The organism is Streptomyces sp. NPDC006463 (assembly GCF_042870715.1).
Classification (GTDB): domain Bacteria; phylum Actinomycetota; class Actinomycetes; order Streptomycetales; family Streptomycetaceae; genus Streptomyces.
In genome coordinates, this window is the sequence record NZ_JBIAHP010000001.1 from 496187 (window position 1) to 552308 (window position 56122).

Consider the following 56122-nt stretch of genomic DNA (forward strand, 5'->3'; position numbering starts at 1 on the left):
GAGAGCAGCTCCACGTCCGCGGCCCGCGCACAGCCGGGGCAGCACAGGTCGGGGGGCATGCCGGTCGGCCACTCGCGTGCGCACGCGCCGCAGCGTGCGCGGGCCGCAACCGTCTCGGTGACGAGTCCGGCGCCTTCGAGCACCGTTCCGGCACAGGCCAGTTCGAAACAGAAGGCCAGCGCGTCGGGGACCACTCCCGCCAGCTCCCCGACCTGGAGCCGGACCGTGGTGACGGCGCTGGCGCCGCCGGCCCGGGCCGCCTCTTCCACCTGGCCGACGACGGCCGTGGCGATCGACATCTCGTGCATAGGACTCCGTCCTGCCGGGGCTCATTACACCGGCAGGACGGGGACGGTGCGGTCGGGCACGCCGACGCGCGCCACGCCCCGTACGCCATTCGGGCGCCGGGGCGGGCGCCGACTCACATCCGGACCATGCGCAGGTAGCGCTTGATGTCGGGGAGCAGCTGCGTCAGTACGACGACCGTGACGGCGGCGGTCAGGCCGCCGATGATGGCCTTGCTCACGGGGTACTCCTCAGTTCTCGGGAAGGCATGGCGGTTTCGGATCCCGTCGGGGATCCGGTCGAAGCGACGGTCTCGGTCGCGGTCTCGGTCTCGGTCTCGGTCTCGGCCCGGAGCAATTCCAGGACCATCCGGACGGCGCGCGGCACCGCCGCGGCCACCGGTGCGCTCAGGCCGATGCCCTCCTCGGTCGAGGCGGGTTCGCAGCCGACGACCAGAGTCCGCCGGGGCGGGGTGCTTCCGGTGCCGGCGCACAGGGTGTCCAGGAGCGCGAGGACCGCGTCGGGGGACATGTGGTGGCCGTCGAGGACGGCGCCGCCCGGCGGGGCCGGGCCTTCGGCGTCGGCCTCGATGAGGTAGAGCGTGCCCGGGTCGCCGCCGCGTGCGGTGGCGTCGACCAGGACCAGCGTGTCGTAGCCGTCGAGGAGCTGGTAGGCGAGGTGGACTCCGCGCACGCCGAAGTCCACCACCTCGACGTCGTCCGGGAGCGGGTGCGCGGACAGGCCGCGCACGGCCTCGACGCCGAAGCCGTCGTCGCCGAGGAAGACGTTGCCGATGCCGGCGACCAGCGTTCTGCCGCTCACGCGTCCTCCAGCGGGGTGAGCTCGTCGGGCTGGAAGTAGAGGAACCTGCCCTGCTCGCGGCGGATGTCCGCGCCCGGGTCGTCCTCGACGGTCACGGCGAGGTGCACTCCCCCGTCGACGTCGTGCAGGACCGCCTCGACCCGTGCGGCCATGCCCTGGAGGAACAGGTCCTGGGCGTCGGTGCGGCGCAGGCCCGGGTGGAGGAGGACGCGGCTGCCCACGCCCACCGGTACGCCGTCGATCGTGATCCGGTCGCGGGCCGGGTCGGCGGTGTCGTCCCCGGCCGGGTCCCACCAGGGCGTGTCCGGCCTGAACACCGCCTCCTCGTCGGGGAGTTCCGTGATCAGCCCGGGTGCGTCCGGCGGCGCCGCGCCCGGGTCGGTGATCTCGCGCAGGGCGCGGACCGCTCCGTGCAGGCGCTCCAGCACTTCGGGCGGCATGGAGTCGGCCAGGTCGATCACGGCGGCGGCGCGGTCGTCCGTACCGCGCGCCTCGCGCTTCTCCTGTTCGGTCAGGGCGGCCGTGCGCAGGGCCAGGATCTCGTCGATCTCGGTGGCGTCGTACATGGCGCCGGCGCTCTCGGGGGCGATGGCCGGGTGGTCCTCCAGGATGATCGGAGAGGACAGGACCACGTCGGCGCGCCCGGGTTCGCAGGCCAGTACGGGCCAGGTGTGCCGGTTGACGCAGGAGGCGACCGCGCCCTTGGCCCACTCGGGCGGGTCGGTCATGGACAGGAAGGCACCGGAGTCCAGGCCGAGCAGCAGGTGGGCGGCGACCAGCGAACGGGGCAGCGCGGCGTCGCGGTCGTCCGAACCGGGCTGCGGCGTCCAGGGGCTGGCGTTCTCCACGATCGCCGTGAGCTTGAACACCCGGTAGGGGACCGGAACTTCGGTGGTCCGCAGGCGCACGACACCGACGATCTCCTCGCTGCGCCGCACCAGGCGGCCCACGGTGCGGCCCTGGGCGTCGAGCACGTTCTCGGTGTCCTCGCGGGCGGGCCGGCGGAACGGGAGGGTGATGCCCTCGCCCACCAACTCGGCCGTCGTCGCGGAGAGCTCGACGCGCTCCTCGGTGCCCTCGTCCCAGGGGACGAGGACCCGGTCGTCCAGGTGGAGTTCGCCGACCTCCGTGAAGGTTCCGTCGTCCCGGGCCTGCTGGACGGTGCGGCGCCGGGCGTGCAGGAAGCGCAGCTCCACGGAGAGGCTCGCCTCGCCCCGGGGCTCCATCAGGATCTCGGTCTGCTGGTGCGCGGGCTCGTCGTGGGCCTGTCCCCATTCGGGCGGTACCAGGACGCCGAACTGCCAGCGCAGCCGGTTCTTGGCGGCCGAGGCCCGGTACGGGTAGAGCACGTAGCCCTCGAAGAGGACGGCGTCGGCCACCTGCCGGGCGGTGGCGAAGCGGGAGTCCGCCGCGGCCGTCGTGGCCGTCGTGGTCATGTCGCGGTCCTCTCGGTTACACGGGGCGGTACGGAGCCGAAGCGGACGGGCGGCGGCGGGGGCTCGGCGGGGGTGGCCGCGTCGAGCAGGGCCCGTACGGTCGACTCCCAGGAGGCCAGGGCGTGCCGCGAGCGGAAGGCGAGCAGGTCGGCCATGGTGTCGCGGGGCAGCCGCAGCCAGCCGCAGCCCGGGAAGTGCTGCTCGATCATGTCGCGCCAGACGGTCACGGGCATCCGGTACGAGGCTTCGCGGTCCCAGGGCACGGGCTCGACACGGAAGCCGCCGGCGCCGGTGAAGGCGGTCCCGGAGAACAGCATCAGCAGCGGCGCCTCCCCGTCCTGAAGGGCGTCGAAGTACCGGGTCGCCGCGATGTCCATGTCGTAGGTGCAGGGCACGACCAGGTCGGTCTCGGTCTCCCCGGTGAAGCTGGGAACCATGACGGCGACCTGGGCGAACTGAACGGGCTGCAGGGTGGTGCCCCACCGGGCGCGCTCGCCGAACAGGTCGGCGAGGCCGTCGGCCTCCTTGGGGCCGTAGCTCCGGCGGGCCGGTTCGATGCGGATCTGGCAGCGCAGGGCGAGGGCGTGGACCCGGGCGTCCCCGGCTGCGGTGATCCGCAGCCGGAAGACGAGGGTGGGACCGGCCGCGTAGGGGTCGGCGCGCACGCCGGTGCAGGTGAAGGCGAGGTCCGTCATCGGGCTCCTTCCTCCGCCACGACCCGGGCCCGCCGCTCCACCCGCTCGAAGAAGGCGTCCAGCTCGGCCCGGGCCTCGGCGCCGCCGTCGAAGCCCTGCCACAGCAGCCGCATCCGCCCCACCAGCTCGTAGCAGGCGTCGATCGGCACCAGATGGCAGGTGGTGCGTCCCGCCGAGCGGCGCAGCAGCAGCGCCTCCACGTCGGGCTCGAGCAGCCCGGACAGCCGGCTCGCGCCGAGTACGGATTCCCAGGTCGCGGGGTCGAGTTCGCTCTCGGTGGCTCCGGCCGGGCTCGGGTAGAGGGCGACCAGCCGGTCGAGGGCGGCGTTGCGGAAGAAGAACGCCACGGAGACCGGGATCTGGAGCCGTTCCCAGGCGCCCTCGTCGAGCCGGTGGCCGGGGTCGGCGAGGTAGCGGTCCGGAACGGCCCGGTACAGGCCGGTGGCCGCGCCCGGCCGGTCGAACAGCAGGGCGCAGGCGGTGCAGGCGCAGACCAGCTTCCGCTTCTCGGTCTCCACCAGGTGGCGGTGCCCGTCCTCGGGCACCGCCACCGCGCACAGTTCGCAGCGCTCCGGCCGGGGCGGGCGCGGGCCCGTGAACCGGCGCAGGCCGCGCCGCAGGTCCGTCGCGGCTCCGGGCCCCGTCACGGCACCCGGACCGGGGTGTGCGGCCGGACGCCGATCTGGAGCAGGGGCGGCCCGGGGGCGGCGGCGGGCTCCATCTCCACCCCGGTCACCTCCGGGGCGAAGCAGACCAGGGCGTCCTCCAGCGTCCGCCGGACGGTGTCCGGGCCGCTGCCGCCGCAGCCGCATCCGGTGGCGGCGGCCCGGGGACGCAGCCGCAGCACGCCGGTGGTCTCCTCGAAACCGAGCAGCTCCACGGGGTCGTCGGCGGCGTCCAGGGCGCGCGCGATCCGCGTGTGGACGTCCTCGGGGTGCAGACCGTGCAGCGAGAGCAGGCTCGCGACCAGCTCGTCGTCCAACACCTCTTCGAGCGGGCCGCCGCCGAGCCGCTCGACGATCCTGGCGAGTCCGGCGCCGTAGAAGTCCATGAGCACGCGCACGAGTTCCTCGGCGGCCTCGCAGGCCGCCCGGTCGCCGGTGGCGGCCAGCCGGTCGAGCACCTCCTCGACCCGCTGCCCGGCCAGCCGGGCGTCGACGGCCGCGCTCATCCGCCCAGTCCGCTCAGGCCGGTGGGCACGTGCATCGACTTCACCGTCTTGCCGCCGCCCACGTACATGTGGACTCCGCACGGCAGACAGGGGTCGAAGCTGCGCACGGCGCGCATGATGTCGATCCCCTTGAAGTTCTCCGGGGTGTTCTCCTCGAAGATCGGAGTGTTCTGGACGGCGTCCTCGTACGGTCCGGGCGTGCCGAAGGTGTCGCGGGTGCTGGCGTTCCACGGGGTCGGCGGGTAGGGGTGGTAGTTGGCGATCTTGCCGTCGCGGATCACCATGTGGTGCGAGAGCACGCCCCGTACGGCCTCGGTGAAGCCGACGCCGATGGACTCGTCCGGCACCTCGAACTTCTCCCAGGTCTGGGTGCGTCCGGCGCGGACCTCGGCGAGGCCCTTCTCGGCACAGTGCAGGGCGATGGCGGCGGCGTACGCCTGGAAGTAGGTGCGGGCGCGGTTGCGCTCCAGGGCGTTGCTCCACTGCGGGATCTTCCACTCGAAGCGCGTCTCGGGCTTGGTCATCGTCTTCGGCAGGTTGATGACCACGCTGTTCCCGGTGGCCTTGACGTAGCCGACGTCGACGAGCCCGGACAGGGCCGTGGACCACAGGCGCGCGATGGGGCCGCCGCCGGTGTCGAGCGCGAGGTGGTCCTTGCCGTCGAACCAGCGGGGTGACATCACCCAGCTGTACTTGTCGTCGAAGTTCCGCTTCTGCGGGGCGGGGATGGTGTGCTGGTTCCACGGGTGGCGGGGGTCCACCGGGTTGCCGAGCGGGTCGTGCGTGACGAACTGCTCCTGGCCCGCCCAGTCGTCGTAGTACGAGCTTCCGAGCAGGATGCGGATGCCGAGGTTGATCTCGGTGAGGTCGTTGGTGACCAGCTTGCCGTCGACGACCACGCCCGGGGTGACGAACATCTTCCGGCCCCAGTCGGACATGTTGGCGTACGTGAAGTCGCAGTACTCGGGGTCGTTGAGAGCGCCCCAGCAGCCGAGCAGCACGCGGCGCCGCCCCACCTCCTCGTACCCCGGCAGGGCCTCGTAGAAGAAGTCGAAGAGGTCGTCGTGGAGCGGCACCACCTTCTTCATGAACTCCACGTAGCGCATCAGGCGGCTCATGTAGTCCGTGAACAGCTGGACGGAGGCGATGGTGCCGACGCCGCCCGGGTAGAGCGTGGAGGGGTGCACGTGGCGGCCCTCCATCAGGCAGAACATCTCCCGGGTGTAGCGGCTGACCTGGAGGGCCTCGCGGTAGAACTCGCCCTCGATGGGGTTGAGGGAGCGCATGATGTCGGCGATGGTCCGGTAGCCGTGGTCGCCGGCGTGCGGGGCCTCGGTGCGCTCGGCGAGCTCCAGGACTCCGGGGTTGGTCTCGCGGACCATCTTCTCGCAGTAGTCGACCCCGACCAGGTTCTCCTGGAAGATGTTGTGGTCGAACATGTACTCCGCCGACTCGCCCAGGTTGATGATCCACTCGGCGAGGTGGGGCGGCTTCACCCCGTAGGCCATGTTCTGCGTGTACACGGAGCAGGTGGCGTGGTTGTCGCCGCAGATCCCGCAGATGCGGCTGGTGATGAAGTGCGCGTCGCGGGGGTCCTTGCCGCGCATGAAGACGCTGTAGCCGCGGAAGACCGACGAGGTGCTGTAGCACTCGGCGACCCGCTTCTGCTTGAAGTCGATCTTCGTGTGGATCCCGAGGCTGCCCACGATCCGGGTGATCGGATCCCAGGCCATCTCCACCAGGCCGCTGCCGTCACCGGCCGCCTTCGTCTTCGGTGCCATCGTGTCTGCCGTGACCCTTCTTCTGTACGGAGTTCGTGAGCGAGGTGAGGACCTGCGGATCCGTCACCAGGGCGGGCGGTAGCCCGTGGTCAGCCTCTGTCCGGTGCGGCGCCACTTGGGCTCCTGGTCCACCGTGTGCGCGGTGATCGAGCGGAGTCTGCGGATGACGGCCCCGTACGCTCCGCTGGCCTTGCTCGACACCTTGGCGCCGGGGGGCTCGTCCATGAAGGGCATGAACTTGTCGGGGAAGCCCGGCATCGTGCAGGCGATGCAGATGCCGCCGACGTTGGGGCAGCCGCCGATGCCGTTCATCCAGCCGCGCTTGGGCACGTTGCACTTGACGACGGGACCCCAGCAGCCGAGTTTGACCAGGCACTCGGGCGAGTCGTAGGTCTTGGCGAACTGGCCCTGCTCGTAGTAGCCGGCACGGTCGCAGCCCTCGTGGACGGTGGCGCCGAACAGCCAGGTCGGGCGCAGCTTGTCGTCGAGCGGGATCATCGGGGCCGAACCCGCCGCCTGGTAGAGCAGGTAGGTCAGGGTCTCGGAGAAGTTGTCCGGCTGGATCGGGCAGCCCGGCACGCACACGATCGGGATGCCGGCCTTGGAGGTCCAGTTCCAGCCCAGGTAGTCGGGCACGCCCATGGCGCCGGTGGGGTTGCCCTCCATGGCGTGGATGCCGCCGTACGTGGCGCAGGTGCCGATGGCGACGACGGCGAGGGCCTTGGGGGCGAGCCGGTCGATCCACTCGCTGGTGGTGATGGGCTGGCCGGTCTCCGGGTCGTCGCCGAAACCGCACCAGTAGCCCTCGGGCTTGATCGTCTCGTTGGGGATCGAGCCCTCGACGACCAGCACGAACGGGTCGATCTCGCCCCGCTCGCCCTTGAAGAACCACTCGATGAACGTGTCCGCGCCGCCGACCGGGCCGCACTCAAAGTCGATCAGGGGCCAGTGCACCGCGATCTTGGGCAGTCCGGGCAGTGCGCCCGTCACGATCTCTTCGATGCTTGGCTGCATCGCCGCCGTCAGGGCGACGGAGTCGCCGTCGCAGCTCAGTCCCGCGTTGATCCAGAGGATGTGGATCGGAGGGTCTTCCACGGGGGCCGACGTCGCTGGATCCATATGGATGCCTCCTTGGGGAGGGGCTCGGGGCGGTCTACGGGGCGAGGCGGCGTTTGCGGCCTCGTCTTTCTTGCTAACAGCCGACGGCTCCAGGTGCCGCGTCTTGTGCGGCCAGTCCAGTGAAAGGGCGCTGCCGGGAGGGCAGCGGGGTGGTGTGCCGCCCCGCCGCGGGGCGGCACAGATGGGGCGGTGTCGCGGTCGCCTGCTCCTTGCGTACGAAGGCGCGGCGCAGGGCGTGGTAGGGGGCGTCCGGGTCGAAGAAGGTCTCCCGCATCAGGGCCAGCTCGGCCTCCCGGTAGGCGGCCAGGGGCTTCTCGGCCTCGTCACGGTCGCGGTGCGCCTTCTTCCCGGCGATCCGGGAGGCGGTCGCGGGCAGGGCGGCCAGACGGGCCGCGAGCCGCGCCGTCTCCGCGGCGAAAGCCTGGGGCGTGCACCGGACCGTACGGTCGACCAGCCCGAGCCGGTGCGCGGCCTCGGCGCTCAGCGGCAGGGCCTCGGAGGTGAGGCGGTCCGCGACGCCGGTGCCGACGCGGCGCGGCAGGGTGTAGGTCCAGTACTCGGAGCCGGGCAGCCCCATCAGGCGGTAGTGCGGGTTGAGCACCACGCCGGAGCGGCACCAGACCTCGTCGGCGGCGAGGGCGAGGACGGCGCCTCCGGCGGCCGCGTTGCCGCCGAGGGCGCAGACGACGAGCCGGTCGGTGGTGGTGAGCACGGCCTCGACCAGGTCGTCCATGGCGTTGATGTTGGCCCAGGACTCCTCGGCCGGGTCGGCGGCCGCCTCGATGACGCCGAGGTGGATGCCGTTGGAGAAGAAGTCCCGTCCGCCGCTGAGGACGAGGACGGTGGTGGGGCGGGTGCAGGCGATCCGGTAGGCGTTCAGCAGGCGCCGGCAGTGGGCGGTGCTCATGGCGCCGCCGGGGAAGGAGAAGGTCAGGAAGCCGGTCTGGCCCTCTTCCCGGTAGCCGATGTCGGACCAGGTGCGCCGGCGCGGGTCGGTGTGGAGCGGGGCGGGGTGTTCCCGCAGCGCCGGCAGCCGGTCGGCGAGCGCCACGGTGGCGGGCAGTTTGGGGGCGGCGGGTCCGCCCGGGGCGCGCGGGGCCCGGAGTTCGGGGATCCAGACGGCGCCGTCGGCGGTGGCCCGGCAGATCGCGCCCGCCCGGGTGGCCAGCAGTTCCCCGGGGCGGCCGCGCAGGCGGTCCTCGGCGTGGCCGCCGTGCAGGAACCACTCGGCGCCGAGCAGTTCGTCCCGTACGCCGGGCTGTGAGTCGGCGGCGCGCAGGGCGCGCAGGACGCGCTCGGTGGAGTCCGCCTCCCAGTCGATCCGGCGGTGCTCCTGGCGCAGGGCGGGGCGCGGATGTCCGGCGGCCTGCGGTGTGGGGGTGTAGGTGCCGGAGGCGAAGCGGTCGACGGCGAGGTGTACGGCCTCCAGCGCCGCGTCGGCGATCTCACCGCGGTAGAGGTCGCTCTTGCCCACCGGCGGTACGGGGCATTCGACGTGGGCCCAGACGGCGCCGGCGTCCAGCTCCGCCTCGGCCTGCAGGACGGTGACGCCCCATCGGGTCACCTGTTCGTGGATGGCCCAGTCGAGCGAGGAGGGGCCGCGGTCGCCGACCGGTCCGGGGTGGACGATCAGGCAGGTGTGCGCGGCCCACACCTCCTCGGGGATGGCGGTGCGCAGCATCGGCGCGAGGACGAGGTCGGGCCGGTGGCGGCGGACGGCGTCGGCGAGCGGGACGTCGGGCAGGGCGAGTTCGACGGCCACGCTGTGGCCGCGGTCCCGCAGCTCGGCGTGGACCCGCTGGGTGAGGCTGTTGAACGCGCTCGCGACGAGCAGGACGTGCACGTGATCTCCCAGCGGCGGACCGGAGCCGCGACGCCTGGGCGCCCCGGCTGATCGTGACCGGACGGGATCTCGAAATCGTCATGACCGGCCGCCTGAGATGGTCGGATACGCCGACGGGGCCGCGCCCGACGCCGAGCGGCGGTGTCACACGAAAGCGGCCCTGGCGGGGGCCACTCGGCCGCAGTGCGGCGTCCCGGAGGCCAACGCCCGGACGCCGCAGTTCCTGACTCTCCGCCGACGGCGAGTAGACACTGTCTACCAACCTTGGTAGACAGTGTCTATGACACAGAGCCAGGAGGGCCCGCTCCGCGAGCGGTTGATCGACGTCGGCGTGGACCTCGTACTGACCGAAGGGGGTTCCGCGCTGGGGCTCCGCGAGATCGCCCGCCGGGCCGGGGTCTCCCACGGGGCGCCGCGCCGGTATTTCCCCACCCACCAGGCGCTGCTGTCGGCCATCGCCCGGCGCGGGTTCGCCGACCTCGGCGCCCGGTTCGCGGCCGCGAGCGCCGGGGCCGCGTCGCCGCGCGAGCGGGTGCGTGCTCTGGGGGGCGCGTACGTGGGCTACGCGCTGGAGCACCGCGGCATGTTCGAGCTGATGTTCCGGCACGAGCTGCTGGACAGCACCGGCCAGGAGCCCGCGGGCGGACCACGACTGCGGGAAACGACGCTGCCGCTGTTCGAGCTGCTCACCACCCTGGTCTCCCGGTGCGGGGCGGACGACCCCGAGGTCACCGCCGCCGCACTGTGGGCCAACCTGCACGGTGTGGCGCAGCTGTGGGCGTGGGGCAGCCTGCCGCTCGTCCTGCCCGCCGCGACGGTGGACCGGATCGTCGACGCCGCCCTCGACGCGCACCTCCGTCCGGCTCCGGAGTCCTCGTGAGGCGGCGCCTGGCGCTGGCCGTCAGCGTCTCGGGGGCCGTGATCGTCGCCCTGGACGGCACGGTGCTGACGGTGGCGCAGCCGAGCCTGCGGCGTGGTCTCGGGGCGGGCGTGGCCGAGGTCCAGTGGACCAGCACGGCCTATCTGCTGGCCGTGGCCGCCTTCCTGGTCGTCGCCGGGCGGCTCGGCGACCGGTACGGGCACCAGCGGCTGCTGCTCACCGGAGTCCTCGGATTCGCCGCGGCCTCGGCGGGCATCGCCTTCGCGCCCGGCGTGGGCTGGGTGATCGCACTGCGCGCCGTGCAGGGCGTGTTCGGGGCGCTGCTCCAGCCCGCGACGCTGGCGCTGCTGCGGCTCGCGTACCCGCCCGACCGGCTGGCCACGCCGATCGCGGTGCGGACCGGCGCGATCGGGCTCGCCGCGGCGGCCGGTCCGCTGCTCGGGGGTGCACTGGTCGCGCAGTGGGGGTGGCGGGCCGTGTTCGCGGTCAACGTGCCGCTCGCGCTGGCCATCGCCGTGCTGACGCTCGCCGTACGGGCGCCGGCGCCGCCGCGCGCGGAGCCCGGGCGGCTCGAACTCACCGGCGCGGCCCTGCTGGCGGCGGCTCTCGCCGTCTTCGTGCACGCGCTGGTCGGTGTGCCCGCGCACGGCTGGGCCGGTACGCCGACGCTGCTCGGGTTCGGCGGCTCCGCAGTGCTCGGGGTCCTGTTCCTGCGCCGCGAGCGGCGCGCCGCGCTGCCCCTCGTACCGCCCGCCGTGGCCCGGTCGCGGCCGGTGGCAGCCTCGATGGCGCTGCTGCTCGCCGTCTCCGCCGGGCTGTTCGGCGCACTGTTCACGGCGACGTTCCGGCTCCAGGACGTTGAGGGGCTGGACCCCCTCGCCACCGGGCTGCGGGTGCTGCCGCTGACCGCGCTGATGGTCGCGGGGGCGCCGGTGGCGGGCCTGGCGTCGCGCCGGTACGGGCCGCGGCCCACCGCGCTGACCGGCACTGCGCTGGTCGTGCTCGGCATCGCGGTGCTCGGCGCCGCGCCCGCCTCGGCGCTCGGCTTCGCGCTGCTCGGCGCCGGGTTCACCACCGTAATGGTCACCGCCACCGGGACCGTGGTCGGGGAGGCCCCGGCCGGGTACGCGGGTGTGGTCGGCGGGCTCAAGCAGACGGCCGTGAACATCGGCCCGGCCCTCGGGATCGCCGTCGCCGCGGGCGCGGGGGTGACGGACTCCTCGCCGACGGCCCTGGCCCTGCTGGCCGCCGCAGGGCTGCTGCCGGCCTCACTGCTGCCCGGCCGCGGCGCGGGCCGTACAGCTGCGGGCGACCTCGTCCGCGAAGCCGCGGGCCAGCGGGGCGAGGGCGGCCCAGCGGCGGACCGCCCAGCCGACCTTGAGGGGCGCCAGGCCGGGGACGGGGACCAGGCGCAGCGGTCCGTCGGTGCCGGGAACCCGCCAGCCGGGCAGCGCGGGTACGACGGCGTGGCCCAGGCCTAGTTCGGCGAGCAGCAGGGCGGTGTCCCAGTCGGCGACGCTGGTGTCCGAGCGCACCCGGATGCCGGATTCCGCGAAGGCGGCGTCCAGGTGCGCGCGGGAGGCGGAGTTCTCCGGCAGCCGGATGTGGCGGATTCCGGCGAGGTCGGCGGGGTCGATCCGGGCGCGGGCGGCGAGGGGGTCGTCGGCGCCGACCGCGAGCACCCAGGGCAGTGCCATGACGGGACGCTGCTCGATGCCGCGGACCGGGGCGCCGATGGTGATCCAGGCGAGGTCGAGGTCGTCGGCGGCGAGGGCGTCGAAGCAGCTGCGGCTGGAGTTCTCCGTCTGGAACTCCAGGCTCACTTCGGGGTGGCGGCGGCGGAAGGTGACGACCGCCTCGGACATGAAGTGCCGCACGGTGGTCGCGCCGGTGGTGACGCGCACCGAGCCGCCTCCTCCCCGTACGAGGTCGTCCAGGCGGCGCAGGGCGCCGTCGAGGCCGGAGATGCCGTCGGCGGCGGCCGCCTGGAGGATGCGGCCGGCCTCGGTGGGCACGACCCCGCGGGCGTGGCGCTCCAGGAGGCTCGCGCCGGTCTGCTTCTCCAGGCGGCGGACGTGCTGGCTGACGGCCGACTGGGTGCGGCCGAGGTCGCGGGCGACGGCGCTGAGGCTGCCGGCGCGGCACACGGCCACGAACACGCGGAGATCGTCGAGGGTCATGAGATCCAAGGTATCGCTTGGATGTGGGGAGCAAATCGGTGGATTGACTTGGGTCTTGAGTTGGATCACGATCGGTGCAGGGCCCGGGCGGCAACCCGTCCCCGCCGTCGCCACGGTCCGGACCCCAGGCGACGGCGGGGACGGGTGCCGACCCACCACCACCCCCCGAAGGGACGTGCCCCGTGCCGGACGAAGCCGTCGCATGGCTGCGGGAGCTCGGCGCCGAGCGCGTCGCGCATCCCGGCGGAACCCTCCTGGCCCACCTGGGACGGGTACGGGAGCTGCTCGCCGCCTGGGGAGCGCGGCCCGCGCTCCAACAGGCCGGCCTGTGCCACGCGTTCTACGGAACGGACGGCTTCGCCACCGCCCTGCTGCCGGTCACCCGGCGGGCCGAACTGGCCGCGGTCATCGGCGCCGAGGCGGAGGCCATCGTGTACTTCTACGCCTCTTTCGACCGGGCGGTGTCCTATCCGGTGCTCGGCGAGGAGAAGGCCGCCGTACGGGACCGGTTCACCGGCCTCGCCCACTCCCCCGCCCCACGGTTGCGCCGGGACTTCGCCGAGCTGTCCGCCGCCAACGAGCTCGATCTCGCGCGGACCGACCCCGCCTTCCGGGAGGCACGGGGCGGCGAACTGCTCTCCCTCTTCGGCCGGTTCCGGGGTCTGCTGAGCGAGCCGGCCTGGCGGGAGTGCCAGGCCGTGCTCGGCGGGTGAGCGGTCAGGGAGTGAAGGTCCAGCGCTGGGCCGGGGTGTTGTCGCAGGCGGCGCGGGTGAGGACGGTGCCGTTGGCGGTGGCGGAACCGGCCGGGGTGAGGCATTGGCCGGCGTTGCGCAGGCTGCTCTGGGGACCCGCCTGCCAGGACTGGCCGGCGCTGCCGTCGCAGGTCCGGATGCTCACGCGTGAGGCGTTCGCGGCGTCCAGGCAGACGCCTCCGAGGCCGGTGAGGCGGCCGTCGGGCTGGAGGGTCCAGCGTTGGTTGGGGCCGCCGTGGCAGGTGTAGAGGGTGGGTTCGGTGCCCGGAGTGGTGGCGCTGTGCGGCAGGTCCACGCAGCTCGCGGAGGCGGCGTTGACGAGGGTGGCGTCGGCCGGGAACGGGGCCGGGCGGCCGGTGAGGGTGATCTCGGCGGCGCTGGTCCACGGGCCGCGGGCGCCGGCCTCGGTGAGTGCCTTCAGGCGCAGGTAGCGGCCGCTCTTCACGGACAGGGCGGCGGTCTTGGCCGCGGCGGTGTCGGCGAAGGTGCCGCTCGCCACGGGTGAGCCCCAGTCGGCGGTGGTGTCGGAGACGTAGACCTCGTACGCGCCGATGCGGCCGTTGACCCCGCCGTCCTGGCGGGGAAGGTAGCCGAGGCCGTCCACCGCGTAGCGGGCCCCGAGGTCGATCTGGATCTCGTGCGGGAGCGGGGCGGGCTTCGCGGACGACCACGCGGTGTGCCACAGGGTGGCCGGGTTCCCGTCGAAGGCGTTGGTGGCGGCCCCGTTCTCGGCGCTGATCTCCTGGCTGTCCGCCGAGACCAGGGACCAGCCCGACTGGGCGATGGGGGCGGAGGCGGGCAGGGCGCCGGCCGGCGGGATGCTGGTGCCGGTGGCCGAGACGCTGAACGCGCCAGCCTTCGTACCCGTCTTGACCCACAGGACACCGGAGCGGTCGGAGGGGTCGAAGAACCAGCCGGACGCGGCCGCGTCATAGGCGGACTTGGAGGTCAGACGCGCCAGTGCGGCTCCGTCGGCGGTGAGACCGGTGGGCTCGGAGGCCACGTGGAGGGTGAACTCGTAGCCGCGGGAGGCCGGTTTGCCGGTGTAGCTGCCGGTGGGGGCCCCGACGGAGACGGTGACGGTGCCGGATCCCGCCGCCGGGGCGGTGACGTCCACCTGCTGGCGGGCGTAGGCCCCGGACTGGTAGGCGCGGGTGCGGCCGTCGTCCTCGTAGAGGCTGAAGGAGGAGTTGCCGCGCGGGTGGATGTCGTAGGTGAGGGTGGAGACCGGCTTCTCACCGGTGTAGTTCATCTGCGGCCACATCGGCACGATCGCGCCGCCCTTGACGAAGAGGGGCAGCGTGTCGAGCGGGGCCCGGTAGCCGTTCAGCCAGCCCGGACCCGCGTACGTACGGCCCGTCCAGTAGTCCGTCCAGGTGCCGGCGGGGAGGTAGATCCCGTCCCGGACGTCGGTGTCGGAGACGACGGGTGCGACCAGGAGGGAGTCCCCGGCCATGAACTGGCCGCTGGTGAGGTTCCCGCGGGTCACCGGGTCGTCGGGGTATTCGAGGACCATCGCACGGGTGCTGGGTACGCCGGTCTCGTTGGCGGTCTTGCTCATCGTGTAGAGGTACGGCATCAGCCGCATCTTGAGCTGGAGGTACTTGCGGTTGATGGAGAGGTACGGCTCGGCGAAGCGCCAGGGCTGCTTGTCCTGGTAGCCGGCGGCCGGGTTGACCGCCCCCCAGCCGGACATGGTCATGAAGGCGGGGGTGAAGGCCTTCCACTGGAGGTCCCGGGTGTACGTCTTGGGGCTGCCGCCGAAGATGCCGTCGACGTCGCCGGAGGCGTAGTTGATGCCGGACAGGCCCGCGCCGGCGATGGCGGGGACGTGCCAGCGCATGTCGTCCCAGGTGCCGTAGGTGTCGCCGGTCCACACGACGGCGTTGCGCTGGGTACCGGCCCAGCCGTCGACGGTCCAGACGTAGCGCCGGGCGTCGGAGTTCTTCTCGATGCCGTCGACGGCCTGCTGCACTCCGCTGAAGGCGTACTTGTAGCCGCTGCCGATCCAGGCCACGTCCGTCTTCACACCGCGGCTCCCGGCCGTGCCCACCTCGTCGGCGATGGAGCCGAGGCCGGTGGAGGTCCACAGACCGGTCTGGAAGCCCTTGGCCTTCAGCGCGTCCACCGTCGACTTGAGGGGCGCGGTGTAGCCGCAGCCGTAGCCGTCGTTGGGCAGGAACCAGCCCGAGGGCATGTCGGCGGCGCGCGCGTCGGCCGCGTACCCGGCGACGTCGGGGGTGGTCTGGTGGCGCGCGCGGTTGTGGTCACCCTGGTAGTCGGGGTTGGAGGCGTTGAAACAGTCGGCATTGCCCAGCTCGAAGCCCCACATCGGGGCCATGAACGGCTTGCCGCTGACGTCGGTGTACGCGTCGAGCACCGATTTGAGGGAGTCACCGGTGAAGTACCAGGCGTCGAAGCGCTTCTCGTCGTGCGTCAGGGCGGTGGGGGAGCCGAAGGCGTAGGAACCCGGGGCCCACGTGTTGCGCATGACGCCGTACCCGTTGGTCGACATGTAGAAGGGGGCGGGACTGGCGTTGGTGTTCTCGCGCCACTTGTTGTCGACCGCGACGGGGACGGTCTTGCCGCGCAGCGCCCATTCGCCCAGGCGCAGGCCGGTGCCGTAGAACTGCTCGTCCGCGCCCCGGGCCAGGTACTGGGTGGTCTGGCTGCCGGTCCAGCTGGTGGGCTGGGTCTCCTGCCAGACAGGGGTGGTGTCGTCGGCCCGGTAGACGGAGAACCGGAGGGGCGACTTGTTGACCCGGATGGACAGGGCTGCGGTGGTGATCCGGTAGTAGGTGCCCGCGTCGGCCCAGTTCGCCGTGACGGAGCCGAAGTCGGTGGTGGGGGCGAGGTCGCTGCTGGCGGGGTCGTTGGTGAAGGCGCCGTCGGGCGAGAGCCAGAGCCGGAAGATGTCGGCGCGGGCGACGACCACCCGGGCTTTGGCTCCGCTGGAGGCGGTGACCGTGAAGGTGTTCCCGGCCTGGCTGAAGCCGGTGACGCTGCCCGCCGTGGCCGCGGGCGCGGCGGGGGACGCGGCGGCGGGTGGGGCGGCCGGTCCGGCGGCGGCCAGGCCACCGGCGGCGAGGGCGGCGGCGAGCAGGGCGGCGGGGGTGCGCCGCCGCCGGGGAGTGCGGGCCGGGCGGCCCTCGCGCCCTGGGGTCCTGCGGTTGCCTGGCAGTCTCATGGGGCAGCTCCTCGTGCGGTCCGGATTCGCGGACACACCTCTTTGGCATGCACCTGGCAAGATAGCGCTCCGCCGGGAATTCCTGAAGGAACATGCTCGAAGTCGTACCCCATCAAGCATCTTTGCGCACATCGCATCATCGCACCATCGCGTCCTCGCACTACCGCGTCTTCGCACCAGCCGTCGCAGCGGCCGTTGTCAGACCCCCGCGCGAAGATCAGGACATGACGACGACCACCGCTCCCGCCCTGGCCGACCGCGACGAGTACGCCGACGCGATCGGCGCCGCCCTGAGGGCCTCGGCCGCGTACTACGGCTCCGGGGAATCCGCCCTGGACGACGCCTCGTTCGACCTCCTCCTCGGCCTGATAAAGGCCTACGAGGAGCGCTATCCGGAACACGCCGACCCCGCCTCGCCGACGGGGAAGGTGGCGGGCGGGGCCGTACCTGCCGGGGACGTGGCGCACACCGCCGCGATGCTCTCGCTGGGCAACGTGTTCAGCCCGCAGGACCTGCTCGACTGGGAGGCCTCGGTGCTCCGGCGGCTCGGGGCCCCGGTCATGGGCGGGTACGCGGTCGAACCGAAGCTGGACGGGGCCTCGTTGGCCGCGCGGTACCGCGGGGGCCGGCTGGTCCAGCTCGTCACCCGGGGCAACGGCACCGGCGGCGAGGACGTCTCGCACGCGATCGGCACGATCGCCGGGCTGCCCCGGGAGCTGGCCACGGACGCCTCCTTCGAGGTGCGCGGCGAAGTCCTGCTGACGACCGAGCAGTTCGAGCGGGCGAACGCGATACGTGCCGAGCACGGGGCCGGCCCGTTCTCCAATCCCCGCAACGGCGCGGCAGGCACGCTGCGCGCCAAGGGGCGCCCGTACACCGTGGAGATGACCTTCTGGGCCTTCGGCGCTGTCGAACTCGACGGCGGCAGCGCCCTTCCGGGCGCCAGCCACTCCGAGGTCATGGCGCATGTCGCCCGGGAGGGCGTCCAGACCGCGGCGGCCACTCCCGCCGGTCTGACGGTGGTGGCCACGCTCGCCGAGGTGCAGGAGCAGGTCGACCGTATCGCCGCGCTCCGCGCCGGGCTGCCCTTCGGGATAGACGGGGTGGTGGTCAAGTTGGACGCCCTGGCCGAACAGGCCGCGGCGGGCACCGGATCACGCCACCCGCACTGGGCGACCGCGTACAAACTGCCGGCCGTGGAGCGGCGCACCCGGCTGCTCGATGTGACCTGGTCGGTGGGGCGCACGGGGGTGCTCGCGCCCACCGCGGTCCTCGAACCGGTGGAGATAGACGGCTCGGTGGTCAGGCACGCCACGCTCCACAACCCCGCCGACATCGAGCGCCGCGGGCTGCGCCTCGGCGACACCGTGACCGTGTACAAGGCGGGGGACGTCATCCCGCGCGTCGAGGCTCCGGTGGTCGAGCTGCGCACCGGGGCGGAGCGGCCGATCGAGCCGCCGGCCGTGTGCCCGGGCTGCGGCGGGGAGATCGATCGGTCCCAGGAGCGGTGGCGCTGCGCGCAGCCCGCCGACTGCGGGCGGATCGCCGCGATCCTGTACGCCGCCGGGCGGGACCAGCTCGACATCGACGGCCTGGGCGAGAGGTACGTACGCGCGCTCGTCGAGGCCGGTCACGTCCGGGACGTGGCGGACCTGTTCACCCTCGACGAGCCGCGCCTCACCCAGGCCGCCGGGAGCGAGAAGCGGGCGGCGAAGCTGGTCGAGCAGATCGAGGCGGCGAAGGGCAGGCCGCTGTCCCGGGTGTTCTGCGCGCTCGGCATCGTCGGCACGGGGCGGGGCATGTCCCGGCGGATCGCCCGGCACTTCGGGACGATGGAGGCCGTCCGGGCCGCGGACGCGGCTGCGATGACGGAGGTGGAGCTGGTCGGCGACACGAAGGCGGCCGCCATCGTCGCGCAGGTCGCGGAGCTCGGGCCGGTCATCGACAAGCTCGCGGCCGCCGGGGTCAACCTCACGGAGCCGCAGGCCGTACCCGCCGCCGTCGGGGACGGCGACGGGGCCGGGACCGGGCCGGGGCCACTGGCCGGTCAGACCGTGGTGGTCACCGGCCGGATGGCGGGCGCGCTGGCGGCGTACGACACCCGCGACAAGGTGCGGGAGCTGATCGAGCGGGCGGGCGGGAAGTCGGCGAGCGGCATATCCGGCCGGACGACCCTGCTGGTGGCGGGCGAGAAGGCGGGTGGCAAGGTGGCCAAGGCCGAGGAGGCCGGCATCGAGATCGTCGGTGAGGAGGCCTTCGCCGAGCGCATCGCCGCCTTCCTCACGGTGTGACGGCCAGCACCGGCGGGGCCGGTGAGGTCCACCGGTGACCGCAGGGGTCGAAGGCCAATACCACCGGCTGACCCGGCCGCTGTCGCCAGGAGATGCGTTCGGGCATCCCCGCGCACACCGGACAGCAGGGCAGCGGGGCAGGCTCCGCGCGACACCCTCGTGCGGCCGCGAGCGGCGTGGAGTGCTGCTGATCGCGCATGGACGCTCCCTGGTCGTGCGGTTGGCCTGTCCGCACTGTGCCATGGAGCAGCCCTCGGCCGCACGGGCGGATCGTCCAGAGTTCCGGCTGGTCAGAGGTACGGTCGGCAGGGGGATTCCGGTCCACTTGCGGGCACTTGGTGATCAACCGCACCCGCCGCAGGCCGCCACCACGCCCGATGCCGCCCGGCCGGGTGCACCGGCGGGCGCGGAACCTCGTAGGGTCCCGCGCCCGACGGCTCCCCGCCCGCGCCGGTGGGCCGCGGGGTCAGGGCAGCTTGTCGACCTCGGGGTGCTCGGCCAGCCAGGCGCGGACCGCCTGCTGCTCCTTGCCCTTCCCGGTGTCCTGGATCTTCGCCTCCAGGCCGGTCAGTTGCTCCTCGGTGAGCTTGAAGGACCGCAGCCAGCGCGCCACGTCGGGCTCGTCGGCGGCGAAGCCCTCGCGGGCCAGGGTGTGGATGCCGTCGCCCTTGCCCCAGACGCCCTTCGGGTCCTCCAGCTTGGTCAGCTCGTACGAGGAGTACGCCCAGTGCGGGGACCACAGCACGGTCACGACGGGCTCCTTCTTGTCGTAGGCCCGCTTGAGCTCGGCGAGCATGCCGGGGGTGGAGCCGTCGACGACCTGGTACTCGCCCTCCAGCCCGTACTCCCCCAGGACCTTGTCCTTCAGGATCGACATGGCGCCGGCGCTCGGCTCGATCCCGATGATCCGGCCCTTGAACTGCCCGGACTTGCCCTTGAGGTCGGCGAGCGAGCGCACGTCCTTCACGTACGAGGGCACGGACAGCTCCAGCGAGGTGGAGCCGTACCAGGAACCGAGGTCCTCCAGCTTGCTCCCGTACTTCTCCCAGTACTGGGCGTGCGTGACGGGCAGCCAGGCGTCCGTCTGGAAGTCGAGCCGGCCGCCGGCCAGGCCGGTGTAGAGGGCGCCGGCCTCCAGCTGGCTGGCTTCGACCTTGAAGCCGCGCCGTTCCAGGAGTTCCTTCCACAGGAAGGTGGAGGCGATGCCCTCGTCCCAGGGGATGTAGCCGAGGGAGACCGTGCGGCCCTTGCCGATGTTCGCGGCGTCGGCCGGTCCGTCCTCGGCGGGGGAGCCGCCGAAGGTGCTGAGCCCGCCCGCGACGAGCGCGAGTACGACGGCTCCGGTGATGGCGTAGGCGGGCTGGGGGCGGTGGTTCCACACCTTGGCCGCGCCGGTGGCGGCGGCCCGCGCCTTGGCGAGGGCGCGCCTGCCGAGCGGGGAGACCTGGCGGCCGAGGGCCCCGGTCATCCGGTCGAGGTACATGGCGAGGATGACGATGGAGACGCCCGCCTCGAAGCCGAGGCCGATGTCGACGTTGCCGATGGCCCGGTAGACGGCACCGCCGAGTCCGCCGCCGCCCACCATGCCGGCGATGACGACCATGGACAGGCCGAGCATGATGACCTGGTTGACACCCGCCATGATCGTCGGCAGGGCCAGCGGCAGCTGGACGCGGACCAGGGTGTCGCGCGGGGTGGTGCCGAAGGCTTCGGCCGCCTCGACCAGCTCCCCGTCGACCTGGCGGATGCCGAGCTCGGTCATCCGTACGCCCGGCGGCAGCGAGAAGATGATGGTCGCGATGATGCCGGGCACCACGCCCACCCCGAAGAAGATGATGCCAGGGATGAGGTAGACCATGGCCGGCATGGTCTGCATGAAGTCCAGGACGGGCCGCGCGGCCGCGCTGACCCGGTCGGAACGCGAAGCCCAGATGCCGAGCGGGATCGCGAAGAACAGCGTGACGAGGGTGGCGACCAGGACCAGCGACAGCGTCGACATGGCCTCGGACCACAGCCCGACCGAGTCGACGAGCGCGAGGCCGACGAAGGCCAGCAGCCCGGCGAGGAGCCCGCGCAGCCACCAGGCGGCGAGCGCGAGGATGCCCGCGAACAGCAGCGGCGCGGGAGCGGAGAGGACGGCGTCGATGCCGTCGTAGAGGCCGGTGACGAGCGCGCTGATGGCGTCGAACAGCCAGGACAGGTGGCGCTGGAGGAAGTCGACACCGCTGTCGACCCAGGCGCCGAGGTGCAGACGGGGCATCAGGCGGCCACCTCCACGCAGGCCATCGGGGGCCGTTGTTCGTCACCGAGGAAGGCGACGAGGCGGTCCTTCGGTACGGAGCCGATGACGGCGCCGTCCTCGTCGGTGACGGCGACCGGGTGCGGGACCCGGGCGCTGACCGCGCACAGGTCGGCGAGCGCGGTGTCGGCGCTGACGGTGGGGCAGCCGCAGGCGTCCGCCCCGGCGGGCGCCTCGTCCATGACGGCGTCGGCCGTGAGCACGCGCGAGCGGTCCACGTCCTGGATGAAGGAGGCGACGTACTCGTCGGCGGGACGGATGAGGATGTCCTCGGCGGTGCCCTGCTGGACGATGCGGCCGTCGCGCATGACGGCGATGCCGTCGCCCAGGCGCATGGCCTCGTTGAGGTCGTGGGTGATGAAGACGATCGTCTTCTTCAGCCGCCGCTGGAGTTCGAGGAGCTGGTCCTGCATGTCGCGGCGGATCAGCGGGTCGAGGGCGCTGAACGACTCGTCCATCAGCAGAAGGTCGGCGTCGGTGGCCAGGGCGCGGGCCAGACCCACGCGCTGCTGCATGCCGCCGGAGAGCTCGTCGGGCCAGGACTTCTCCCAGCCGCCGAGCCCGCACAGCGCCAGGGCCTCGGCGGCCCGGCGCTCGCGCTCGGCCCGGGGGACGCCCTGGACCTCCAGTCCGTAGCCGGCGTTCTCCAGGACGTCGCGGTGCGGGAACAGCGCGAAGTGCTGGAACACCATGCTGATTTTGGTGGAGCGTACGCGGCGCAGCTCGCGCGGACCGAGCGCGGTGAGGTCCTCGCCGTCGAAGAGGATGCGTCCCGAGGTGGGCTCCAGCAGTCCGTTGAGCATGCGCAGCAGCGTGGACTTGCCGGATCCCGACAGACCCATGACGACGAATATCTGTCCCGGCTCGACGCGGAACGAGGCGTCGATCACCGCGGCCGTCGTTCCGTCGGCGCGCAGCTCGTCGCGGCCGGTGCCGGCTTCGAGCGCGCGGACCGCGGCCGCCTGGTCGTCGGGGTGTCTTGCGAACACCTTGTAGACGTGCTCGGCCTGGAGCGTGGACACATGTACCTCGCGGGTCGTACGGGTACGGCGCGCGCCGGACGGGCCGGCGCGGGCCGTGGAGCGGGACGGGATCCGCCCGCGTGCGCCGTGCTCTCCGCCACATGTGCCGGAGAGCACGGTTCCGCTCCAGCCGCGCTCGTGCCCTGCATTCACCTGAGCAAACGCAAAGGTGATCTACCTCACGTGCGTCCCGCGCCCGCGCCCTCCGGCTCGTCCTTCAGCATCGAGGCACGCAGGTGCTCGAGGAGCCGGGTCAGCAGGCGCGAGACCTGCATCTGCGAGATGCCGAGAGCGGCGCCTATCTGGGCCTGGGTCAGCTCCTCGCCGAAGCGCATCCGCAGCATCCGGCGCTCGCGGTCGGTGAGCTGTTCCAGCAGCGGTGCCAGGGTCTGGATGTCCTCGACCAGTTCCATGGCCGGCTCCTCCTCACCCATGACGTCGGCGAGGCTGTGCCCCTCGGTATGGCCGCCTCCGTACTCGCAGTGCGCGGCCTGCGGGGCGTCCAGGGAACCGCTGGTGTGGCCGTTGGCGGCGAAGAGACCCTCTATGACCTCCTCCTCCGAGAGGCCGAGGTGGCCGGCGAGATCCGCGACGGTGGGCGAGCGGTCGAGCTCGATGGTCAGCGTTTCCTTCGCCTTCGCGATGTCGATGCGCAGCTCCTGGAGCCGGCGCGGGACGCGGACGGCCCAGGAGGTGTCACGGAAGTGCCGCTTGATCTCGCCTGTGATGTACGGCATGGCCAGCGTGGAGAACTCGTTCTCGCGGGCCGGGTCGAAGCGGTCGATGGCCTTGATCAGGCCGATGGTGCCGACCTGGACGATGTCGTCAATGTCACCACCGTCGCCGCGGTTGCGGAAGCGGCGTACGGCGTACTGGACGAGTGAGGCGTTCATCTCGATGAGGGTGTTGCGGACGTACTGGTACTCCGCGGTGCCCTCGGTCAGTTCGCGCAGGCGCCGGAAGAAGGCCTTCGACAGTTCCCTCGCGTCCGCCGGGGCCACCTCGCGCGGCTCGTCGATCCGGGGCAGGCCCGCGAGGCGGGCCGCTTCGGCGCTCCGACGGGGGGAGGGGAGGGCCGCGGAGGCGGTGGCGGTATGGGAGGACGGGGCAGGGACCGGCATGGGGGTTCGCTCCTTGGGCTGGTCGGCTTGCGGCGCGGGACCTTGACTGCCGTAGATGGTGGACCCCTTCTGGTCGTACGTCAAGAATTACCTGAAATGCATTTCACGTCTTGCATCACGTGAATCGTGTATCGCATCATGACCGCATGGGGAGCATGTCTCAGCGACAAAACTGGACATTCCTGACCAATCACGCCCGCGTTCTGGTGACCATCGCCCGGGACCCGGCCGTGCGGCTCAGGGACGTCGCCGCCGTGTGCGGACTGACCGAACGGACCGTGCAGACGATCGTCACCGACCTGGAGACGGACGGGTACCTGCGGCGCGTCCGCGACGGCCGGCGCAACCGGTACGACATCTCCCCGGGTGCGGTCTTCCGCCACCCGGCCGAGGCGGGTGTCCAAGTGGCCGGCCTGCTCGCCCTGCTGACCGGCGCCTCCGCGGACCCCGACGCTCCGCCGCCGGCCCCTGACATCAGCGACGCGGAAGCCACCGAGCTCCTGGGCATCGCTGCGGTCCGGGACCTCTCGGCGGAGACCGCCTAGTCCCGTTCCCGCTCTCCCGCCCCAGCGGCCCCCGGCGCCCTTGTGCCCTGCTCCGCGACGGCCCCAGCCTTGGCCGCATGAACACGAGACCGCATTTACGGCGGCGCTGCGGCGCCGCCTTGGCGCTGGCCGCCGCGCTCGCGCTCGGGGTGGACACCGGGGCCTCGGCGGCGGGTCCGCCGGAGGGGTCCGTCCGCTACGCGGGGGCGCCGGGAGCCGTCGCCGGCAGTTACCTCGTCCTCCTCGACCCTGCCCGCGCGAAGTCCCGTACCGCGCGGGGCCGGACCGTGGTCGAACGCTCCGGCGGAAAGATCCGCCGCACGTACGACGCCGCGCTGAACGGGTACTCCGCCCAGCTGACGGAGCGGCAGGCCAGGCGGCTCGCCGCGGACCCGGCCGTCGCCGAGGTGGCGCAGAACCGGACGCTGAAGCTCGACGCCACCCAGCCGGACCCGCCCTCCTGGGGTCTGTCCCGGATCGACCAGCGGCGCCTCCCGCTGGACACCGCCTACACCTACCCGGACTCGGCCGGGCAGGGCGTCACGGCGTACATCATCGACACCGGCGTCCGCATCACCCACGAGGACTTCGGCGGTCGCGCCTCCTACGGCTACGACGCGATCGACGACGACATGAGCTCCGAGGACGACCACGGCCACGGCACCCATGTCGCCGGTACGGTCGCGGGCTCGACGCACGGGGTCGCCAAACAGGCCAAGATCGTCGCGGTCCGGGTGCTCGACTACACGGGCCAGGGCACCACGGAGCAGGTGGTGGCCGGCGTCGACTGGGTGACCCGCAACGCGGCGAAACCGGCGGTGGCGAACATGAGCCTGGGCGGGGACCCCGACGACGTGCTGGACGCCGCCGTCCGCAACTCCATCGCCTCGGGGATCACCTACGCGGTGGCCGCCGGCAACCAGGACATCGACGCCTCGGGCCACTCCCCCGCCCGGGTCCGGGAGGCGCTGACGGTAGGGGCGGTCGGCGCCTACGACCACCGCGCCTCCTACTCCAACCACGGGCCTGCGATCGACCTGTTCGCCCCCGGGGACTCCATCTCGTCGGCCGCGTACTTCTCCGACGACTGGTACATGACCATGTCGGGTACCTCGATGGCCACCCCGCACGTCACCGGGGTGGCGGCGCTCCACCTCTCCACCCACCCGGCGGCGACCCCGGCCCAGGTCGGCGAGGCCCTCACCGCCTGCGCCGGCACCGGATCGGTCATCGACCCGGGCCCGGGCTCCACCGACCGGCTCCTCCACGCGGGCGGTTCACCGCAGCGGCCCCGGGGCGAGCGGTTCGCGAACACCACGGACTTCCCGGTTGCCGATCTGACGACGGTCGACTCCCCCGTGACCGTGAGCGGGGTGTCCGCCGCGGCCCCCGCGGACCTCGATGTCGAGATCGCCGTCAAGCATCCGGACGTCGGGGACCTGCGGATCGACGTGATCGCCCCGGACGGCACGGCATACCCCGTCAAGGACGAGTGGGAGGCGTGGATCGAGACCGACTACACCGTGGTCATCGCGATCGACGCGTCCGCCCGGACCGCGAACGGGGTCTGGCGACTGCGCGTGTTCGACACGCGGAGCGGCAACACCGGTTACATCGACTCATGGGCCCTGCGTTTCTGAGCCCTTCACGGAGTACGGGCGCTCGGGGTCGCGGTGGAAGGTCAGCCGGTCCCAGGTGGGGAAGGCCAGATCGGTGACGGCCAGCAGCCGGCCGGAGGCGTCGTGCAGGGTGCGGCGCACGGTCAGGCCGCCGGCCTGCGACGCGGCGGCCGGCGGATGCGTGGTGCGGGTCATGGTGAGGGTCTCGGCGACCCGGCCGTCCCCCGCGGCCCGGTCGAGCCAGTGGTGCAACGGCTCCAGGTCCTCGTCGCGGACCACCGCCGGACGGTCGCGGTAGCTGACCAGTTCGGGGCTCCGGGCGACGGCGCCCGCACTCAGGTACGTGACGGCGTGCCGCAGCGCCTCGCCCGCCGGGCCGCGTTCGCGCCGGTGGAGGACGAGGGTGCGCTCCCCGCCGCTCATGCCGAGCAGCGCGGCGAGCGAGGGCGGCACGCTCACCAGCGTGAGCCAGCTCTGCGCGAGGAGGGGGGCGGGGACGGGGGCGGACAGGGGTGCGGCAGCCGCGGCGTCCGCGGCGACGGACCGGGTGCCGCGGCGGCCGGTGACGACGAGGCCGTCCTCGCGCAGGTGCCGCAGCGCGGCCCTGACGGTCTGCCGGTTGACCTGGTAGCGGGCGGCCAGGCTGCGTTCGGAGGGCAGTCTGCCGCCGGGGACGTGCGCGATGCGGTCGAGCTCGTGCCGCAACGCCGCGGCGATCCGCAGGTACTTGGGCATGGCGGCCGGGCCGCCGCCCCGCGAAGGGGAGGGGGGCATGGCTTCTCCTCTGACGGGTGGTCAAGGACTGCGCTGTCTGCCCGCCCAACGTAGCATTGGTCTATACCTCTACGTGAGAGCGGACGCGGTCCGGGCACCACCTTGGCCGGTTCCCCACCCTCTCCTCACCCCCGCAGCGGGTTCGGCAGCGGCAGGTAGCGGGCGTCCGCGCCGTCGGCGCGGGTCCAGCGCAGCAGCAGGTTGGTCTTGGCGGGCAGGGCGGGGGCGGCGAGGAGCTGTGCGATCTCGGGCAGGCCGCGCGTGGCGCCGTAGCGTACGAACTCCTCCCGTACGGCGGGCCACACGAGCGCGGAGATGTCCGGATGCCGCTCGCACAGCGTCCCCGCGATCTCCGCCAGATGGTTGACCACCAGGCAGTAGACGAGCCGTTGCCAGGCCGCCGCGCGGTCCAGGTCGGGCAGCAGCTTGACCCCCTCCGCGTCGCGGAAGAGGGCCTGCACCGGCATGCCCGCCGCGTCGACGGCGACCAGGGAGTTCTGCAGGTGCGCCTCCAGCACGACCCCGTGGCGGGCGAACAGCTCCAGCACCGGCGGCACGACGTGGCGCAGGTAGGCCCGCCACCAGGCGGCCGGGTCCGCGGTGCCCGCCAGCGGGCTTCCGGCGTAGCCCTCGGCGAGCGCGGCGGCAAGCAGCGGGGTGGCCCCGGGCGCGGCGTGCGCGTGCGCGTCGCGGAAGCCGTCCCGGACCAGGACCGCGAGCTCCTCGAATGCGAAGCCGGCGGTCCGGTAGCCGCGGTCGGCGAGCCAGGCCGCTCCCGACCCGGCCCGGCGCAGCGCGGCGAAGCCGGCCTCGACCGCCGCGTCGGTACGGCGCAGCTTCAGCAGGTCGTGCCTCCACAGCCGGCGCACGTCGTTGGTGATCCGGACGTCGAGGCTGAACTTCACGAAGAGGTCGGCGGACCGGTCCGGCACGTAGAGGGTCCGGATCGAGGCGGTCGGCCAGGCCGGCCGACGGCTCTCGCCCAGCCGCAGCAGCCGCCCGTCGGCGAAGGCCTCGCGCACCGTCGGCCGGCAGCCGATCAGGTCCAGCTGCCAGGGATGGGCGGGCAGCAGCCGGTAACCGGCGGGCGGGCGCGGCCCGTCGAGGGCATCGGCGAGGGAGTCGATCGCCACGGCCGCGGCCGGTCCGCCCTCCTCCGCCACCTGGTCCTCTCGCAGCCCCAGGAAAACCAGCGGGAAGCGGGCGTGGGCCTCCGGCGCGTACGGCAGCCAGCTCCCGGCCGGCGCCCCGCCCCGGGCCTTGGGGGCGGGGTGGTTCGGGTGGCCCATGACCAGGGACTGCTCGGAGAGCAGGTACGGGTCCGCCGGGGGCTCGGCGGTGGCGCGGGCGGTCAGCAGTGCGGCGACCGCGTCCCGGCTGTCGGTGATCTCGACCGGGAGTTCGTCGTTCGCGACCCCGGTGTACCGGCCCAGTTCGTCCGAGGTGAGTTTGACCAGCTCGGTGTGGCTGAGCAGATGCCAGCCGTCCGCCATGTGCAGTTCGGGGCGCACCGGCCGACGGCCGCCCCGCACCCGGAGCAGCCGCCCGCTGCCGCGCAGCCGGTGGACGCCCGCACCGTGTTCCTCGGCGGATTCGGCGGCCTCCCGGAGCAGGCAGTTCAGGAGCGGGGTGGCGGCACAGGTGTCGGCGGCGGCGTTGAGGTCCACTGGTTCCATTCGGTCCATCCGGTGCGCCGGGATCGCGGGACGCGACCTCCGGCCGTGATCTTCAGTATCCGCGATGATGAGTTGATCATCCGGTCAAGCGACAACCCGATCTGCGGAGCCTTCGATGTACTTTCCCGCCTCCCCCGCCGAACAGGCCGTCGCCGCGGAACTGGCCGCCGTGCGGCCCGCGCTCGGTTCCGCGTACCGCGCCGCGCTCGACGGCGCCCGGGCGGCCGTGCTGACCCGGCTGTGGCGGGCGCTGGCCTTCGAACCGCTGCCGTGGGTGGTGGCCCGCGAGCGGGGCCGCACCGGCCTGGAGCTGCTGCTGGCGGGCGGCGGGCGACTGGAGGGCCCGCCGCCGGACGCCTACGCCACCGACGCGTACGTGACGGAGCTGCTGCTCGACGGGAAGCCCTACCGGCACGCCGCCCGGCTGGTGGCGGCGCTGGGCGTCCCGCACGGCGAGGAGTTCGCCGCCGAGCTGGACGGCAGCACGGCCTCGCTCGCGCTCTCCCGGGCCGGGCAGCCGCCCGTCGGCCGGGACGTCGCCGCGCACACCACCTGGCAGTGGGAGCAGCGGGCGGTCGACGGGCATCCGTACCACCCGAACTGCCGTTCCCGGCCCGGCTTCTCGGTGGCCGAGCAGTTGGCGTACGCCCCCGAGCACCGCCCGGTGGTGGAGCTCGGCCTGGTCGCCGTACGAGCCGAGGAGTGCCTGGTCACCGGCGACTGGCCGGCGGAACTGCGGGACGCGGGGCGGATCATGCTCCCGGTGCATCCCTGGCAGGCGGCGCACACCCTCAAGCACGAGCGGGTGCGGGACGGTTTCGCGGCGCATCCACTGATGGCCCTGCGCACCCTCGCCCCGGTGGCGGGCGGGGCGCACGTCAAAACGGCGCTGAGCACCCGGCTGACCTCCTCCGTACGGGACATCTCCGGCTACTCCGTCGAAACGGCGGCGGCCGTGTCCGACTTCGCCCAGACGCTGTCCGAGCGCCTCGACGGCCGGCTGCGCTTCACCCGCACCCTGGGCGCGGCGACCGCGCACAGCCCGGACCTGGCGGCCGTGCTGCGCGAGCCGCCGGAGGTCTACGCGGACGCCGCCGCCGGTGAGCGGGTGCTGCCGGTGGCGGCCCTGGCCTCGTTCCCGCAGGCACGCTCGGCCGCCTGGCGCGCCGAGTTCGCGCGTCTGGCGCTCTCGGTGTGCCTGCGCGTGCTGGAGCTCGGGGTGGCACTGGAGGCCCACGGCCAGAACCTGCTGGTCGTCCTCTCCGCCGCCGGCGCCCCGCTGCGGCTGGTCTACCGCGACCTCGCCGACATCCGGATCAGCCCGGCCCGGCTGGTCCGGCACGGGCTGCCGGTGCCGCCCCTGTCCGGCAGGCTGATCACCGACGACGTCGCCGTGCTGCGGCGCAAGCTGTTCGGGTCGCTGCTGACCGGGGCGCTCGGTGCCACCGCGGGCACGGCCGGGGCCTTCGCCGACGCCTTCGCCGAGGCGGCCGGCCTGCCGGCGACCGCCGACACCGAAGCGCTGCTGACCGGCCCGCTGCCCACGAAGGCGCTCACCCTGATGCGGCTGAGCCCCGGTGTCCCGGGTGATCAGTGGGCGGAGCTGCCCAATCCGCTGACCGGAGGGTGAGCCGGAGCACATGGACGGGATTCCCTCCGGACGGAGTCCGGAGGATACTGTCCAGGGGCATGACAGAGACCTGGAACCTGAGCTCCGTACAGACTTCCTACGACACCGTCGCCACCGATTACGCCCGGCTGCTCGGCACGGAGCTGTTCGGCAAGCCGATGGACCGGGCCATGCTGGCCGCGTTCGCCGAGTACGTACGCGGCGACCGGGGCGGGCCGGGCCGCGCCGTCGCGGACCTCGGCTGCGGTCCGGGCCGGGTGACGGCGCACCTGGACTCACTCGGTGTACGGGCCTTCGGCGTCGACCTGTCCCCCGCGATGGTGGCGGTGGCCCGGCGGACGTATCCGGGGCTGCGCTTCGAGGTGGGCTCGATGGCCGCGCTGGACGTGGCGGACGGGGTCCTCGGCGGGGTGCTGGCCTGGTACTCCACGGTGCACACCCCGCCGTCCCGACTGCCCGTTTTATTCGCCGAGTTCGCACGGGTCCTGGCCCCGGGCGGCTACGTACTGATCGGCTTCAAGGCGGGCGACCGCAAGATCCGGCTGGAGCACGCGTACGGGCATCCGGTCGACCTCGACGTGTACTGGACCCCGCCGGACCTGATCGCCGGGCTGCTCGCCGGGGCCGGCCTCGTCGAGGTGGGCCGCCTGGTGCGGGAACCCGACGGCGACGAGAAGGGTCCGCAGGGGTTCCTGCTCGCGCGCAAGGCCTGAGCCCCGGCCCCCACTGCGGTCGGCGGCCGGGAGCCCCGGCTACCAGCGAAGCGGAAGCCTGCTCACGCCGCGCATGAGGGTGCCCGGGAGCCAGTCGTGCGGGCCGGCGTCCGGGTCCTCGGCCAGGTCGGGGAACCGCTCCAGCAGGGACCGGATCGCGATGCGGCCCTCCATGCGGGCGAGCGGGGCGCCGAGGCAGAAGTGGATGCCGTGGCCGAAGGCGAGATGGCTCGGCCCGGTGCGGCGGATGTCGAAGTCGTCGGGGCCGGTGAACCGGGCCGGGTCGCGGCCGGCCGCGGCGAGGCCGATCATGACGGAGGAACCGGCCTCGATGGTGGTGCCCCCGATCTCCAGGTCGGCTCGGGCGAAGCGGTAGGTGGCGTGCTGCACCGGCCCGTCGTAGCGGAGCATCTCCTCCACCGCGCCGTCGATCAGCCCGTCCGGATCGGCGCGCAGGGCCGCCAGCTGGTCGGGGTGCGCGAGCAGGGCCCGTACGCCGTTGCCGATCAGGTTGACCGTGGTCTCGTGCCCCGCGACCAGCAGCAGGAAGGCCATGCCGATCAGCTCGTCCGGGGACAGCTGGTCGCCGTCCTCGTCCCTGGTCCGGATCAGCGCGCTGAGCAGGTCCTCGCCGGGGTCCGCGGCCTTGGCCTCGACGAGCTCGTACAGGTAGGCGGTCATCTCCTGCATCACCCTGGGGTCCGGGTTGGCCGGGTCCAGCGGGGCCACGACCTCGCCGGACCAGTAGCGGAACCGCTCCTGGTCCAGGTCGGGTACGCCGAGGAGTTCGCAGATGACGGTCATCGGCAGCGGGGCGGCGAAGGACCGGATCAGGTCGCCCCGGCGGTCCGGGGCCGCGGCCATCGCGTCCAGCAGTTCATCGGTGACCTGCTGCACGCGCGGGCGCAGGGCCTCGACCCGGCGGGAGGTGAACTCGCCGGCCACCAGACGGCGCAGCCGGGTGTGGTGGGGCGGATCCGAGTCGAGCATGTTGGCGGCGGCGGCCGTCACCGGAGTGTTCGCGAACAGTTCCTGGCCGATCCAGTTCTTCGACAGGGCCGGGTGAGCCAGGGCTTGGCGGGCTTCGTCGTGGCCGACGACCAGCCAGGTCCGGTCGCCACTGATGACGATCCGGTGGACGGGCCCGACGGAGCGCAGTGCGGCGTAGAAAGGATAGGGATCGGCGTTGAACTCTTCGGCGTGTGCGGTCATGTCGGTAAGAGGCATGGAGCGCAGCCTAAGGTGATCACCGCCGGGACCGAACGGGATATATGAGAAGCCGGATCGTTTCGGCTGTGGTCCATTCAGGGGTCAACAAGGCCTCTGTGGGCCCGCCTTCGCGGCGATCGGCCCGGGCGGTGGGAGGAAGGAGGCATGAGCCTCCACCGGCGCCGGGTCCTGGGCAGCGTGGCCGCGGCCGTCCTCGCCTCCGTCGCGGCGACCGTCCGCGGTCCGGACTTCGGCGCGCTCGCCCGCGGGATCGACGGGCGGGTGGTGCTCCCGGGCGACCGGGACTACGCCGAGGCCCGGCAGTTGTTCCAGCCCCGGTACGACGCCGTGGCTCCGGGCGCGGTGGCCTATCCCGCGCACGCCGGCGACGTGGCCGTCTGTCTGGACTTCGCCCGGCGCTCCGCCGTGCCGGTGGTCGCGCGGGGCGGCGGGCACGGCTACGCCGGGTGGTCGACGCGCGCGGGCGGGCTGGTGGTCGACGCCGGAGCCATGGCCGCGGTGGCCGCCGACGGGGACGGCGTACGGATCGGAGCGGGAGCCCGGCTCGGGGACGTGAACTCCGCCCTCGCCGCACGCGGGCTCGCCGTCCCGACCGGACTGTGCCCGTCCGTCGGCATCGCCGGACTCACCCTCGGCGGCGGTCTGGGGCTGGCCGCGCGGGCCTACGGCACCACCGCCGACCGGCTCACCGGCGCCCGCGTGGTCACCCCCGACGGCGCCGTCCGCGAGGTCTCCGCCGACCGGGACGCCGAGCTGTTCTGGGCCCTGCGGGGCGGCGGGGGCGGCAACTTCGGGGTGGTCACCGAATTCCGCTTCCGCACCCACCCGGTCGGCGACTGCGCCTTCGCCGAACTCCACTGGTCCGACGCCGACTCGGCGGCGGTGCTGCGCGGCTGGCAGCGCTGGCTGGCCGGGCTTCCCGACCCGTTCTGGAGCCAGGTGGAGTTCACGGTCGAATCAGGTACCGCCGCGCCGCCCCCGGCGGTCCGGGTCGTGTGCCTCGACGGGCGCGCCGAGCTGGAAGGGCAGTTGACCCGGCTGTCGGACCTGGTCGGCCGGCCGGCGTCGGACGGCTGGACGGTCGTACGGAGCTACGGCGACACCGTACGGGCCATGTCGGGCTGTCTGGAGCGGACCGCGGAGCAGTGCCGGCTGCCGGGCGCCCTGCCCGGCCGGGACCTGCGGGGGCGGCTGGGCCGGGAGTCGTACGCGGCGCGCTCCGACTTCTGGACGGGTGCCGGGCTGCCCGACTCGGCGGTCGGCGCCGTGCTGGCCGCCGTCCGGCGCTACGGATCCGCGGTTCCGCCGGGCGGCCTCGGGGTGGTGCAGTTCGACGGGGTCTGCGGTGGCGCCGTGAACCGGGTCGCGGCCGCCGCCACCGCGTTCGTCCACCGTGACAGCGCCTTCCTCGCCCAGTACCTCGCCTACTGGCCGAAGTCCGCGACGGCCGCCGAGATCGCCCGGCACCAGGGCTGGCTCGACGGGCTGTGGCAGGACCTGCGGCCCTGGGCGAGCGGCCGGGCGTACCAGAACTACGCCGACCCGAAGCTCGACGGCTGGCGCGAGGCCTACTACGGACCGAACCTCGCCCGGCTGGAACAGGTCCGCCGCACTTACGACCCCGACCGCCTCTTCCGCTTCCCCCAGGCCCTCTAGGAGTCCCGCATGCGACGTACGTTGACCATCGCCGCCGCGGCGGCCGCCCTGTTGCTGGCGGCCGGGCCGCTGCCCGTCGCCGAGGCGGGCGGCGCCGCGCAGGCGGCCGTGGGCCGCTGGTCCGCCAGGGAGGCCCAGTCCTTCTGGACCGCCGAGCGGATGGCCTCGGCCCTTCCGCTGCCGCCGGTGGAGCCCGCGCCGGCGGAAGCGAGCCCGTCCCCGTCCCCGGTGGCGGGGGAACCGCCTGTGCCGTCCGCGGTCCCGTCGGAGATCTCGTCCGTGACCCCGGCCGGGACCCCGTCGGCCCCGGCGCCGGTCGCCACCCCCACTCCGACGCCCCCTCCGACACCGACACCGACACCGAAGCCCGCCCCGGCCGCGATCGTGAGACCGGTTCCCGCGCGCCCCGCCCCCGCGGGTCCCGGGATCGGCCAGGACTTCGGCGGCGTCCCGGTCGTCGGGCGGATGTTCGCGGTCAAGGGCGGCGGGGCCTACTTCTGCACGGCGAGCGTGGTCGCCTCCCCCGGGCGCAACCTGGTGCTCAGCGCGGCGCACTGCCTGCTCGGTTCCGACACCCAGCAGGTGGCGTTCGTACCGCTGTACACGCGCGCGAACCCGCAGCCGTACGGGATCTTCCCGGTCCTGCGGGACGCGGGCGGGCACTCCAAGATCTGGATCGACCCGCGCTACCGGTCCCAGGGCCCCGACCGCGCGGCCGCCCTCGACGTGGCCTTCGCGCAGGTGGGGCCGGACTCCCACGGGTTCCCGGTGCAGGACGTGGTCGGCGGAAACCGCCTGGTGACCGGTGCCGGTTACGCGCACGCGCAGGTCACCCTGATCGGGTACCCGGCCTCCGCCGCCCGCCCCCGCCTGTGCGTCAACCGCACGACGAAGTTCACCAGTCCCGACGCCCGGACCCCCGGATCGTTCCTGCGGATCGACTGCACGGGGTATCCCGGCGGGACCAGCGGCGGCCCCTTCCTGACCCGGTACGACACGCGGACCGGAACCGGTGACGTGGTCGGGGTCATCGGCGGCTGGAAGACCGGCGGGGACACCGCCGACACCTCCTACAGCTCCTACTTCGGCACGGACATCAGGAAGTTGTACGAGAAGGCGGTTGCCGGGGCGAAGGCGGTGTGAGCGCCCGGACCCAGCGGGTCCGGCGCGGGTTGCCGACCGTGCGCGGGGTCGCCGGGAGCCCGGCGGCGGTCAGCGGGTCGGCGGGCGGGAGGCGGAGCTTGCGGCGCAGTTCGGCGAGGGCGGCGTGGACGGGCGCCAGCACGAGCTCGGCGCCCGGGTCGACGTACGCGAGGGCGTGGGCGGTGGTCTCGATGGCCTCGGCGGCGTCCTCGGCGGCGGTCCGGCTCCACCCTCCCCCCGCCACTGCCGGGAGGATCCCCCAGGGCGCGACGGTGTCGTAGAGGTGGCAGGCGGCATCGGCCACGGCGTCGGCCCGTTCCCCGACGCCCGGCGCCGCGATGGTCGGCAGTTCCATACCGGGTCAACGAGCCGATCCCGCCCGGGGGTACTAGCGGATGCCTCCCGAGGGCTAGGGGGTGTCCCGGCTCGCGGACGTGCCCGCGCGGATGCGCCGGGCCACCGCGTGCGAAACGGCCGTGGCCGCGCCGGCGAGCGCCATGCCTCGGGTCACGTCCCGCGCCCGCGTCGGCCGCAGCACCCCGGCGCGGCGCAGCCGGCCGCGGGCCCACAGGGTGAACGGGACGACGAGCAGCGGCGAGGTGACCACCCCGGGCGTGTAGCCGCGGGTCGCGGCGGCCTGCGCGACGTGGACGAGCCCGTGCAGGCCGAAGCCGTTCAGGGAGGCCTGGTAGAAGGCCGAACGCCCGCCGGTGCGGTACCCGTCGGCGGCGGCGGCCGCGACGATGATCCCCATCACGCCGACCGCGGTGGCGAACTCGCGGCCGTCCACGGATCCGAGGCTGCGCCACACGGGGTCGGGCACCTGGGGGTGGCGTTCGCGCAGGACGGGGACCCGGGTGCGGGACCAGCGCGCCACGGTGGCCATTTCCTCGAGGTCGTGCACGGTCCAGGCCGCCAGCAGGCTGAAGGTGACGGCGCCGCGCGATATCGACGATGTGTTCATGAGGCAACAGCCTGCAGCCACACCGGCAGCAGCAGGAGGGAAACCACCGAACTCTTGATCACGACGGACGCGGAGAGCGCGACGCCCACGTCGTAGCGCTGGGCGAAGATGAACAGGTTCTGCGGGGTCGGCATCGCTGCGATCACGACGAGGTACGCGAGCCACTCGCCCCGGACCCCGAACACCGCCCCGCACACCACCCAGGTCAGCAGCGGGAAGGCCAGGCACTTGAAGGCTATGAGGGCCAGCTCCTCGCGCGTGGTGCCCCGCACGTCCAGGCCGAGGCCGCCGAGGTGGAGGCCGAGGGCGAACAGGGCCACCGGGGACGCGCTGTCCCCCACGAAGGCGGCGCCGTCCAGGACCACCTTGGGGATGTGCACCGACAGCAGGTTGAGCACGATGGCCGCGTTGCAGGCGAGGACCAGCGGCGTGGCCAGCGAGGCACCGACCGCGCGGGCCAGGCGCCGGCCGGGACCGCCCGCGTCGGGTCCCGCCCGGCCCAGTTCCATCAGGGAGATGACGACCAGGGACAGGACGCATACCTGGAAGAGCAGGATCGGGAAGATCGGGGCCGCCGTCCCGAAGACGGTGATGAAGACGGGGACGGCGAAGTACGCGGTGTTCACCTGGACCCCGGCCATCACGCGCAGCGCGACCGCGCGCGGTTCCCGAATCCCGTGGGCCACGGCCGCCACCGCGACCACGGCCACGGCGAGGGCCGCCGTACCGGCGTAACCGCCGATCGCCTGCCAGTCGAAGAGGGCCGCCAGATCACCGGCATAGATGTTGCCGAACAGGTAGCAGGGCACGGCGAAGAGGAAGGCGTAGTCGGAGAAGGCCTTCGAGGCCTCGGCCGGGACGATCTTGCGGCGGGCGAGCAGTACCCCGCCGCCGAAGGCCAGCAGCACCGGCACGAGCTTCTCCAGCGCGGCTGCCCCACCCATGTGTACCGGCTCCCCCAGATCGACCGGGATGCAGCCTACCTGCACGGCGCGCGGCGCATAGGCTGGACCGATCATGAGCGACAGAGCCCGCATCCGCCTGCCCCGCCGGACCCGCGAACGTACCCCCGAGCCGTCCGCCGGTCCCCGGGTGCCCGGCGCGCTGGCGCAGCTCGCCGTGGTGATGCGCACGCCCGCGCGCGCGGCGCAGCCCTTGTTCGCGCAGGCGCCCAAGGCCTGGCAGCGGATGCTGCCGTTCGCCGTCGTCGGCGTGTTCGTGGTGACGCTGCTGCCGGTGACCATCGCGGTACTGACCAACGACTACGCGCTGGGCGGCGGCTGGGCGGGCGCGCTGGGAGTGGCGCAGACCGTACCGTTGCTGCTCGCCGTGACCCGCCCGCTGCACGCCTGGGCCGTGGTGCTGGCCGCGGACACGATCGGCGGGGTGCTGCTGATCCACGCCGACAGGGTGGCCGGGCACGCCTGGCCGTGGACACCGATGGCCATCGTCGGCTACCTGGCGCTGATGGCCTGCCTGGGGCTGCGCGAGTCCATCCGGACCCTGGTCGGGGTGTGGCTGGTGACCGGCGGGGTCGGCGCCGTGCTCGGCTTCTTCCAGCCCGCGGACACCATGAACACCGCGGCGCTGCTCTTCGTGCTCGCCGGGGTGATGCTGGCGCTGACGGGCGCGGTGCGCGGGCTGGGCGACGCGCAGCAGCGCATCGCCGAGCAGGAGAGCATCAGCGAGGCGGAGCGGGCCCGTCGGACGCTGCTGGAGGAACGGGCCAGGATCGCCCGGGAGTTGCACGACGTGGTGGCCCACCACATGTCGGTCATCACCGTCCAGGCCGACTCCGCGCCGTACCGGCTGCCGGGCATGGCGGAGCCGGTACGGGAGGAGTTCGCCGCGATCGCGGCCGGCGCGCGCGAGTCGCTGGGCGAGATGCGGCGGCTGCTGACCGTCCTGCGCGGGGACGGCGCGGGCGGCGGCGCGGACGGCGAGCGGGCCCCGCAGCCGGGAATCGACCGGCTGCAGCAGCTGGTGGAGGCGACCGTACGGGCAGGCCAGCCGGTGGAGTTGTCCCTGGCGGCCGGAGCGGCCGGGGCGGCGCCGCCGGCCGTGGACCTGTCGGCGTACCGGATCGTGCAGGAAGCACTCGCCAATGTGGTGCGGCACGCGCCCGGGGCGCGGACCCGGGTGTCGGTGACCGTCGACGAGGACGAGGTCCTCGTGCTCGTGGTCAACGGCCCGGCCCGGGACGCCGTGGTGGTGCTGGAGAGTTCGGGCACGGGACACGGTCTGGTGGGGATGCGGGAGCGCGTACGGTTGACCGGCGGGACGCTGGACACCGGTCCGCTGCCCGACGGCGGCTTCCGGGTCGCCGCCCGTCTGCCCCTGAACTCCAGCAGCGAGGAACCGAGTTGACCATCCGCGTGATCATCGTCGACGACCAGGCCATGGTGCGGGCGGGGTTCGCCGCGCTGCTGTCGGCGCAGGCCGACATCGATGTGGTGGGTGAGGCTCCCGACGGGCGGCAGGGGGTCCAGGTGTCCCGCACCACGCATCCCGACGTGGTGCTGATGGACGTGCGGATGCCGGAGATGGACGGGCTCACGGCGGCCCGGGAGATCCTCGACCCCCCGCCCGGGGTGGTGCACCGGCCGAAGGTGCTGATGCTGACCACGTTCGACATCGACGACTACGTGTACGAGGCGCTGCGCGCGGGCGCATCCGGGTTCCTGCTGAAGGACGCCCCGCCGGCCGATCTGATCGCGGCGGTACGGGTCGTCGCGTCGGGCGAGGCGCTGCTGGCGCCCTCGGTGACCCGGCGGCTGATCGCGGACTTCGTCCAGCAGCGGCCGGCGCCGCGCAAGGACCCGGCGCTGCGGCTGAACGGGCTCACCCCGCGTGAGACCGAGGTACTGGAGCTCATCGCGCGCGGGCTGTCGAACCAGGAGATCGCCGGCCATCTGGTGCTGGCCGAGCAGACGGTCAAGACGCACATCGGTCGGGTCCTCGGCAAGCTCGACCTGCGGGACCGGGCCCAGGCGGTGATCTTCGCCTACGAGGCGGGCCTGGTGCGCCCCGGCGACGCCGGCTGACTCCCTCTCCTCCACCCCCTACCGGGGTATGACATCCGACTTGGCTCCACGGTCGGACGTCGGCGCGGGAACCTCCTTCCTACCTTCCTCCTCGTCACGAGGAGAGGAGAAGGGGCATGCGCCGCTTCGGAAGGACGATGGTCACGGCCGCGCTGGCGGTGGCCGTCGTCGGCGGGACCGCGGGATGGGCCTCCGGCGACAGCCAGCGGGCGGTCACCGGGCCGCCGCCGGGCAGCGCCGCCTGGCGGGCCGACGCGGCGTCCGGCCGTGCGCTGCCCGATCCTGCGAGCGCGACGCCGCGCGAGGTGGCCCGGTTCTTCGCCGGGCTGGACGAGGCCGCCCGGCGGGAACTCGCAGGGGCCCACCCGCTGGTCGTGGGCAACCTGGACGGGGCGCCGCTCCCCCTGCGGTACGAGGCCAACCGGATCGCCGTCGCCGCCACGGGTGAGGCCCGCTACGCCTCGCTCGGCGCGCCGGACCGGCAGATCCTGGCCTTCGACCCGCGCGGCCGGGGCCAGGTCGCCGAGGTGTTCGGGGACCTGGAGCACGCGGCGCACGTCTCCGTGATCGTGCCCGGCTCGGACAACGACGCCGCCAACCACGACGCCCGGCGCAAACCGGCCACCGGTCCGGCCGGGATGGCCCGGGCGCTGCGCGCCGCGGCCGGCGGCTCCACCGCGGTGATCGCCTGGACCGGTTACACCACCCCGGTCGGGGTCGGCCTCGACGCGGCCGACGGCCGGCTGGCCGAGGCCGGGGCGGTCCGCCTGGCCCGGTTCACCTCGGGCCTCGACGCCGTCGGCGCGCCCGATCCGGTGCTGTTCTGCCACAGCTACGGCTCGGTGGTCTGCGGGCTGGCGGCCCGGCACACGGACGCCGTCGACGTCGTGGCCTTCGGTTCCCCCGGCATGCGCGCCGCCACCGCGGCCAGTCTGCGCACCGGTGCTCGGGTGTGGGCGGCCCGGGGTCCCTCCGACTGGATCGCCGACGTGCCGAACGTCGAGTTCGCCGGGATCGGCCACGGCGCCGACCCCGCCTCCGCGGGCTTCGGCGCCCGCCGCGTGCCCGCCGCCGACGTGCAGGGCCACACCGGCTACTTCGCGCCCGGCACCCAGTCCCTGGCGGCCTTCGCCGCGATCGCGAACGGAGAGGTCCGATGACGACGCCCCGCACGCTCACGCTGCTCAAGAGGACGGCCGACCGGATCGAGCGGCAGACGCCCGCCCACCGCGACCGGGCGGTCGACGGGCTGCGCGCCCTGGCACTGCTGGCCGTGCCGACCGGGCACTGGCTGCTCGGCGGGTTCACCCTCGACCCCGACGGCGGCCTGCACAACGCCAGCCCGCTGTCGGCCTTCGGCGGGCTGGCCCCGGCGAGCTGGGTGCTCCAGATGCTCGGCATCTTCTTCCTCGTCGGCGGGTACGCCTCGGTGCTCTCCTTCCGGCGCCACAAGGGGTCGGCCGGCACGTGGCTGAAGGGACGCATCGTGCGGCTGGGGCGGCCGGTGCTCGGGGTGACGGCGGTGTGGGCGCTGGCGGCGCCCGTGCTCTACGCGGCCGGGGTGCCGGAGGCGACGCTGCGGACCGGGGCGACGCTGGTGATCCAGCCGCTGTGGTTCGTCGGGGTGTACGTGGTGGTCACCGCGCTGACCCCGTACTGCGTGCGGGCGGCGCGCCGCCTCGGGGGCTGGGCGGCGGCTCCGCTGCTCGTGTCCGTCGCCGTCGTGGACTTCCTGCGGTACGGACCGCTCGCCGGCTCGGTGCCGTCCTGGCTTTCCCTGATCAACATCCTGCCGGGGTGGCTGTTCGCGTACCAGCTGGGCGTGAGCTGGGGCGAGGGACGGATCGGGCGGCGCGGGGCCTGGCTGTTGCTGGCCGGCGGGACGGTGCTGTTCGCGGCGCTGCTGGCGGTCTTCCACTATCCGGCGTCGATGGTGGGCGTGCCGGGTGCGGAGCGGACCAACTCCCACCCGCCGTCGCTGCTCGTACTGGCCCTGGCGGCGGCCCAGTCGGGCGCGGCGATCCTGCTGCGCGACCGGCTGGCGCGCCTGCTGGCCCGGCCGGCCCTGTGGGCGCCGGTGGTCGTGATCAACCTGTGCGCGATGACGATCCTGTGCTGGCACCAGACGGCCATGCTGGCCGCGGCCGTTCCCGGTTCGTTCGTCGGGGAGCTGGCGGGGCTGACGACGGCGCCGGACAGTCTGGGCTGGATCGCGGCGCGGCTGGCGTGGATGCCGGTGTTCGCGGCGCTACTGGTGGGCATCGCACGGTACGCGCGGCGCTTCGAGGGCCCGCCGGTGGAGGGGCGGAAGGCCTCGGCGGTGCGCCGGACGGTGGCGGGACTGCTGGCGGCGGGGTTCGCGGTGTTCGCGCTGGGCCTGGCGTAGCACCGGAGTACGGCGGAGCGGCGCTGCATGACGAGAGCGCCGCTCCCACCGTGGAACGGCGCTCTCGTCATGCAGCGGTGCCACGCCACGCCCTGTCCGGGCGTCAGGCGATCGAGGCCGCCACGATCGCGGCCACGGCGAGGTTGCAGGAGGCGGTGACCCAGACCGCCGGGTGGGGCTCCGGGTCGACGACGATCGCGCCGAGCTTGCCCGGGGTCACCAGGTCGAGCACCAGGAAGGCCACCGCCATCAGGACCAGGCCGAGCACCCCGAAGGCCGCGGTGGACAGCAGGCCCTTGCCGAAGTCGTCGTAGGTGGTCCAGATCGAGGTGAAGACGATGCCGCCGATGCCGAGCAGCGCGGAACTGAGCAGGAGGGCGGCATTGCGGTTGCGCTCCTCCCAGATCTGCTTCGGAAGCTTCCCGGGCGTCAGCACGTCCACGAGGACGATGCCGAGGATCAGCAGCACCAGGCCGAGGGCGCCGAAGGCGCTGGTGCGGCCAAGTCCGTTGATGATGTCGCTCATTGAGAAGCCTGTCTCCGCGTGGGTGGGAAAGGATGGGCCGTGGGGAGGCCGAATCTATCTCACGGCCTTGGCGCAGACCATGGGGAGACCAGGAAATGGCAGAGGTCAGAGCCGCGCGGCCGGCCGAGGCGGAGGCCTTGACGGAGCTGGTGATGCGCTCCAAGGCGTACTGGGGGTACGGGCCGGAGTACCTGGCCTCGTGCGCGGACGAGCTGCGGATCCGGCCCCTCGACGTGACGGCCCGCCGGATCGTGGTGGCCGAGGACGAGCGGGGGACGGTGCTCGGGCTCGCCTCGCTGGACGGGTCCGCCCCGCGCGCCTCGCTGGGGCTGCTCTTCGTGGAACCGTCCGTCATCGGCCGGGGCGTGGGGCGGTTGCTGTACCGGGACGCGCTGCGCCGGGCCGTGGAGCTGGGGGTGCGCGGGCTGGTGATCGACGCCGACCCGCACGCGGCCGGGTTCTACCGGGCGATGGGAGCGGTGGAGGCAGTGGGAGCGGTGGAGGCGTCGGCCGAGCCGGGCGGCCCCGAGGGGCTGGTGCGGTTCGAGGTGTCCCCGGTCCCGCTCGCCGGCTGGGCGCGGGCGTGGACCGGGGGCGGGCGGGCCGTGCACGTGGGCAACGTCGCGGAGTTCAACGCGCAGTTCGCCGACGCCTCTTTGGAGCGGGAGCAGCGGGCCGCGCACGACTACGCCTGCCTGGCCGCCTTCTACAGCCCGGACCCGGCGGCGCTGGTCCTGCCCCGGGCGGTGCCGCGGGGCTGGACCGAGCTGGTCTGCCGCCAGCTCGGCTGGACGGGGGTGGAGGTGTACGACGGGCTGGCCGAGGGGGGACCGGGGCTGTCGGATGCCGTACGGGCCCGGCCGGCGCTGGCCGAGACGCTGACCGGGGCCGGGCTGCCCCTCGTACCGTGGGGACGGACGCGGTCGTTCGGGATGCTGGCGGACCGGCCGTGGCGGGAGGGGGAGCTGCGGTACGAGTCGAAGTCCGCGGCGCACGAGCTGTTCGCACGGATCCTGGCGGACGGCGGGCATCCCGGGATCGTGCTGCCCGCGCAATGGCGGGCGGGCTCGCGGCGTGCGGCGGTCCGCCTCGTCGCGGCCCGGGCCAAGGCGGGCGAGAGCACTGTTCTGAAATCGGAGCACGGTGTCGGGGGTTCGGGCACCACGGTGCTCACCCCGGGCGAGGTCCGGGCGGCGGGCGGGGCCCGCGCCGTGCTGCGGCGGCTGCCGCGCGGGCCGCTGCTGGTGGAGGCGTTCGTCGGCGGCCCGGCCGGTCCCGACGAGGACGACGCCCCGCGGGACCTCACGTACGACGGTTTCGTGGACGCCGAGGGCAGGTTGCACGAGGCCGGCGCGGCACTCATGGACGTGCGGGCAGGCTGCTACCGGGGGGCGACGGTGGGCCCCGGGGCGGTGCCCGAATGGGCGGAGAAGCCGCTGCTGGCCTTCGGGCAGGCGGTGGGCAGGGAGTTGGCGGCCTCCGGCTACCGGGGCTGGTTCGACGTGGACTTCGTCACCGACGGCGCGGGACGGCTCGCGCCGACCGAGACGAACCTGCGGCTGACCGGGCCGTCGATCGCCTTCATGGTGGCGGCCCGGCTCGACGCGCTGCGGGGCGCGGGCCACCTCGTACGGATCGCCGACCGGGTGGAGCTGGGCGCGCGGCTGCCCGAGGCGCAGCTGGACGAGCTGTGCGCGGCCCTGGCCCGGGACTGCGCGGAGCTCGGGGCGGTGTTCGTCCCCGCGATCCCGACGGGCGCCTTCGATCCGGCGCCCTGGCTGGGCGTGCTGGTGGCCGCGCGCAGCAGGGAGGTGCTGGACGCGGCCGAGGCGCTGGTGCGGTCCGAGGCGGAGGCCGTCGGCGCGATGTTCGGCCGGGCGGGCTCAGGTCCTGTCCTCGAAGTCGAAGGGTGAGTCCGGTTTCCGGGTGAGGTAGCGGGCCACGATGACGGCCGCGATCATCAGGGGGATGTTGAAGGTGTAGACGAGGAGGGCTTGGATCGGCCAGTCCTGTTTCGCCGCCAGCCGGTAGGCGTTGTCCTGCGGCCACCAGGCCAGCAGCAGGTAGCTCGCGGCGACGTGGGCGACCCGGGTACCGGTGTGGGGCAGTCCGTCGGGGCGGGCCCGCTCCCGGCTCTGCATCATCCAGTGCCCGGTGAAGAGGAAGGCGAGGCCCGCGCCGAAGGACAGGCATTCGGCCAGGTAGAGGACGAAGAAGAGGAACGCCCAGGGTTGGGGCACGGCGGAGAGGTCCGTGGATCCGGGCCAGATGACGTAGGTCAGCAGCAGGGTGAAGAAGGCCAGGACGACCGACAGGCATCCGCCGACGGCGAGGCTGAAGCCGCGCCGGTCGCCCTTGCCCGACGCCCCGGGGAACTTGCTGCCGTGCACGGCGGGCCGCTCGGAGGGGGGCAGGGCGGGCAGCGGCAGGGCCGTCCGGTCCTCCTGGCCGGCCCGGCCGCGCGGCAGGGCCCAGAGCCGGACGAGGATGTGCGGCATCTCGTCCTTGAGGACCACGCCGGCCAGGTGGTTGCGCAGGCCCCAGATCTCGGGCAGCGGCGCGGTCGCGTCCCAGGCCGGATCGCCGGGCGGCGGGGACACGTAGGCGACGATCCGCCGGCCGCCGGCCTTGTCGACGCCGGTGACGACGGCCGCGCCGATCCCCGGGTGGGTACGGATCGCAGCCTCGACGGGATACGGGTCGAGGGAGCCTCCGGGGACGGCGATCCGGTGCCGGATCCGGCCCTCGTACTCCAGCAGCCCGTCGGGGCGGATCAGTCCGAGGTCTCCGGTGGGCACGGCATCGCCGCCGCCGGGCGGGGTCAGGTGTATCTCACCGTCCAGTACGTGGACCTGGCAGCCCGCGAACGGGGTGCCGAGCAGCGAGTGCCGCTCCGGTTCTTCGACGGGAGCGGTCAGTTGCGGGAGTTCGAAGCAGGTGCCCACGCCGGCGGTCTCGGTGAGCCCGTAGACGTTGAGGACCCGTACGCCGGGACGCAGCCGGCCCTGCATGGCGTCCAGTTCGTCGAGGTGGAGGCGGTCCCCGGTGACGGTGGTCAGCCGCAGCGATCTCAGCGCCGGAGGCCCGGTCCTGCGGGTCTCGGCGGGGGGTCTGCGGCCGTCGATCAGCAGGGCGCAGGCACCGGCCGGGTCCGTGTGCAGCACGGTGACCCGCTCCGCCGCGACCGCCTGGCGGACCCGCTCGGCGGCAACGGTCCGACGGACCCGCTCCGTGCCCTCGGTCTGCCAGGAGGCCTTCGCGGGGAGGACGAGGCTGCCGCCCGAGCACAGGGCACGGGTCCAGCCTGCGGCGAAATCGGTGACGTCCGGCGGGGCGGTGATCAGGTGCCGGTCCTGCGGGGTCAGCTGCGCCAGCTCGGCCCAGCCCTCGCAGGCGGCGAGCAGCATGGCGTGGCTCACGGGCACGGCGCGCGGCTCGGGGCTCGCCGTGAAGAGGACGGCGGCGCGGACGAACGCCGCCTCGGCGTCCGGGGCGTAGGCCGGCCGGGCGGCGATCTCGGCGAGGTCGTCGTCGGTCCGGATCGTGCGCAGGCCCGTACCGGTGTCGAGGGCGGCGCGGTGCGGCGCGTGGGTGAGCAGCGCGAAGGGTGAGAGGTGCGCGAGCGCGGCGAGCTGCTGACGGCCGGTGCGGGGCGTCTGCGCGTCGACGACGGCATAGGAACCGCCGGCTTTGAGGACGGCGAGGATACCGACGACCAGCTCGGTCTGCCGGGTCGTACCGATGGCTACGAGGCTGCCGGGCGGCAGGCCGGAGGCGAGCAGGTGGTGCGCCAGGCGGTTGGCCCGCGTGTCGAGTTGCCCGTAGGTGAGGCTCTCCGAGCCGGCTACGACGGCGCGGGCCCCCGGGGTGTCGCGGGCCCACTGTTCGAAGCGGTGCAGGACGGTGTCGGCGGTGCTCTTGCCGAAGCGTACGGACTCGGATCCCTGCGTCATGGACCGATGATGCCACCGGGCACCGACAGCGGCCGCGAGTCGCGGAAATCCCCCGTACGAACAGGAGTTGGAGACCCGGTAGGGCGAGGCCCGGCCGAAAGGTTGACCTCGACTTCGGTTGAGGTCCTACGGTTTCCGCCATGGACATGGAAGTCACCGCTTGGACATCGCTGCACAGTGCGATCAACGCGCAGCAGGACCGCCGCCCGGTCTCCCGGGCGAGCCTGCGCCGGGTCGCCGCCTTCGCCCGCCCGCACCGCCGCGGGCTCGCCCTCTTCCTCCTGCTCAGCGTGGTGACCGCGCTGCTGGCGGTGGCCACCCCGGTGCTCGCCAGCCGGGTCGTCGACGCCATCGTGGACGGCCGGGACAGCGGCACGGTGACCTGGCTCGCCCTCCTCATCGCGCTGATCGCGGTCGCCGAGGCGGGCCTGGGACTGCTGACCCGCCGGCTGTCGGCCACCCTCGGCGAGGGGCTGATCCTCGATCTGCGGACGGCGGTCTTCGACCACGTGCAGCGGATGCCGGTCGCCTTCTTCACCCGGACCCGGACCGGAGCCCTGGTCAGCCGGCTCAACAACGATGTGATCGGCGCCCAGCGGGCGTTCAGCAACACCCTGTCCGGGGTGGCCGCCAACACCGTGACCCTGCTGCTGACCCTCGCCGTGATGCTGAGCATCTCGTGGCAGATCACCCTGCTGGCGCTCGTGCTGCTGCCCGTGTTCGTCCTGCCGGCCCGCCGGATGGGGGCCAGGATGGCGGCCATGCAGCGGGAGGCCTCGGCGCTGAACGCCGCGATGGGCACCCAGATGACGGAGCGGTTCTCCGCTCCCGGCGCGACGCTGGTCAAGCTGTTCGGGCGGCCCTCCGACGAGTCCGCGGAGTTCGCGGCCCGGGCGGCCCGGGTGCGGGACATCGGGATCCGTACGGCGATGGCCCAGTCGGCCTTCATCACCGCCCTCACCCTGGTCTCGGCGCTGGCCCTCGCCCTCGTCTACGGGCTCGGCGGGTACTACGCCCTGCGCGGGACCCTGGACGCCGGATCCGTCGTCGCCCTCGCGCTTCTGCTGACCCGGCTCTACGCCCCGCTGACCGCGCTCGCCGGCGCCCGCGTCGAGGTGATGAGCGCGCTGGTGAGCTTCGAGCGGGTCTTCGAGATCCTCGACCTGAAGCCGCTCATCACGCAGAAGCCGGACGCCCGCCGCGTGCCGGAAGGGCCGGTGGCCGTCGAGTTCGACCGGGTCTCCTTCGGCTACCCCTCGCCCGACAAGGTCTCGCTCGCCTCCCTGGAGGAGGTCGCCACCCTCGACGCCCGGGGCGGTACGCGGGTACTGCACGAGGTGTCGTTCCGGGCGGAACCCGGCCGGATGATCGCGCTGGTCGGCTCGTCCGGCGCCGGCAAGTCGACCATCGCGCAGCTGCTGCCGCGGCTGTACGACGCCGACGGGGGCGCCGTCCGCATCGGCGGGATCGACGTACGGGACCTCACGGCCGACTCGATCCGCGAGACGCTCGGCATGGTCACCCAGGACGGGCACCTCTTCCACGAGTCGGTACGGGCCAACCTGCTGCTGGCCCGGCCCGAAGCCTCCGAGGAGGAGATCTGGGAGGCCCTGCGCCGGTCCCGCCTGGACGGCCTCGTCGCCTCGCTCCCCGACGGGCTGGACACGGTGGTCGGGGAGCGCGGCTACCGCCTGTCGGGCGGCGAGCGGCAACGGCTGACCATCGCGCGGCTGCTGCTGGCCCGGCAGCGGGTGGTGATCCTCGACGAGGCCACCGCGCACCTGGACTCCACCTCGGAGGCCGCGGTGCAGGAGGCGCTGGGCGAGGCTCTGGCGGGACGGACCGCGGTGGTGATCGCGCACCGGCTGTCGACCGTACAGGCGGCGGATCTGATCCTGGTGGTCGAGGACGGCCGGATCGTGGAACGCGGCACGCACACCGAGCTGCTGGCGGCGGGCGGCCGGTACGAGGAGCTGTACCGCACCCAGTTCGCGGCTGCGGACACGCCCGCCGACGCGGCGTCGGACGGCGCGGCAGCGGCGTCGGGAGCATGATGCTGTGATGGACATCAAGCTGGAACTCGTCGCCGTGCCCGTCACCGATGTCGACCGGGCCAAGGCCTTCTACGAGAAGCTCGGCTTCAACGCCGACCACGACGTCACCGTCAGCGAGGACATCCGCTTCGTGCAGCTGACTCCGCCGGGGTCGGCCTGTTCGATCGCGATCGGCAAGGGGCTGACCCGGATGACCCCGGGATCGCTGGACAACATGCAGGTCGTCGTCGCCGACATCGAGGAGGCGTACGAGGACCTGCGCGGCCGGGGCATCGAGGTGACGGAGATCCAGGACCTGCCCTGGGGCTCCTTCGTCTACTTCTCCGACGCGGACGGCAACGGCTGGGCGGTCCAGCAGACCACTCCCCGCAAGACGGCGCAGTAGCGCACCGTACGGCCACCGGACCGCCACCGCCGCCCCGGGGCGGGCGACGGCCCAACTCGGTGGGCTCAGCCCGCCGCGGCGGCGTGGTGGTGGTCGAGCTCCCACGCGTGGTGCTTGAACTCGTGGCGGAAGTCCTCGTGGTCCTCCCACTGGCGGGCGATGCCGCGCAGTACGTCCCAGTTGTGCTCCACCGACTGGTCGATGACGCGGCGCGTGGCCGGCTCGGCCGACTCGCGCTTCTCGATGAGGCCCTTGACGGCGGAGGCCTCGAGGACGGCGTTGCGCAGCGCGCGCAGCGCACGGGAGGTGTCGTCCATCCCGAAGCCGTACTCGCTGCCCGTCTCCGCGTCGAACAGCGGGGTGAGCCGCGCCTCGATGAAGGCGGTGATCCGCTCGAAGTGCTGCACGTCCATCGGGGGCTCCCTCTTCTGCCGGACCACGATGCGTACCCGGCTTCCTCAGTGCTTCAGCTGTGCACCGCCATTATCCAGCAGCCCTTTCCCCGGACGGGACCGGCCTGGGACCCCGGGACCACGGCTCCAACTCCCCGTTCACCGTGATGTTTTTCCGATGATCTATGTTGAGGACCTGCTGCGGGGAAGGGATGCGACAGGTGGACGACAGTTCATTGCTGACGGAACGTTTCGAAGAGCACCGCTCTCACCTGAGAGCGGTGTCCTACCGGATGCTCGGCTCGCTCAGCGAGGCCGACGACGCCGTCCAGGAAGCATGGCTGCGCCTCAACCGCGCGGACACCGGCGACATCGAGAACCTCGGCGGGTGGCTGACCACGGTCGTGGCGCGCGTGTGCCTGAACATGCTGCGCTCCCGCGAGTCCCGGCGTGAGGACTCCATGGAGACGTATGCCACGGACCCCGTCGTCAGCCGCGAGGACACGGTCGATCCCGAGCAGGAGGCCGTCCTCGCCGACTCGGTCGGGCTGGCCCTGCTGGTCGTGCTCGACACGCTGACGCCGGCCGAGCGGATCGCTTTCGTGCTGCACGACCTGTTCGCCGTGCCGTTCGACGAGATCGCCCCGATGATCGACCGCTCCGCGGCAGCGACCCGGCAGCTCGCGAGCCGCGCCCGCCGCCGGGTCAAGGGGGCCCCGCTGGTGCCCGAGGCCGATCTGACCCGTCAACGCCGCGTCGTGGACGCCTTCCTGGCCGCCACCCGCGGCGGGAACTTCGACGCGCTGGTCGCGCTGCTCGATCCCGACGTGGTGCTGCGGGCCGACAAGGCCGTCGGACCCACCACCGCTCCCCTCCTCATCAGCGGCGCCGTCACCGTCGCGCAGGGCGCGATGGCGGCCATGCGGCGGGCGCAGTCCACGCAGCCGGCTCTGGTCAACGGCGTGGTCGGCCTGGCGATGGCCCCGCTGGGGCGGCTGTTCCTGGTACTGACCTTCACCATCGAGGACGGCCTGATCACCGGGATCGACGTGATCGCGGAGCCGGATCGGCTGCGCGAGATCGAGGTCGCCTCACTCGACGCCGTCTCCGCCGCCGACGACGCGGACGACGCGGACGAGGCGGACGAGGCGGACGAGGCGGACGAGGCGGACGCTCTCGACGCCTGACCGGTCGTGGTGTCCGCCCTCCGCCCTCGGGGCGCGGGGCGGGCACCGCCTACGGGGCGAGTACGTCCAGCTCCTCCAGGGCGCCCACCGCGATCTGCCGGGTCAGCGCCTCGGCGCGGGCCGCGTCGCCCTCCCGTACCGCCTCGGCGACCTGGACGTGCAGGGTGACTGCCGCAGGGTCGGGGTCGTGGAACATCACCGCGTGCTCGGTGCGCCCCGTCAGTACCTCGGCGACCACGTCCCCGAGGCGGGCGAACATCTCGTTGCCGGAGGCGTTGAGCACGACGCGGTGGAAGGCGACGTCGTGGCGCAGGTATTCGTCGAGCTGGTGGCCCCGTGAGGTACTGACCATGCCGAGGGCCGCCTCGGTGAGCTCGGCGCACTGCTCCGGGGTGGCCCGGGCCGCCGCGAGCCCGGCCGCGACCGGCTCGATCGCGGAGCGAAGCACGGTGAGGGAACGCAGCTGGCGGGGGCGGTCGTTGCCGGCGAGCCGCCAGCGGATGACGCGCGGGTCGTAGACGTTCCACTCGGCGGTGGGGCGCACGGTGACCCCGACCCTCCGGCGGGACTCGACCAGCCGCATCGACTCCAGCACGCGGACGACCTCGCGGACCACCGTGCGGGAGGCGTCGAAGCGTTCCGCGATCTCGTCCGTGCGCAGCACGCTGCCCGGCAGGTACTCCCCCGCCGTGATCGCGAGCCCGAGCGTGTCCAGCACGTGGGAGTGGAGCCCCTGCCCGGGACTGCCGTCGGTGGTCATGGCGTAAGCGTACGGTGACGCCCCGGGCGAACCAAAGATGCGATGTTTCCCATCAGACTCTTGAATAAGTACTACTTAATGGGCTTCAGTGGTGCCCGCACGAACCGATGTCGACGAGGACAGCGAGGTAGGCGTGAGCACCCAGCGCGTCATTGTGGTGATGGGCGTGGCCGGCACGGGCAAGACGACCGTGGGCCGGCTGCTCGCGGAGGCGCTCGCCCTTCCGTACGCGGAAGGCGATGCCTACCACCCCGCGGCCAACGTCGCGAAGATGTCGGCCGGCATCCCACTGGACGACGCCGACCGGTGGCCGTGGCTCGACGCCGTCGGCGAGTGGATCCGCGGCCGGGCCGGCCTCGGCGGCGGCGTGGTCTCGGCCTCGTCGCTCAAGCGCGCCTACCGCGAACGGCTGCGCGCCGCGGCCCCCGGGGCGGTGTTCGTCCACCTGACCGGTGAACGGCCGCTGATCGAGCGGCGGATGGCGGACCGCACGGGCCACTTCATGCCCGCCACCCTGCTGGACTCGCAGTTCGCCACGCTGGAACCGCTCCAGGAGGACGAGGCCGGCGTCGTCGTCGACGTGTCCGGTTCCCCCGAAGAGATCGCCGAACGGGCGCTGGCCGCCCTGCGCCGGCTCCCCACGTCCGGGACGGCCGAGAGAACCGAGACCCCCAAGTCACCCGAGACAACCGCGAACTAAGGAAACGTCACCTTGACCAGTCTCAGCGTCGAGACTCTGGCAGCGGCCGGCACCGGACCGATCACCTCGGCCGGGAACACCCAGCTGGGGATCGCCGTCCTGGCGGGCATCGCCGTCATCGTCCTGCTCATCACCCGCCTCAAGCTGCACCCCTTCCTGGCGCTGACGGTCGGCTCGCTGGCCCTCGGGGTTTTCGCCGGCGCACCGCTTGCCAAGACGATCTCCAGTTTCACCTCCGGACTCGGCGCCACGGTCGCGGGCGTGGGCGTACTCATCGCGCTCGGTGCCGTCCTCGGCCGACTGCTCGCGGACTCGGGCGGCGCGGACGAGATCGTCGACACGATCCTCGCGCGGGCCAAGGGCCGGGCCATGCCGTGGGTCATGGTGCTGATCGCCTCCGTGATCGGGCTGCCCCTCTTCTTCGAGGTCGGCATCGTGCTGCTGATACCGGTGGTACTGCTGGTGGCCAAGCGCGGCAACCACTCCGTGATGCGGATCGGCATACCGGCACTCGCCGGCCTGTCCGTGATGCACGGGCTGATCCCTCCGCACCCCGGGCCGCTCGTCGCCATCGACGCGCTCCACGCGAACCTGGGCGTCACCCTCGCCCTCGGCGTCCTCGTCGCCGTCCCGACCGTGATCATCGCCGGGCCGCTGTTCTCCAGGTACGCGGCGCGGTGGGTGGACGTCCCGGCGCCGGAGAACATGATCGTGCCGCGCCCCTCGGCGGACCCGGAGCACCGTCCCCGGTTCGGGGCCACCGTCTTCACGGTGCTGCTCCCGGTGGTGCTGATGCTGGCCAAGGCGTTGGTGGACATCGTTGTCAACGACCCCGCCGACCCGCTGCAGCGCGTCACCGACGTTGCGGGCTCCCCGCTGATCGCACTGCTCGCGGCGGTGCTGGTGGGCATGTTCACCCTCGGCCGGGCGGCGGGCTTCACCAAGGAGCGCTTGGCCACGACGGTCGACAGGTCCCTGGCCCCGATCGCCGGCATCCTGCTGATCGTCGGCGCGGGCGGCGGCTTCAAGCAGACCCTGATCGACGCGGGTGTCGGCCAGATGATCCTGGACCTCTCGAAGAACTGGGCCGTTCCCACCCTGTTGCTGGCCTGGCTGATCGCCGTGGCCATCCGCCTCGCCACCGGCTCCGCAACCGTGGCGACGATCTCGGCGGCCGGACTGGTGGCCCCGCTGGCCGCCGGCACGTCCACCAGCGAGACGGCGTTGCTGGTCCTCGCCGTCGGGGCGGGCTCGCTGTTCTTCAGCCACGTCAACGACGCCGGATTCTGGCTGGTCAAGGAGTACTTCGGGATGACGGTGGGCCAGACCCTGAAGACCTGGTCGGTGATGGAGACCATCATCTCGGTGGTCGGCCTCGGCTGCGTCCTGCTGCTGTCACTGGTCCTCTGACGTCCTCCGGCGTCCCCGGGCGTCCCCCACGTCCCCGACCTCCCCAGCCTCCGGGTCCTCCGGGCTCCTCCGGGTCAGCGCTCGTCGCCGAGCTGCGCCGCCGCCAGGGCGAGACCGGTCGCCGCGGTGGCGCAGCGGCCGGCGAGGGTCTCGACCTCCGCGCGCAGCGCCGCGGACCTGGGCTCCAGCCAGGCCGGTCCGGCCGTCGTCGCCCGCAGCCGTACCGCGTGGGAGCGCAGTGCGGTGGCGTGGCCGCGCAGACTGGCGGGCCGGTGCGGGTGGGCGTGCGGGCGGACGTGGGGGTGCGGCGCCCACGGCCGGAGCGGCGGCCGACCTTGAGCGCGTCGACCGGACCGGGGCGCCTGACCCGCCTCGCCGGCGGGCAGTCCGGGCCCGCGGTCACAGAAGGCCCAGAAGGCTGCGCCGAGCCCCAGGAGCGGTTCGGCCGGCACGGCCCGGCCGGTGGCGACCTGCCAGCCGGCGTGGTCGTTGAACGGGTTCGCGTCGGTCAGGGCCTTCCAGGCCAGGACGTCGGCGAACGCCGGGGCCAGCAGGGAGAAGGCGTGCCCGGCGCCCCGGTCGCGCACGATGCCGCGGAACAGCCGGGCGGCCTGCGCCTGCCGGCCCTCCTCGACGGCCCTGAGGACCGCCGCCGCGCCGGGGTCACGCAGGAGTTCGGGGCGGGCGGCGCTCGCGGCCCGGATCCTGACCCGGAGCCCGCACACGGCGACGCTGATCGCGAGGCTCTCACGGCCCGCCAGCATCCCCGCCAGCCGCCCCGCCCGCGCCACTCCCCGGCCGCGCGGGGCCCAGCCGAGGCCCGCCGGGTCGGTGAGGGTACGCAGCAGCGTGCGCCAGCCGACCCGGCGATGGCCTCCCCGGGTGAGGGCGGCAGCGGGCAGGCGGCCGCCGAGGGCCAACCCCGAGGCGTAGCGGGCGGCCTCGCCGACCGCGTCGGCTGCCGCGGCGAGTTCGCGGCACAGGTCGTCGAGCAGGTCGACGTCCGCGTCGCTGGACGCGGAGGTCGCGGCGTCGGGCATGGCGTCCTCTCCTGGTGGGGTGTGTGCGGTGGGCGTCAGCGTCGGGCAAGGGTGAGCCGGATGCCGTGCGGGTCGAGCGTCGCGGGCAGTGGTCCGACCGGGTCCAGGGCGGGCCGCCCGCTCGCGACCCGGTGGTCCCGCAGCACCTCGGCGCAGAACGCGGCCGTGAGCAGCAGGCCCAGCTGGTCGCCCGGGCACCGGGAGCCGCCGTGGCCGAAGGGTGCCATCCGGGTGTCCTGGTCCGCTCCCGGGTTCTTCCACCGGCCCGGCACGAACACGTGAGCGGCCGGTACCCGTTCGGGGTCGCGCTGGTGGAACGCGGCGGGCAGCAGCACGGAGGTGCCCGCCGGGTAGCGCACGCCCTGCCACTCGGTCTCGGTACGGGTGACCCGGATCAGGTCGGGCACCACCGGGTACAAGCGCAGCGTTTCCCGTACGCAGGACCGCAGCCTGGGCAGTTCGCCCCGGGACGCGCCCCCGGCCGCTTCGGCGGCGGCGGCGTCCTGCTCGGCGGGGTGCGCGCCGAGCAGGAGCAGGGTGCGCAGCAGCGCGGCGGGGAGGGACTCCAAGGCCTGCAGCCACTGGTGGGCCTGGCCGGAGGGGTCCGGGACAGCGGCCGGCCCGGCGTGTCGGGCGGCCCGCCCGAGGAGCGTGTCCGCGCCGGCGTGGCGGACGTACTCCTCGATGCGGCGCGCGGCGCGCACCCTGCTCTTGGTGCGCGACTGCCCGAGCCAGCCCGCGAGCTCCTCGTCGGCGGCGGCCGCCCCGCCGAGCACGATGCGGCGGGCGGCGCGGCCGACCGCGTACCGGGCGCGGGCGAGTTCAAGGGTGCCGCAGGCGGTCAGGTGCCGGGCCTCTTCGGTGACGGCCGCCAGGAAGGGCCCGCACGAGGGGTGTACGGGGACTCCGGCGGCCAGTACCTCGGCGGCGGTCTGCCGCTGTTCCGGGCCGGGTTCGGCGTGGGCGCAGCCGAGGCCGGCCGTCTGCGGAAGATCCGCCGCGAGGACGCTCTGGGGCTCGGCGTAGAACCGGCAGACGTCGTCGGGGGCGAGGAGGACCAGGACCGCCTTGCCCGACCGGTCCCGTACGAGCACGGGCGCGTCTCCGTGGCGGGCCCGCAGCGCGCGGAGCACGGTGGCGGAGGTGCGTGCCGTGCCCGGGCGGGACCGGGCGGTGACGAAGTCGCGGACGAGGGCGGCGGTTCGCGGAAACGATTCCTTTACGGATGTCCGCCGGCCGGGAGGTTCCGCGCGGAGGCCTCGCACGGCCGGCCCCCGGTCCGCGAGCGGGGTCCCGGCGCGGGGCGGCCGGCCGGCTCCCCCGGCGGCCGGGCGGGGCCACCGGTATCCGGCGGCCGGCGCGACGCTCAGCCGGGCATCGCCCGGCGCGCGCCGCACCGGCAGCCCGGTCCGCTCCGCGAGGGCCCGTACCCGGGCCCGGAGCCCGTCGAGGGCGGCCCCTTGGACCGTACGCATCCGGGTACCTCCGCAGCTGGGACGACAACGGTCGGTGACAACGGCTTCACCGTACGTCGCCCCCGCGGACCCCGCGCTCCGAGCGCTACGGCAGGGCGAAGGCGGCGGCGCGGAACGCGGTGCGCAGCGGGGTGGCGCGGGTGGTCGGGAGGAGGATCGCCCAGCGGCGGTGGCGCGGGGAGACCCACAGGGCCGGTCCGCCCGGCGCCGGGGCGGGGTGGGTCCAGACGCCGTGCGGGGCCGGGTGCCAGAGGAGGCCGCGGGCGGGGGTGAGTTCGCCGGTGCGGATGCGCAGGGACTCGGTGGTCCAGGCGCGGGTGATGCCCGCCGGGCTGCCCTGGCCGCCCGAACCGCCCGAACCGCCCGAACCGCCCGAACCGCCCGGTCCGCCCGAGCCGCCCGAACCGCCCGAGCCCACCGGGTCCGCCGGGGAGAGGAGGTGGCGCAGGAAACGGACCAGGTCGGCGAGGGGTGCGCGGAGGGTGCCGTCGGCGAACCGGGTGCCGGTCATGCCCAGCGGTCGCCAGACGCGGGTGACGGCGAGTTCGGCGAGGGTGCTGCCGGACAGGAACTCGGCGAGGTGGGTGAGGGCGGCCGTTCCGTCGGCGTGCGTGAGCAGGTGGTGGGCGGTGGTGCCGGCTTCCGTTCCGGTGGCGGCCTCCTCCCCGTACGCGGCGAGCGGGGTGTGCAGCCGCAGCGCGCCCTCCTCGACGAGACTGCCGATGGCGGGCCACAGGGCGAGGACGGCGGTGAGCCCGCCGACGTCGAGGTCGGCGTCCCCGGCGGCCGCGGCGTCCCGGGCGTCCCGGGTGTCCCCGGGGGCCGCGAGGTGCCCGGAATACACGGAATGCGAGGCCGCCTCCACGCCCTCGGGGCCGCCGACGGCCCAGACCGCCCCGGGATCGGCGGAGCCCACGAGAGCCCGGATGTCGTCTGCCTGGTCGCTCAGGAGCGTCATGGTTCCTCACGTTAACCAGCCCGGGGCGGGTCGCCCGGCGCGTCGGGGCGGACTCGGGACCCGCCCACCCGAATGCGCCGCGAAGGGCGGGGCGCCCGCGGGCGCCCCGCCCCGTGGAGCCCGGCCGCTACTGGTTCTTGTCGGGGCGGTCGGTCACCCGCAGGCTGTTCAGCAGGGGCTTGCCGAATCCGGTGTGCGTGACGAACCGGATGTTGAGCACCCCGTCCGTCACGGTGACGGTGTACGTACGGGTCAGGGCCTTGTACGTGCCCGCCTCCAGGGAGATGTCCAGGGAGGGCAGGACCTGGGCGCCTTCGGCCAGGACGTCGAAGACGCGCTTGTTCGGCCTGGTGGAGGAGAGCTCCGCGAAGCCCAGCTCCACCGTGTAGGTGCCGTTCGGCACGTTGTCGAAGCGGTACTCGTACATGCCTTCACGGGCGTTGCGGAACAGCCGCTGTTCGTCCGTGCCGGTGATGGTGCGCCCGGTGGACTGGACGGAGGAGTTGCCCTGGTAGCCGTACGAGCCCGCCGTGTACTTGCGGTCGGGGGACCAGCCGTCGCCCAGGGCGTCCGTGCTCGCGGATCCGGAGCCCGCGTCCAGGGCGACCTGGTAGCGCGGGACGACTACCTTGACCGGGACCGTGAGCACCGGGGTCCGGCCGCTAGCCGACGAGATCTTCAGGTCCGCGGTCAGGACCGACCCCGGGGGCAGGCCGGCCGTGTCCACCGCGAGGGTGAGCGAGGTCTTCCCGCCCGTCGGGAGGCTGCCGCTCCCCGGTGTGGCCGTCAGCCAGGCCGCGTCCTCGGCCACCGTGAAGGCCGTGCCGAGTCCCGGGTTGGTCAGGTCCAGGGTCCGGGTCCGCTGCTGGTCCGCCGGGAGGACGACCTCCACGGAGGGCCGGGAAGCCGTGACCCTGCCGGTGCGCAGCGACTGCGTCACCGTCGTGACGTCGGCCGCCTTGACGTCGACCGTGGCCTGCGCGGACTCGTACTGCGGCGCGGTCAGGGAGACGGCCCG

At 73.5% G+C, this 56122-nt stretch carries 48 protein-coding genes and 1 pseudogene (2 of these 49 cut by a window edge); 20 read left to right on the forward strand and 29 right to left on the reverse strand.

Going from position 1 to position 56122, the window contains the following annotated elements; all coding sequences use genetic code 11:
* The 10 genes from ACFYOB_RS02435 to ACFYOB_RS02480 form a co-directional block, all read right to left on the reverse strand.
* Positions 1–308, reverse strand: partial view of a hydrogenase maturation nickel metallochaperone HypA gene (locus ACFYOB_RS02435; RefSeq protein ID WP_388553347.1) — the 5' portion only. 88 nt of this gene lie to the left of the window's left edge; only the first 308 of its 396 coding nucleotides appear in the window; it begins with the start codon at positions 306–308; the stop codon falls past the left edge of the window.
* 113 nt (positions 309–421) lie between these two features.
* Complete coding sequence (locus ACFYOB_RS02440; RefSeq protein WP_388553349.1) at positions 422–526, reverse strand: DUF6893 family small protein; 105 nt, start codon at positions 524–526, stop codon at positions 422–424.
* The gene (locus ACFYOB_RS02445) at positions 523–1107 is read right to left on the reverse strand and encodes a hydrogenase maturation protease (RefSeq protein ID WP_388553351.1); all 585 of its coding nucleotides are present in this window, start codon (positions 1105–1107) and stop codon (positions 523–525) included. The genes ACFYOB_RS02440 and ACFYOB_RS02445 overlap by 4 nt, the downstream gene beginning before the upstream one ends.
* Positions 1104–2543, reverse strand: a complete 1440-nt coding sequence (locus ACFYOB_RS02450) for a hypothetical protein (protein ID WP_388553353.1) — start codon at positions 2541–2543, stop codon at positions 1104–1106. Before ACFYOB_RS02450 ends, ACFYOB_RS02445 begins: the two co-directional genes overlap by 4 nt.
* On the reverse strand, positions 2540–3238 hold the full coding sequence (locus tag ACFYOB_RS02455) for a DUF6084 family protein (RefSeq protein ID WP_388553355.1): 699 nt from the start codon (positions 3236–3238) through the stop codon (positions 2540–2542). The genes ACFYOB_RS02450 and ACFYOB_RS02455 overlap by 4 nt, the downstream gene beginning before the upstream one ends.
* On the reverse strand, positions 3235–3885 hold the full coding sequence (locus tag ACFYOB_RS02460; RefSeq protein ID WP_388553357.1) for a DUF5947 family protein: 651 nt from the start codon (positions 3883–3885) through the stop codon (positions 3235–3237). The genes ACFYOB_RS02455 and ACFYOB_RS02460 overlap by 4 nt, the downstream gene beginning before the upstream one ends.
* Entirely contained in the window at positions 3882–4409 is a 528-nt protein-coding gene (locus ACFYOB_RS02465) for a hypothetical protein (protein WP_388553359.1), read from the reverse strand. Before ACFYOB_RS02465 ends, ACFYOB_RS02460 begins: the two co-directional genes overlap by 4 nt.
* Positions 4406–6190 (reverse strand): nickel-dependent hydrogenase large subunit, encoded by a 1785-nt coding sequence (locus tag ACFYOB_RS02470; protein ID WP_388553361.1) that lies wholly within the window; start codon positions 6188–6190, stop codon positions 4406–4408. The genes ACFYOB_RS02465 and ACFYOB_RS02470 overlap by 4 nt, the downstream gene beginning before the upstream one ends.
* A 63-nt stretch (positions 6191–6253) precedes the next feature.
* On the reverse strand, positions 6254–7309 hold the full coding sequence (locus ACFYOB_RS02475) for a hydrogenase expression protein HypE (RefSeq protein ID WP_388553363.1): 1056 nt from the start codon (positions 7307–7309) through the stop codon (positions 6254–6256).
* A gap of 73 nt (positions 7310–7382) precedes the next feature.
* Entirely contained in the window at positions 7383–9152 is a 1770-nt protein-coding gene (locus tag ACFYOB_RS02480) for a hydrogenase maturation protein (RefSeq protein ID WP_388553365.1), read from the reverse strand.
* Positions 9153–9432: 280 nt separating this feature from the next.
* Between ACFYOB_RS02480 and ACFYOB_RS02485 the strand changes: the two genes are divergently transcribed.
* Positions 9433–10032, forward strand: coding sequence for a TetR/AcrR family transcriptional regulator (locus tag ACFYOB_RS02485; RefSeq protein ID WP_388553367.1), 600 nt, complete (start codon positions 9433–9435; stop codon positions 10030–10032).
* Positions 10029–11339: pseudogene (locus tag ACFYOB_RS02490) on the forward strand (MFS transporter); the annotation flags it as partial. The gene ACFYOB_RS02485 and the pseudogene ACFYOB_RS02490, both read left to right, overlap by 4 nt.
* On the opposite strand, the gene ACFYOB_RS02495 reads toward ACFYOB_RS02490, so the two are convergent.
* A complete protein-coding gene (locus ACFYOB_RS02495) occupies positions 11301–12212 on the reverse strand; it encodes a LysR substrate-binding domain-containing protein (protein ID WP_388553369.1) in 912 nt (303 codons plus the stop codon). The pseudogene ACFYOB_RS02490 and the gene ACFYOB_RS02495 sit on opposite strands and share 39 nt — an antisense overlap.
* Positions 12213–12394: 182 nt before the next feature.
* On the opposite strand from ACFYOB_RS02495, the gene ACFYOB_RS02500 reads away from it, so the two are divergent.
* A complete protein-coding gene (locus ACFYOB_RS02500) occupies positions 12395–12925 on the forward strand; it encodes a DUF6817 domain-containing protein (RefSeq protein WP_388553371.1) in 531 nt (176 codons plus the stop codon).
* A 4-nt stretch (positions 12926–12929) separates the two neighbouring features.
* Here the strand turns inward: ACFYOB_RS02500 and ACFYOB_RS02505 are convergent, their stop codons facing one another.
* Complete coding sequence (locus tag ACFYOB_RS02505) at positions 12930–16151, reverse strand: TIM-barrel domain-containing protein (protein WP_388553373.1); 3222 nt, start codon at positions 16149–16151, stop codon at positions 12930–12932.
* A gap of 224 nt (positions 16152–16375) precedes the next feature.
* Here ACFYOB_RS02505 and ligA point away from each other — a divergent pair, with 224 nt between their 5' ends.
* The gene (gene ligA, locus ACFYOB_RS02510) at positions 16376–18442 is read left to right on the forward strand and encodes an NAD-dependent DNA ligase LigA (RefSeq protein WP_388553375.1); all 2067 of its coding nucleotides are present in this window, start codon (positions 16376–16378) and stop codon (positions 18440–18442) included.
* A gap of 466 nt (positions 18443–18908) precedes the next feature.
* On the opposite strand, the gene ACFYOB_RS02515 is transcribed toward ligA, so the two are convergent.
* From ACFYOB_RS02515 to ACFYOB_RS02525, 3 genes are all read right to left on the reverse strand, one after another.
* Positions 18909–20702: an ABC transporter permease/substrate binding protein gene (locus tag ACFYOB_RS02515; RefSeq protein WP_388553377.1), complete on the reverse strand. Its 1794-nt coding sequence runs from the start codon at positions 20700–20702 to the stop codon at positions 18909–18911.
* A complete protein-coding gene (locus tag ACFYOB_RS02520; RefSeq protein WP_388554024.1) occupies positions 20702–21763 on the reverse strand; it encodes a glycine betaine/L-proline ABC transporter ATP-binding protein in 1062 nt (353 codons plus the stop codon). Before ACFYOB_RS02520 ends, ACFYOB_RS02515 begins: the two co-directional genes overlap by 1 nt.
* Positions 21764–21942: 179 nt before the next feature.
* A complete protein-coding gene (locus tag ACFYOB_RS02525) occupies positions 21943–22884 on the reverse strand; it encodes a SigB/SigF/SigG family RNA polymerase sigma factor (protein ID WP_388553379.1) in 942 nt (313 codons plus the stop codon).
* Positions 22885–23039: 155 nt separating this feature from the next.
* Here ACFYOB_RS02525 and ACFYOB_RS02530 point away from each other — a divergent pair, with 155 nt between their 5' ends.
* Together ACFYOB_RS02530 and ACFYOB_RS02535 are read left to right on the forward strand one after the other, a co-directional pair.
* Complete coding sequence (locus tag ACFYOB_RS02530) at positions 23040–23429, forward strand: MarR family transcriptional regulator (RefSeq protein ID WP_388553381.1); 390 nt, start codon at positions 23040–23042, stop codon at positions 23427–23429.
* Positions 23430–23506: 77 nt separating this feature from the next.
* The gene (locus ACFYOB_RS02535; RefSeq protein ID WP_388553383.1) at positions 23507–25069 is read left to right on the forward strand and encodes a S8 family serine peptidase; all 1563 of its coding nucleotides are present in this window, start codon (positions 23507–23509) and stop codon (positions 25067–25069) included.
* Here the strand turns inward: ACFYOB_RS02535 and ACFYOB_RS02540 are convergent.
* Together ACFYOB_RS02540 and ACFYOB_RS02545 are read right to left on the reverse strand one after the other, a co-directional pair.
* Positions 25049–25822, reverse strand: a complete 774-nt coding sequence (locus tag ACFYOB_RS02540; RefSeq protein WP_388553385.1) for a GntR family transcriptional regulator — start codon at positions 25820–25822, stop codon at positions 25049–25051. The genes ACFYOB_RS02535 and ACFYOB_RS02540 overlap by 21 nt on opposite strands.
* Positions 25823–25947: 125 nt before the next feature.
* A complete protein-coding gene (locus tag ACFYOB_RS02545) occupies positions 25948–27507 on the reverse strand; it encodes an IucA/IucC family protein (protein ID WP_388553387.1) in 1560 nt (519 codons plus the stop codon).
* 106 nt (positions 27508–27613) lie between these two features.
* Between ACFYOB_RS02545 and ACFYOB_RS02550 the strand changes: the two genes are divergently transcribed.
* Complete coding sequence (locus ACFYOB_RS02550) at positions 27614–29128, forward strand: IucA/IucC family protein (RefSeq protein WP_388553389.1); 1515 nt, start codon at positions 27614–27616, stop codon at positions 29126–29128.
* 59 nt (positions 29129–29187) lie between these two features.
* Complete coding sequence (locus ACFYOB_RS02555) at positions 29188–29841, forward strand: class I SAM-dependent methyltransferase (RefSeq protein ID WP_388553391.1); 654 nt, start codon at positions 29188–29190, stop codon at positions 29839–29841.
* 39 nt (positions 29842–29880) lie between these two features.
* On the opposite strand, the gene ACFYOB_RS02560 is transcribed toward ACFYOB_RS02555, so the two are convergent.
* Complete coding sequence (locus ACFYOB_RS02560) at positions 29881–31068, reverse strand: cytochrome P450 (RefSeq protein WP_388553394.1); 1188 nt, start codon at positions 31066–31068, stop codon at positions 29881–29883.
* Positions 31069–31215: 147 nt separating this feature from the next.
* On the opposite strand from ACFYOB_RS02560, the gene ACFYOB_RS02565 reads away from it, so the two are divergent.
* Both ACFYOB_RS02565 and ACFYOB_RS02570 read left to right on the forward strand, forming a co-directional pair.
* The gene (locus ACFYOB_RS02565) at positions 31216–32727 is read left to right on the forward strand and encodes an FAD-binding oxidoreductase (protein ID WP_388553397.1); all 1512 of its coding nucleotides are present in this window, start codon (positions 31216–31218) and stop codon (positions 32725–32727) included.
* 9 nt (positions 32728–32736) lie between these two features.
* Complete coding sequence (locus tag ACFYOB_RS02570; RefSeq protein ID WP_388553399.1) at positions 32737–33870, forward strand: trypsin-like peptidase domain-containing protein; 1134 nt, start codon at positions 32737–32739, stop codon at positions 33868–33870.
* Here the strand turns inward: ACFYOB_RS02570 and ACFYOB_RS02575 are convergent.
* The 3 genes from ACFYOB_RS02575 to ACFYOB_RS02585 are packed head-to-tail and all read right to left on the reverse strand — an operon-like array spanning position 33824 to position 35778.
* Positions 33824–34225, reverse strand: coding sequence for a hypothetical protein (locus ACFYOB_RS02575; protein WP_388553402.1), 402 nt, complete (start codon positions 34223–34225; stop codon positions 33824–33826). The genes ACFYOB_RS02570 and ACFYOB_RS02575 overlap by 47 nt on opposite strands.
* Positions 34226–34279: 54 nt before the next feature.
* Positions 34280–34834 carry an HXXEE domain-containing protein gene (locus ACFYOB_RS02580; protein WP_388553405.1) on the reverse strand — a complete coding sequence of 185 codons (555 nt, stop codon included), beginning with the start codon at positions 34832–34834 and terminating at the stop codon, positions 34280–34282.
* The gene (locus ACFYOB_RS02585) at positions 34831–35778 is read right to left on the reverse strand and encodes an AEC family transporter (RefSeq protein ID WP_388553408.1); all 948 of its coding nucleotides are present in this window, start codon (positions 35776–35778) and stop codon (positions 34831–34833) included. Before ACFYOB_RS02585 ends, ACFYOB_RS02580 begins: the two co-directional genes overlap by 4 nt.
* A 73-nt stretch (positions 35779–35851) precedes the next feature.
* Between ACFYOB_RS02585 and ACFYOB_RS02590 the strand changes: the two genes are divergently transcribed.
* The 4 genes from ACFYOB_RS02590 to ACFYOB_RS02605 all read left to right on the forward strand — a co-directional run bounded on the left by ACFYOB_RS02590 (position 35852) and on the right by ACFYOB_RS02605 (position 40264).
* A complete protein-coding gene (locus ACFYOB_RS02590) occupies positions 35852–37201 on the forward strand; it encodes a sensor histidine kinase (RefSeq protein WP_388553411.1) in 1350 nt (449 codons plus the stop codon).
* Positions 37198–37878 carry a response regulator gene (locus ACFYOB_RS02595; protein ID WP_388553414.1) on the forward strand — a complete coding sequence of 227 codons (681 nt, stop codon included), beginning with the start codon at positions 37198–37200 and terminating at the stop codon, positions 37876–37878. Before ACFYOB_RS02590 ends, ACFYOB_RS02595 begins: the two co-directional genes overlap by 4 nt.
* A gap of 116 nt (positions 37879–37994) precedes the next feature.
* The gene (locus ACFYOB_RS02600; protein ID WP_388553416.1) at positions 37995–39038 is read left to right on the forward strand and encodes an alpha/beta hydrolase; all 1044 of its coding nucleotides are present in this window, start codon (positions 37995–37997) and stop codon (positions 39036–39038) included.
* Entirely contained in the window at positions 39035–40264 is a 1230-nt protein-coding gene (locus tag ACFYOB_RS02605; RefSeq protein ID WP_388553418.1) for an acyltransferase, read from the forward strand. The genes ACFYOB_RS02600 and ACFYOB_RS02605 overlap by 4 nt, the downstream gene beginning before the upstream one ends.
* 103 nt (positions 40265–40367) lie before the next feature.
* Here ACFYOB_RS02605 and ACFYOB_RS02610 read toward each other — a convergent pair whose 3' ends face one another.
* Entirely contained in the window at positions 40368–40790 is a 423-nt protein-coding gene (locus tag ACFYOB_RS02610) for a DUF350 domain-containing protein (protein WP_328929280.1), read from the reverse strand.
* A gap of 95 nt (positions 40791–40885) precedes the next feature.
* Between ACFYOB_RS02610 and ACFYOB_RS02615 the strand changes: the two genes are divergently transcribed.
* On the forward strand, positions 40886–42703 hold the full coding sequence (locus tag ACFYOB_RS02615; RefSeq protein WP_388553421.1) for a GNAT family N-acetyltransferase: 1818 nt from the start codon (positions 40886–40888) through the stop codon (positions 42701–42703).
* Here the strand turns inward: ACFYOB_RS02615 and ACFYOB_RS02620 are convergent.
* Positions 42674–44743: an AMP-binding protein gene (locus ACFYOB_RS02620; protein ID WP_388553424.1), complete on the reverse strand. Its 2070-nt coding sequence runs from the start codon at positions 44741–44743 to the stop codon at positions 42674–42676. The genes ACFYOB_RS02615 and ACFYOB_RS02620 overlap by 30 nt on opposite strands.
* A 140-nt stretch (positions 44744–44883) precedes the next feature.
* On the opposite strand from ACFYOB_RS02620, the gene ACFYOB_RS02625 reads away from it, so the two are divergent.
* Both ACFYOB_RS02625 and ACFYOB_RS02630 read left to right on the forward strand, forming a co-directional pair.
* On the forward strand, positions 44884–46797 hold the full coding sequence (locus tag ACFYOB_RS02625) for an ABC transporter ATP-binding protein (protein ID WP_388553427.1): 1914 nt from the start codon (positions 44884–44886) through the stop codon (positions 46795–46797).
* 7 nt (positions 46798–46804) lie between these two features.
* On the forward strand, positions 46805–47182 hold the full coding sequence (locus tag ACFYOB_RS02630; protein WP_388553430.1) for a VOC family protein: 378 nt from the start codon (positions 46805–46807) through the stop codon (positions 47180–47182).
* Between the two features lie 65 nt (positions 47183–47247).
* On the opposite strand, the gene ACFYOB_RS02635 is transcribed toward ACFYOB_RS02630, so the two are convergent.
* Positions 47248–47595, reverse strand: a complete 348-nt coding sequence (locus ACFYOB_RS02635; protein ID WP_388553433.1) for a hypothetical protein — start codon at positions 47593–47595, stop codon at positions 47248–47250.
* A 200-nt stretch (positions 47596–47795) separates the two neighbouring features.
* On the opposite strand from ACFYOB_RS02635, the gene ACFYOB_RS02640 reads away from it, so the two are divergent.
* Positions 47796–48761: a sigma-70 family RNA polymerase sigma factor gene (locus ACFYOB_RS02640; protein WP_388553435.1), complete on the forward strand. Its 966-nt coding sequence runs from the start codon at positions 47796–47798 to the stop codon at positions 48759–48761.
* A gap of 49 nt (positions 48762–48810) precedes the next feature.
* Here ACFYOB_RS02640 and ACFYOB_RS02645 read toward each other — a convergent pair whose 3' ends face one another.
* Positions 48811–49521 (reverse strand): FadR/GntR family transcriptional regulator, encoded by a 711-nt coding sequence (locus tag ACFYOB_RS02645; protein WP_388553438.1) that lies wholly within the window; start codon positions 49519–49521, stop codon positions 48811–48813.
* Between the two features lie 133 nt (positions 49522–49654).
* On the opposite strand from ACFYOB_RS02645, the gene ACFYOB_RS02650 reads away from it, so the two are divergent.
* Positions 49655–50221: a gluconokinase gene (locus ACFYOB_RS02650; RefSeq protein WP_388554027.1), complete on the forward strand. Its 567-nt coding sequence runs from the start codon at positions 49655–49657 to the stop codon at positions 50219–50221.
* Positions 50222–50233: 12 nt separating this feature from the next.
* Positions 50234–51631 (forward strand): gluconate:H+ symporter, encoded by a 1398-nt coding sequence (locus ACFYOB_RS02655; protein WP_388553440.1) that lies wholly within the window; start codon positions 50234–50236, stop codon positions 51629–51631.
* A 74-nt stretch (positions 51632–51705) separates the two neighbouring features.
* Here ACFYOB_RS02655 and ACFYOB_RS02660 read toward each other — a convergent pair whose 3' ends face one another.
* The 4 genes from ACFYOB_RS02660 to ACFYOB_RS02675 form a co-directional block, all read right to left on the reverse strand.
* Positions 51706–52671, reverse strand: a complete 966-nt coding sequence (locus ACFYOB_RS02660; RefSeq protein ID WP_388553443.1) for a hypothetical protein — start codon at positions 52669–52671, stop codon at positions 51706–51708.
* Positions 52672–52706: 35 nt separating this feature from the next.
* Complete coding sequence (locus ACFYOB_RS02665; RefSeq protein WP_388553446.1) at positions 52707–54146, reverse strand: cytochrome P450; 1440 nt, start codon at positions 54144–54146, stop codon at positions 52707–52709.
* Positions 54147–54231: 85 nt separating this feature from the next.
* Positions 54232–55104, reverse strand: coding sequence for a hypothetical protein (locus ACFYOB_RS02670; protein ID WP_388553449.1), 873 nt, complete (start codon positions 55102–55104; stop codon positions 54232–54234).
* A gap of 127 nt (positions 55105–55231) precedes the next feature.
* A protein-coding gene (locus tag ACFYOB_RS02675) for a S8 family serine peptidase (RefSeq protein WP_388553452.1) crosses the window boundary here: on the reverse strand, positions 55232–56122 show its 3' end. The gene runs 2691 nt beyond the window's last position; the window shows 891 of its 3582 coding nt (coding positions 2692–3582); the start codon falls outside the window, past its right edge; it ends in the stop codon at positions 55232–55234.

Excerpts from the sequence above, each read along its gene's own strand:
- ACFYOB_RS02530 (WP_388553381.1), top strand. The coding sequence starts at position 23,040 with ATGTCTCAGCGACAAAACTGGACATTCCTGACCAATCACGCCCGCGTT.
- ACFYOB_RS02570 (WP_388553399.1), top strand. The coding sequence starts at position 32,737 with ATGCGACGTACGTTGACCATCGCCGCCGCGGCGGCCGCCCTGTTGCTG.
- ACFYOB_RS02525 (WP_388553379.1), bottom strand. The coding sequence starts at position 22,884 with ATGCCGGTCCCTGCCCCGTCCTCCCATACCGCCACCGCCTCCGCGGCC.
- ACFYOB_RS02615 (WP_388553421.1), top strand. The coding sequence starts at position 40,886 with ATGGCAGAGGTCAGAGCCGCGCGGCCGGCCGAGGCGGAGGCCTTGACG.
- ACFYOB_RS02550 (WP_388553389.1), top strand. The coding sequence starts at position 27,614 with ATGTACTTTCCCGCCTCCCCCGCCGAACAGGCCGTCGCCGCGGAACTG.
- ACFYOB_RS02450 (WP_388553353.1), bottom strand. The coding sequence starts at position 2,543 with ATGACCACGACGGCCACGACGGCCGCGGCGGACTCCCGCTTCGCCACC.
- ACFYOB_RS02495 (WP_388553369.1), bottom strand. The coding sequence starts at position 12,212 with ATGACCCTCGACGATCTCCGCGTGTTCGTGGCCGTGTGCCGCGCCGGC.
- ACFYOB_RS02555 (WP_388553391.1), top strand. The coding sequence starts at position 29,188 with ATGACAGAGACCTGGAACCTGAGCTCCGTACAGACTTCCTACGACACC.
- ACFYOB_RS02600 (WP_388553416.1), top strand. The coding sequence starts at position 37,995 with ATGCGCCGCTTCGGAAGGACGATGGTCACGGCCGCGCTGGCGGTGGCC.
- ACFYOB_RS02485 (WP_388553367.1), top strand. The coding sequence starts at position 9,433 with ATGACACAGAGCCAGGAGGGCCCGCTCCGCGAGCGGTTGATCGACGTC.
- ACFYOB_RS02645 (WP_388553438.1), bottom strand. The coding sequence starts at position 49,521 with ATGACCACCGACGGCAGTCCCGGGCAGGGGCTCCACTCCCACGTGCTG.
- ACFYOB_RS02535 (WP_388553383.1), top strand. The coding sequence starts at position 23,507 with ATGAACACGAGACCGCATTTACGGCGGCGCTGCGGCGCCGCCTTGGCG.
- ACFYOB_RS02610 (WP_328929280.1), bottom strand. The coding sequence starts at position 40,790 with ATGAGCGACATCATCAACGGACTTGGCCGCACCAGCGCCTTCGGCGCC.
- ACFYOB_RS02540 (WP_388553385.1), bottom strand. The coding sequence starts at position 25,822 with ATGCCCCCCTCCCCTTCGCGGGGCGGCGGCCCGGCCGCCATGCCCAAG.
- ACFYOB_RS02665 (WP_388553446.1), bottom strand. The coding sequence starts at position 54,146 with ATGCGTACGGTCCAAGGGGCCGCCCTCGACGGGCTCCGGGCCCGGGTA.
- ACFYOB_RS02635 (WP_388553433.1), bottom strand. The coding sequence starts at position 47,595 with ATGGACGTGCAGCACTTCGAGCGGATCACCGCCTTCATCGAGGCGCGG.
- ACFYOB_RS02605 (WP_388553418.1), top strand. The coding sequence starts at position 39,035 with ATGACGACGCCCCGCACGCTCACGCTGCTCAAGAGGACGGCCGACCGG.
- ACFYOB_RS02590 (WP_388553411.1), top strand. The coding sequence starts at position 35,852 with ATGAGCGACAGAGCCCGCATCCGCCTGCCCCGCCGGACCCGCGAACGT.
- ACFYOB_RS02585 (WP_388553408.1), bottom strand. The coding sequence starts at position 35,778 with ATGGGTGGGGCAGCCGCGCTGGAGAAGCTCGTGCCGGTGCTGCTGGCC.
- ACFYOB_RS02545 (WP_388553387.1), bottom strand. The coding sequence starts at position 27,507 with ATGGACCGAATGGAACCAGTGGACCTCAACGCCGCCGCCGACACCTGT.
- ACFYOB_RS02670 (WP_388553449.1), bottom strand. The coding sequence starts at position 55,104 with ATGACGCTCCTGAGCGACCAGGCAGACGACATCCGGGCTCTCGTGGGC.
- ACFYOB_RS02470 (WP_388553361.1), bottom strand. The coding sequence starts at position 6,190 with ATGGCACCGAAGACGAAGGCGGCCGGTGACGGCAGCGGCCTGGTGGAG.
- ACFYOB_RS02465 (WP_388553359.1), bottom strand. The coding sequence starts at position 4,409 with ATGAGCGCGGCCGTCGACGCCCGGCTGGCCGGGCAGCGGGTCGAGGAG.
- ACFYOB_RS02630 (WP_388553430.1), top strand. The coding sequence starts at position 46,805 with ATGGACATCAAGCTGGAACTCGTCGCCGTGCCCGTCACCGATGTCGAC.
- ACFYOB_RS02660 (WP_388553443.1), bottom strand. The coding sequence starts at position 52,671 with ATGCCCGACGCCGCGACCTCCGCGTCCAGCGACGCGGACGTCGACCTG.
- ACFYOB_RS02580 (WP_388553405.1), bottom strand. The coding sequence starts at position 34,834 with ATGAACACATCGTCGATATCGCGCGGCGCCGTCACCTTCAGCCTGCTG.
- ACFYOB_RS02455 (WP_388553355.1), bottom strand. The coding sequence starts at position 3,238 with ATGACGGACCTCGCCTTCACCTGCACCGGCGTGCGCGCCGACCCCTAC.
- ACFYOB_RS02505 (WP_388553373.1), bottom strand. The coding sequence starts at position 16,151 with ATGAGACTGCCAGGCAACCGCAGGACCCCAGGGCGCGAGGGCCGCCCG.
- ligA (WP_388553375.1), top strand. The coding sequence starts at position 16,376 with ATGACGACGACCACCGCTCCCGCCCTGGCCGACCGCGACGAGTACGCC.
- ACFYOB_RS02560 (WP_388553394.1), bottom strand. The coding sequence starts at position 31,068 with ATGCCTCTTACCGACATGACCGCACACGCCGAAGAGTTCAACGCCGAT.
- ACFYOB_RS02575 (WP_388553402.1), bottom strand. The coding sequence starts at position 34,225 with ATGGAACTGCCGACCATCGCGGCGCCGGGCGTCGGGGAACGGGCCGAC.
- ACFYOB_RS02565 (WP_388553397.1), top strand. The coding sequence starts at position 31,216 with ATGAGCCTCCACCGGCGCCGGGTCCTGGGCAGCGTGGCCGCGGCCGTC.
- ACFYOB_RS02475 (WP_388553363.1), bottom strand. The coding sequence starts at position 7,309 with ATGGATCCAGCGACGTCGGCCCCCGTGGAAGACCCTCCGATCCACATC.
- ACFYOB_RS02620 (WP_388553424.1), bottom strand. The coding sequence starts at position 44,743 with ATGACGCAGGGATCCGAGTCCGTACGCTTCGGCAAGAGCACCGCCGAC.
- ACFYOB_RS02515 (WP_388553377.1), bottom strand. The coding sequence starts at position 20,702 with ATGCCCCGTCTGCACCTCGGCGCCTGGGTCGACAGCGGTGTCGACTTC.
- ACFYOB_RS02625 (WP_388553427.1), top strand. The coding sequence starts at position 44,884 with ATGGACATGGAAGTCACCGCTTGGACATCGCTGCACAGTGCGATCAAC.